At 59.4% G+C, this 45,369-nt stretch carries 47 protein-coding genes; 34 read left to right on the plus strand and 13 right to left on the minus strand.

Translation table 11 applies throughout. The features are described from left to right. The first annotated feature begins 26 nt into the window (after positions 1 to 26). Positions 27 to 1,073 carry a DUF1176 domain-containing protein gene (locus tag HMPREF3096_RS16275; protein WP_032730884.1) on the plus strand — a complete coding sequence of 349 codons (1,047 nt, stop codon included), beginning with the start codon at positions 27 to 29 and terminating at the stop codon, positions 1,071 to 1,073. Here the strand turns inward: HMPREF3096_RS16275 and tkt are convergent. Both tkt and tal read right to left on the minus strand, forming a co-directional pair. Continuing rightward, the gene (gene tkt / locus HMPREF3096_RS16280; protein WP_008803842.1) at positions 1,063 to 3,057 is read right to left on the minus strand and encodes a transketolase; all 1,995 of its coding nucleotides are present in this window, start codon (positions 3,055 to 3,057) and stop codon (positions 1,063 to 1,065) included. The two genes, HMPREF3096_RS16275 and tkt, sit on opposite strands and share 11 nt — an antisense overlap. A 16-nt stretch (positions 3,058 to 3,073) precedes the next feature. Beyond that, positions 3,074 to 4,030, minus strand: coding sequence for a transaldolase (tal, locus tag HMPREF3096_RS16285; RefSeq protein WP_008803843.1), 957 nt, complete (start codon positions 4,028 to 4,030; stop codon positions 3,074 to 3,076). A 294-nt stretch (positions 4,031 to 4,324) separates the two neighbouring features. Here tal and maeB point away from each other — a divergent pair, with 294 nt between their 5' ends. From maeB to eutR, 18 genes are all read left to right on the plus strand, one after another. Next, the gene (maeB, locus tag HMPREF3096_RS16290) at positions 4,325 to 6,604 is read left to right on the plus strand and encodes an NADP-dependent oxaloacetate-decarboxylating malate dehydrogenase (protein WP_008803844.1); all 2,280 of its coding nucleotides are present in this window, start codon (positions 4,325 to 4,327) and stop codon (positions 6,602 to 6,604) included. A 218-nt stretch (positions 6,605 to 6,822) separates the two neighbouring features. Next, complete coding sequence (gene eutS / locus HMPREF3096_RS16295; RefSeq protein ID WP_002913729.1) at positions 6,823 to 7,158, plus strand: ethanolamine utilization microcompartment protein EutS; 336 nt, start codon at positions 6,823 to 6,825, stop codon at positions 7,156 to 7,158. Positions 7,159 to 7,170: 12 nt separating this feature from the next. Next, a complete protein-coding gene (gene eutP / locus HMPREF3096_RS16300) occupies positions 7,171 to 7,650 on the plus strand; it encodes an ethanolamine utilization acetate kinase EutP (RefSeq protein WP_023340602.1) in 480 nt (159 codons plus the stop codon). Next, entirely contained in the window at positions 7,628 to 8,317 is a 690-nt protein-coding gene (eutQ, locus tag HMPREF3096_RS16305) for an ethanolamine utilization acetate kinase EutQ (RefSeq protein ID WP_032730882.1), read from the plus strand. The genes eutP and eutQ overlap by 23 nt, the downstream gene beginning before the upstream one ends. Next, positions 8,314 to 9,123 carry an ethanolamine utilization cob(I)yrinic acid a,c-diamide adenosyltransferase EutT gene (gene eutT / locus HMPREF3096_RS16310; protein ID WP_032730881.1) on the plus strand — a complete coding sequence of 270 codons (810 nt, stop codon included), beginning with the start codon at positions 8,314 to 8,316 and terminating at the stop codon, positions 9,121 to 9,123. Before eutQ ends, eutT begins: the two co-directional genes overlap by 4 nt. Continuing rightward, on the plus strand, positions 9,113 to 10,129 hold the full coding sequence (gene pta / locus HMPREF3096_RS16315; RefSeq protein WP_012540923.1) for a phosphate acetyltransferase: 1,017 nt from the start codon (positions 9,113 to 9,115) through the stop codon (positions 10,127 to 10,129). The genes eutT and pta overlap by 11 nt, the downstream gene beginning before the upstream one ends. A 38-nt stretch (positions 10,130 to 10,167) precedes the next feature. Further along, on the plus strand, positions 10,168 to 10,458 hold the full coding sequence (gene eutM / locus HMPREF3096_RS16320) for an ethanolamine utilization microcompartment protein EutM (protein WP_000387720.1): 291 nt from the start codon (positions 10,168 to 10,170) through the stop codon (positions 10,456 to 10,458). A 128-nt stretch (positions 10,459 to 10,586) separates the two neighbouring features. Further along, on the plus strand, positions 10,587 to 10,874 hold the full coding sequence (gene eutN, locus HMPREF3096_RS16325) for an ethanolamine utilization microcompartment protein EutN (RefSeq protein ID WP_012967466.1): 288 nt from the start codon (positions 10,587 to 10,589) through the stop codon (positions 10,872 to 10,874). A gap of 11 nt (positions 10,875 to 10,885) precedes the next feature. After that, positions 10,886 to 12,289 carry an aldehyde dehydrogenase family protein gene (locus tag HMPREF3096_RS16330; RefSeq protein WP_008803850.1) on the plus strand — a complete coding sequence of 468 codons (1,404 nt, stop codon included), beginning with the start codon at positions 10,886 to 10,888 and terminating at the stop codon, positions 12,287 to 12,289. A gap of 9 nt (positions 12,290 to 12,298) precedes the next feature. Further along, positions 12,299 to 13,138 (plus strand): ethanolamine utilization protein EutJ, encoded by an 840-nt coding sequence (gene eutJ, locus HMPREF3096_RS16335; RefSeq protein WP_008803851.1) that lies wholly within the window; start codon positions 12,299 to 12,301, stop codon positions 13,136 to 13,138. Then, positions 13,128 to 14,315 (plus strand): ethanolamine utilization ethanol dehydrogenase EutG, encoded by a 1,188-nt coding sequence (eutG, locus tag HMPREF3096_RS16340; RefSeq protein WP_032730880.1) that lies wholly within the window; start codon positions 13,128 to 13,130, stop codon positions 14,313 to 14,315. The genes eutJ and eutG overlap by 11 nt, the downstream gene beginning before the upstream one ends. A gap of 199 nt (positions 14,316 to 14,514) precedes the next feature. Further along, the gene (eutH, locus tag HMPREF3096_RS16345) at positions 14,515 to 15,747 is read left to right on the plus strand and encodes an ethanolamine utilization protein EutH (RefSeq protein ID WP_008803853.1); all 1,233 of its coding nucleotides are present in this window, start codon (positions 14,515 to 14,517) and stop codon (positions 15,745 to 15,747) included. Further along, positions 15,744 to 17,147 (plus strand): ethanolamine ammonia-lyase reactivating factor EutA, encoded by a 1,404-nt coding sequence (eutA, locus tag HMPREF3096_RS16350; protein WP_032730878.1) that lies wholly within the window; start codon positions 15,744 to 15,746, stop codon positions 17,145 to 17,147. The genes eutH and eutA overlap by 4 nt, the downstream gene beginning before the upstream one ends. 11 nt (positions 17,148 to 17,158) lie before the next feature. Next, positions 17,159 to 18,520 carry an ethanolamine ammonia-lyase subunit alpha gene (gene eutB / locus HMPREF3096_RS16355; RefSeq protein ID WP_012967470.1) on the plus strand — a complete coding sequence of 454 codons (1,362 nt, stop codon included), beginning with the start codon at positions 17,159 to 17,161 and terminating at the stop codon, positions 18,518 to 18,520. 20 nt (positions 18,521 to 18,540) lie between these two features. After that, on the plus strand, positions 18,541 to 19,443 hold the full coding sequence (gene eutC / locus HMPREF3096_RS16360) for an ethanolamine ammonia-lyase subunit EutC (RefSeq protein ID WP_012967471.1): 903 nt from the start codon (positions 18,541 to 18,543) through the stop codon (positions 19,441 to 19,443). Positions 19,444 to 19,452: 9 nt separating this feature from the next. Next, positions 19,453 to 20,112, plus strand: coding sequence for an ethanolamine utilization microcompartment protein EutL (eutL, locus tag HMPREF3096_RS16365; RefSeq protein ID WP_008803857.1), 660 nt, complete (start codon positions 19,453 to 19,455; stop codon positions 20,110 to 20,112). 11 nt (positions 20,113 to 20,123) lie between these two features. Next, positions 20,124 to 20,609 carry an ethanolamine utilization microcompartment protein EutK gene (eutK, locus tag HMPREF3096_RS16370; protein ID WP_008803858.1) on the plus strand — a complete coding sequence of 162 codons (486 nt, stop codon included), beginning with the start codon at positions 20,124 to 20,126 and terminating at the stop codon, positions 20,607 to 20,609. Between the two features lie 45 nt (positions 20,610 to 20,654). After that, on the plus strand, positions 20,655 to 21,707 hold the full coding sequence (gene eutR / locus HMPREF3096_RS16375; RefSeq protein WP_022065643.1) for an HTH-type transcriptional regulator EutR: 1,053 nt from the start codon (positions 20,655 to 20,657) through the stop codon (positions 21,705 to 21,707). A gap of 43 nt (positions 21,708 to 21,750) precedes the next feature. Here the strand turns inward: eutR and hemF are convergent, their stop codons facing one another. Together hemF and amiA are read right to left on the minus strand one after the other, a co-directional pair. Then, on the minus strand, positions 21,751 to 22,650 hold the full coding sequence (gene hemF / locus HMPREF3096_RS16380) for an oxygen-dependent coproporphyrinogen oxidase (protein ID WP_032730877.1): 900 nt from the start codon (positions 22,648 to 22,650) through the stop codon (positions 21,751 to 21,753). After that, positions 22,650 to 23,522 carry an N-acetylmuramoyl-L-alanine amidase AmiA gene (amiA, locus tag HMPREF3096_RS16385; protein WP_008803861.1) on the minus strand — a complete coding sequence of 291 codons (873 nt, stop codon included), beginning with the start codon at positions 23,520 to 23,522 and terminating at the stop codon, positions 22,650 to 22,652. The genes hemF and amiA overlap by 1 nt, the downstream gene beginning before the upstream one ends. Before the next feature lie 211 nt (positions 23,523 to 23,733). Between amiA and HMPREF3096_RS16390 the strand changes: the two genes are divergently transcribed. From HMPREF3096_RS16390 to HMPREF3096_RS16405, 4 genes are all read left to right on the plus strand, one after another. After that, a complete protein-coding gene (locus HMPREF3096_RS16390; protein WP_002913637.1) occupies positions 23,734 to 24,159 on the plus strand; it encodes a GNAT family acetyltransferase in 426 nt (141 codons plus the stop codon). Continuing rightward, the gene (locus tag HMPREF3096_RS16395; RefSeq protein WP_008803862.1) at positions 24,146 to 24,595 is read left to right on the plus strand and encodes a DUF2919 domain-containing protein; all 450 of its coding nucleotides are present in this window, start codon (positions 24,146 to 24,148) and stop codon (positions 24,593 to 24,595) included. The genes HMPREF3096_RS16390 and HMPREF3096_RS16395 overlap by 14 nt, the downstream gene beginning before the upstream one ends. A 61-nt stretch (positions 24,596 to 24,656) precedes the next feature. Continuing rightward, on the plus strand, positions 24,657 to 25,232 hold the full coding sequence (locus HMPREF3096_RS16400; protein WP_008803863.1) for an RpoE-regulated lipoprotein: 576 nt from the start codon (positions 24,657 to 24,659) through the stop codon (positions 25,230 to 25,232). A gap of 94 nt (positions 25,233 to 25,326) precedes the next feature. Then, positions 25,327 to 26,226 (plus strand): Dyp-type peroxidase, encoded by a 900-nt coding sequence (locus HMPREF3096_RS16405; protein ID WP_008803864.1) that lies wholly within the window; start codon positions 25,327 to 25,329, stop codon positions 26,224 to 26,226. A 96-nt stretch (positions 26,227 to 26,322) separates the two neighbouring features. Here HMPREF3096_RS16405 and HMPREF3096_RS29475 read toward each other — a convergent pair whose 3' ends face one another. After that, a complete protein-coding gene (locus tag HMPREF3096_RS29475) occupies positions 26,323 to 26,685 on the minus strand; it encodes an endonuclease domain-containing protein (RefSeq protein ID WP_072023583.1) in 363 nt (120 codons plus the stop codon). A gap of 200 nt (positions 26,686 to 26,885) precedes the next feature. On the opposite strand from HMPREF3096_RS29475, the gene cysP reads away from it, so the two are divergent. The 5 genes from cysP to cysM all read left to right on the plus strand — a co-directional run bounded on the left by cysP (position 26,886) and on the right by cysM (position 31,724). Continuing rightward, positions 26,886 to 27,902 carry a thiosulfate/sulfate ABC transporter substrate-binding protein CysP gene (gene cysP / locus HMPREF3096_RS16410; RefSeq protein WP_032730875.1) on the plus strand — a complete coding sequence of 339 codons (1,017 nt, stop codon included), beginning with the start codon at positions 26,886 to 26,888 and terminating at the stop codon, positions 27,900 to 27,902. Continuing rightward, a complete protein-coding gene (gene cysT / locus HMPREF3096_RS16415; RefSeq protein ID WP_002913626.1) occupies positions 27,902 to 28,735 on the plus strand; it encodes a sulfate/thiosulfate ABC transporter permease CysT in 834 nt (277 codons plus the stop codon). Before cysP ends, cysT begins: the two co-directional genes overlap by 1 nt. Beyond that, positions 28,735 to 29,610: a sulfate/thiosulfate ABC transporter permease CysW gene (gene cysW / locus HMPREF3096_RS16420; RefSeq protein WP_023298047.1), complete on the plus strand. Its 876-nt coding sequence runs from the start codon at positions 28,735 to 28,737 to the stop codon at positions 29,608 to 29,610. Before cysT ends, cysW begins: the two co-directional genes overlap by 1 nt. After that, positions 29,600 to 30,694 (plus strand): sulfate/thiosulfate ABC transporter ATP-binding protein CysA, encoded by a 1,095-nt coding sequence (gene cysA, locus HMPREF3096_RS16425; protein WP_032730874.1) that lies wholly within the window; start codon positions 29,600 to 29,602, stop codon positions 30,692 to 30,694. Before cysW ends, cysA begins: the two co-directional genes overlap by 11 nt. A gap of 118 nt (positions 30,695 to 30,812) precedes the next feature. Next, positions 30,813 to 31,724, plus strand: a complete 912-nt coding sequence (cysM, locus tag HMPREF3096_RS16430; RefSeq protein ID WP_012540938.1) for a cysteine synthase CysM — start codon at positions 30,813 to 30,815, stop codon at positions 31,722 to 31,724. Here cysM and HMPREF3096_RS16435 read toward each other — a convergent pair. Beyond that, positions 31,721 to 32,116: a YybH family protein gene (locus HMPREF3096_RS16435; RefSeq protein WP_008803870.1), complete on the minus strand. Its 396-nt coding sequence runs from the start codon at positions 32,114 to 32,116 to the stop codon at positions 31,721 to 31,723. The two genes, cysM and HMPREF3096_RS16435, sit on opposite strands and share 4 nt — an antisense overlap. Before the next feature lie 181 nt (positions 32,117 to 32,297). Further along, positions 32,298 to 33,596, minus strand: a complete 1,299-nt coding sequence (gene ptsJ, locus HMPREF3096_RS16440) for a MocR-like B6 salvage transcription factor PtsJ (protein WP_032730873.1) — start codon at positions 33,594 to 33,596, stop codon at positions 32,298 to 32,300. Positions 33,597 to 33,678: 82 nt separating this feature from the next. Here ptsJ and pdxK point away from each other — a divergent pair, with 82 nt between their 5' ends. Both pdxK and HMPREF3096_RS16450 read left to right on the plus strand, forming a co-directional pair. Continuing rightward, the gene (pdxK, locus tag HMPREF3096_RS16445; protein WP_012540940.1) at positions 33,679 to 34,542 is read left to right on the plus strand and encodes a pyridoxine/pyridoxal/pyridoxamine kinase; all 864 of its coding nucleotides are present in this window, start codon (positions 33,679 to 33,681) and stop codon (positions 34,540 to 34,542) included. After that, a complete protein-coding gene (locus HMPREF3096_RS16450) occupies positions 34,542 to 34,781 on the plus strand; it encodes a hypothetical protein (protein ID WP_012540941.1) in 240 nt (79 codons plus the stop codon). The genes pdxK and HMPREF3096_RS16450 overlap by 1 nt, the downstream gene beginning before the upstream one ends. A 40-nt stretch (positions 34,782 to 34,821) precedes the next feature. On the opposite strand, the gene crr is transcribed toward HMPREF3096_RS16450, so the two are convergent. The 5 genes from crr to cysZ form a co-directional block, all read right to left on the minus strand. Then, positions 34,822 to 35,331: a PTS glucose transporter subunit IIA gene (gene crr, locus HMPREF3096_RS16455; protein WP_008803873.1), complete on the minus strand. Its 510-nt coding sequence runs from the start codon at positions 35,329 to 35,331 to the stop codon at positions 34,822 to 34,824. Positions 35,332 to 35,373: 42 nt separating this feature from the next. Next, positions 35,374 to 37,101: a phosphoenolpyruvate-protein phosphotransferase PtsI gene (ptsI, locus tag HMPREF3096_RS16460; protein WP_008803874.1), complete on the minus strand. Its 1,728-nt coding sequence runs from the start codon at positions 37,099 to 37,101 to the stop codon at positions 35,374 to 35,376. Positions 37,102 to 37,145: 44 nt separating this feature from the next. Continuing rightward, complete coding sequence (ptsH, locus tag HMPREF3096_RS16465; RefSeq protein ID WP_002913505.1) at positions 37,146 to 37,403, minus strand: phosphocarrier protein Hpr; 258 nt, start codon at positions 37,401 to 37,403, stop codon at positions 37,146 to 37,148. 380 nt (positions 37,404 to 37,783) lie between these two features. Next, positions 37,784 to 38,755, minus strand: coding sequence for a cysteine synthase A (cysK, locus tag HMPREF3096_RS16470; RefSeq protein ID WP_012540942.1), 972 nt, complete (start codon positions 38,753 to 38,755; stop codon positions 37,784 to 37,786). Positions 38,756 to 38,931: 176 nt separating this feature from the next. Next, positions 38,932 to 39,693: a sulfate transporter CysZ gene (gene cysZ, locus HMPREF3096_RS16475; RefSeq protein ID WP_012540943.1), complete on the minus strand. Its 762-nt coding sequence runs from the start codon at positions 39,691 to 39,693 to the stop codon at positions 38,932 to 38,934. A 230-nt stretch (positions 39,694 to 39,923) separates the two neighbouring features. On the opposite strand from cysZ, the gene zipA reads away from it, so the two are divergent. The 3 genes from zipA (at position 39,924) to HMPREF3096_RS16490 (ending at position 43,284) form a co-directional block, all read left to right on the plus strand. After that, on the plus strand, positions 39,924 to 40,979 hold the full coding sequence (zipA, locus tag HMPREF3096_RS16480; RefSeq protein WP_032730872.1) for a cell division protein ZipA: 1,056 nt from the start codon (positions 39,924 to 39,926) through the stop codon (positions 40,977 to 40,979). 69 nt (positions 40,980 to 41,048) lie between these two features. Beyond that, positions 41,049 to 43,064 carry an NAD-dependent DNA ligase LigA gene (gene ligA / locus HMPREF3096_RS16485; protein WP_012540946.1) on the plus strand — a complete coding sequence of 672 codons (2,016 nt, stop codon included), beginning with the start codon at positions 41,049 to 41,051 and terminating at the stop codon, positions 43,062 to 43,064. Position 43,065: 1 nt separating this feature from the next. After that, on the plus strand, positions 43,066 to 43,284 hold the full coding sequence (locus tag HMPREF3096_RS16490; protein WP_002913440.1) for a DUF3820 family protein: 219 nt from the start codon (positions 43,066 to 43,068) through the stop codon (positions 43,282 to 43,284). Here the strand turns inward: HMPREF3096_RS16490 and HMPREF3096_RS16495 are convergent. Next, a complete protein-coding gene (locus HMPREF3096_RS16495) occupies positions 43,281 to 44,279 on the minus strand; it encodes a bile acid:sodium symporter family protein (protein ID WP_032730871.1) in 999 nt (332 codons plus the stop codon). The two genes, HMPREF3096_RS16490 and HMPREF3096_RS16495, sit on opposite strands and share 4 nt — an antisense overlap. An 88-nt stretch (positions 44,280 to 44,367) precedes the next feature. Here HMPREF3096_RS16495 and HMPREF3096_RS16500 point away from each other — a divergent pair, with 88 nt between their 5' ends. After that, positions 44,368 to 45,294, plus strand: coding sequence for a LysR family transcriptional regulator (locus HMPREF3096_RS16500; protein WP_008803880.1), 927 nt, complete (start codon positions 44,368 to 44,370; stop codon positions 45,292 to 45,294). The last annotated feature ends 75 nt before the right edge of the window (positions 45,295 to 45,369 follow it).

The following is a 45,369-nucleotide window of genomic DNA, read 5'->3' on the forward strand; positions in this document are numbered from 1 at the left end:
CGGGTTTATCTGGGGTCGGGCGGTTCATGCTTTTTCGCATCATTTTTTTCCTCTTTCTGGCGGTGCTGCCTTGCTCGCAGGCATGGTCGGCACCGACGCAGCAGCGCTTCAACGACTGGCAGGTCACCTGTAACAACCAAAATTTCTGCGTCACCCGTAACGTGGGGCTGCATTATGGGCTGGTGATGACCCTCAGCCGCAGCGCCGGAGCAGTGACTGACGCCAGCCTGCGTATCGAACTGGGGGGCACCGGTAATCCGGTGGCGACGCTAGCGCCGATAGCGCCGCGCCTGCTGCTGGATGGCAAACCGGTGTCCCTGACCGACAAGCGCTGGCACATTGAAGATAAGCTCATTAAAACCGCCGACAGCGTGACGATCGATGCATTTCTCCAGCAGGTTCAGGAGGGGAAAGCTCTCTCGCTGGCCAATGGCCTGCAGAGCATCTCCCTGCAGGGGTTGAAAGCGGCTCTGTTTTTTATCGACGATCTGCAAAAGCGGGTAGGCAGTGAAACGGCCTGGGTCGGCAAAGGGGAAGAGCCGCCGCTCAGCGTACCGCCGGCCCCGGCGCTGCGCGCAGTGGCGACCGCGGAAACAGCGCAGTCGCCGCTGGGGCGTGAGGAGCTCAACGATCTGATGGACTACGGTAATGAGCGGATGACCAACAGCAACTGCTCCCTCGATCCCTTCCGCCGTGAAATTCGCGTTACTGCGCTGACGGATGACAAAGTGCTGCTGATGACCAGCTGCGAATCCGGCGCGTACAACACCGTCTGGCTGGCCTGGCTGGTCTCCCGCCAGCGGCCCTATGTCGCCCGTCAGGTGCGGCTGACGCTGCCGTTTCAGCCACCGGGCGAGGCACCGCGGGAGATCGAGCTTATCAACGCCAGCTACGATGATCGCCGCCATGAGCTGGTGACCCTGGATAAAGGCCGCGAGGCCGGCGATTGCGGGATCCAGACCCGCTGGCGTTTTGACGGCCAGCGGTTCAGTCTCTCCCGCTACGCGCAGCAGCCGACGTGTGATAACTGGCAGGGGCCAGACGCCTGGCCCACGCTGTGGATCACCCGTTAAGCACCTGCTCCGCGGTGGCGACGATATGGTCGACCGTAAAGCCAAAGAACGGAAACAGCTGCTCTGCCGGGGCGGATTCGCCATAGCCGGTCATGCCGACGATCTTGCCTTTTAAGCCGACATATTTATACCAGTAGTCCGCTATCCCGGCCTCGACCGCCACCCGGGCGCTGACGTCCGACGGCAGCACCGACTCGCGCCAGGCCTCATCCTGGGCATCAAACACATCGGTGGAAGGGAGCGAGACGACCCGCACATTCACCCCGTTCGCCAACAGTTTTTCTGCGGCCAGCACAGTGATCTCCACTTCCGAGCCGGTGGCGATGAGGATCAGGTCGGGCTTCCCGCCGGCATCTTTCAGCACGTAGCCTCCCCGGGCAATAGCCTGCACCTGTTCCGGGGTGCGCGGCATCTGCGCCAGGTTTTGCCGCGACAGGATCAGCGCCGTTGGTCCGTTCTGGCGCGCAATGGCCGCCTGCCAGGCGACGGCGGTCTCCACCTGGTCGCAGGGGCGCCAGGTGCTGAAGTTGGGCGTCAGTCGCAGACTGGCCAGCTGTTCCACCGCCTGGTGCGTCGGGCCATCTTCCCCGAGACCGATGGAGTCATGGGTATAGACCATGATCTGCCGGGCCTTCATCAGGGCCGCCATGCGCGCGGCGTTGCGGGCGTATTCCACAAACATCAGGAAGGTCGAGGTATACGGAATGAAGCCCCCGTGCAGGGCGATGCCGTTGGCCACCGCGGTCATGCCAAATTCGCGCACGCCGTAGTGGATATAGTTGCCCGCAGGATCGTCTTTAATCGATGTCGAGCCAGACCAGATGGTCAGGTTACTCGGCGCAAGATCCGCCGAACCGCCCAGCAGTTCCGGGAGATGCGGGCCGTAGGCGTTCAGCGCGTTTTGCGAGGCCTTGCGGCTGGCGATTTTCGCCGGCTCGGCCTGCAGTTTCGCCACGTAGTCGCGGGCGGTCGCGGCAAAGTCTTCCGGCAGGGTGCCATCCATGCGGCGAGTCAGCTCAGCGGCCAGCTCCGGAAACTGCTGCTGGTAGGCGGCGAATTTCTCGTTCCAGGCGTGCTCGGCTTTTTCGCCGCGCGGACGCGCATCCCAGCCCTGATAGATCTCTTTCGGGATCTCGAAGGGCGGATATTTCCAGCCCAGCTGCTGGCGGGCCAGGGCCACCTCTTTTTCGCCCAGCGCCGCGCCGTGAGACTCTTCCGACCCCGCTTTGTTGGGCGAACCGAAGCCGATGATGGTCCGACAGATAATCAGCGACGGCTTATCTTTCACCGCCTGCGCTTCCGCAATGGCCTGTTTAATGGCCTGCGGATCGTGACCATCAATGTCACCGATCACATGCCAGTGATAAGCGCGGAAGCGTTCGGCCGTATCATCGGAAAACCAGCCTTCGGTTTTGCCGTCGATGGAGATGCCGTTGTGATCGTAAAAACCGATCAGCTTACCCAGTCCGAGCGTACCGGCCAGCGAACAGGCCTCATGGGAGATCCCCTCCATCAGGCAGCCATCGCCCATGAAAACCCAGGTGTGATGGTCGATAATCTCATGACCGGGGCGGTTAAACTGTGCCGCCAGGGTGCGTTCGGCGATGGCCATGCCGACGGCGTTCGCCAGCCCCTGGCCCAGCGGGCCGGTGGTGGTCTCCACCCCGGGGGTATAGCCATGCTCCGGGTGGCCCGGCGTTTTTGAGTGCAACTGACGGAACTGCTTGAGTTCTGACAGCGGCAGATCGTAGCCGGTCAGGTGCAACAGGCTGTAGAGCAGCATCGACGCGTGGCCGTTGGACAGAATAAAGCGGTCGCGGTCCACCCAGCCAGGGTTCTGCGGATTGTGCTTGAGAAAATCGTTCCACAGCACTTCGGCAATGTCTGCCATCCCCATTGGCGCACCGGGGTGGCCGGAATTGGCTTTCTGCACCGCGTCCATACTCAGGGCGCGGATGGCGTTGGCAAGCTCTCTTCGGGACATAGTTTTCTCCGTGAGACTAAAGTGACAGTTTGGCGGCAAGCAGATCTTCCAGTTTGCGCTGATCGACGGCGAACAGGCGGATCCCCTCCGCCAGCTTTTCGACCGCCATCGGGTCCTGATTATGTTCCCAGCGGAACTCCGCCTCGCTGAGCGGCACCGGGCGCGGCAGGATCTGGCTGGCAGGGATCAGTTTGCGCACCACCGGGGCGTCGCTGGCCTGCAGCTCTTTTAACAAGGGCGGGGCGATGGTCAGCCGGTCGCAGCCGACCAGGGCGAGGATCTGTTCGGTGCGGCGGAAGCTGGCGCCCATCACGATGGTGGTGTATTTATGCTGTTTGAAGTAGTCATAGATATTGCGCACCGATTTCACCCCCGGATCTTCCTCCACCACGTAAGGATCCAGCGGCTTACGCGCCTGATACCAGTCATAAATACGCCCGACGAAAGGGGAGATCAGATAGACCCCGGCTTCGGCGCAGGCCCGGGCCTGGGCGAAGGAAAACAGCAGCGTCAGGTTGCAGTGGATGCCTTCTTTTTCCAGCGTCTCGGCGGCGCGGATCCCCTCCCAGGTGGATGCCAGTTTGATCAGGATCCGCGACTTATCAATGCCCATCTCCTGATACAGCGCCACCAGATGGCGCGCCTTCTCGATGCTCTTCTCCCGGTTGAAGGAGAGCCGGGCGTCCACCTCGGTGGAGACCCGGCCCGGAATGCTTTTGAGGATCTCCGCGCCAAAATTGACCGCCAGCTTATCGCAGGCGTGAGTCACCTGCGCTTCACGGCCGCCTCCTTGCTTTTTCGCCCAGGCGATGGCGTCGTCAATGAGTCCGCTATAGGACGCCAGGCCGGCGGCCTTCAGCAGCAGGGAGGGGTTAGTGGTGGCATCTTCCGGATGATAGTGGCGAATGGATTCGATGTCGCCGCTGTCGGCGACCACGGTGGTGAACTGCTTGATGCTGTCTAGCTGATTCATAGATAAGTCCTCCTGGAACAAGGTGTTACATGAGTGCTTGCCGGTATGCGGTATAAATAGTGATGAGGTACATAACCAAAAAGCATAGCAGACGGGGCTATTATTGGCGGCGAATCCGGGTAACATAACCGCTATAAATTGATAACAACCAGATCATAGCGATGGCCAGAGTTTGGCGGTGTTCAAAGTTTATCGCCCCGCCAGGAGGGATACTGTCTGCCACTGAAAGGTGAACGACAGGATGGTCATCACGCTTTTCCCCTACGAACGATACGTGAAAGAAAGGAATAGAAAATGGATGAGCAGTTAAAACAGAGCGCCCTCGACTTCCACGAATTTCCGGTTCCCGGAAAAATCCAGGTCTCGCCGACCAAACCTCTCGCCACCCAGCGCGATTTGGCGCTGGCCTACTCGCCGGGCGTCGCGGCCCCCTGTCTGGAAATCGAAAAAGATCCGCTGGCCGCCTACAAATACACTGCCCGCGGCAACCTGGTGGCGGTCGTCTCCAACGGCACCGCGGTGCTGGGGCTGGGGAATATCGGCGCGCTGGCCGGCAAGCCGGTGATGGAGGGCAAAGGCGTCCTGTTTAAGAAATTCGCCGGCATCGATGTGTTTGATATCGAAGTCGATGAGCTGGATCCGGACAAATTCATTAACGTCGTCGCCGCCCTCGAGCCGACCTTCGGCGGTATCAACCTGGAAGATATTAAAGCGCCGGAGTGTTTCTACATCGAGCAGCAGCTGCGCGAGCGGATGAATATTCCGGTTTTCCATGACGATCAGCATGGCACGGCGATCATCAGCACCGCGGCGATCCTCAACGGTCTGCGCGTCGTCGAGAAGAATCTGTCCGACGTGCGGATGGTGGTCTCCGGCGCGGGCGCGGCGGCGATCGCCTGCATGAACCTGCTGGTGGCGCTGGGGATGCAAAAGCACAACATCGTGGTCTGCGATTCGAAAGGCGTCATCTATAAAGACCGTGAACCGAACATGGCGGAAACCAAAGCCGCCTACGCAGTGGAAGACGACGGCAAACGTACGCTTGATGATGTGATCGACGGCGCCGACATTTTCCTCGGCTGCTCTGGCCCGAAAGTGCTGACTCCGGAGATGGTGAAGAAGATGGCGCGCGCGCCGCTGATCCTTGCCCTGGCCAACCCGGAGCCGGAAATTCTGCCGCCGCTGGCGAAGCAGGTCCGCGATGACGCCATCATCTGTACCGGTCGCTCCGACTACCCTAACCAGGTCAACAATGTGCTCTGCTTCCCGTTCATCTTCCGCGGCGCGCTGGACGTCGGCGCGACGGCGATCAACGAAGAGATGAAGCTGGCGGCGGTGCACGCCATTGCCGAGCTGGCCCATGCTGAGCAGAGCGAAGTGGTGGCCTCCGCCTATGGCGATCAGGATTTAAGCTTTGGTCCGGACTACATCATTCCGAAACCGTTCGACCCGCGGCTGATCGTCAAGATTGCCCCTGCGGTGGCGAAGGCGGCAATGGATTCCGGCGTGGCAACGCGCCCCATCGCTGATTTTGACGCCTATATCGAGAAGCTGAGCGAGTTCGTCTATAAAACCAACCTGTTTATGAAGCCTATCTTCTCTCAGGCGCGCAAAGAGCCGAAGCGCGTGGTGTTGGCGGAAGGGGAGGAGACCCGGGTGCTGCACGCCACTCAGGAGCTGGTGTCGCTGGGGCTGGCCAAACCGATTCTGGTGGGGCGCCCTAGCGTGATTGAAATGCGCATCCAGAAGCTGGGTCTGCAGATCAAGGCCGGCGTTGACTTTGAGATCGTCAATAATGAATCCGACCCGCGGTTTAAAGAGTACTGGAGCGAGTACTACCAGCTGATGAAGCGCCGCGGCATTACCCAGGAGCAGGCGCAGCGGGCGGTGATTAGCAACACCACGGTGATTGGCGCCATCATGGTTCATCGCGGTGAAGCGGATGCGATGATCTGCGGGACTATCGGCGAGTACCACGACCACTACCGCGTGGTGCAGCCGCTGTTTGGCTATCGCGACGGCGTCAGCACCGCCGGGGCGATGAATGCGCTGCTGCTGCCGAGCGGCAACACCTTTATCGCCGACACCTATGTCAATCACGATCCCTCCCCGGAAGAGCTGGCGGAGATCACCCTGATGGCGGCGGAAAGCGTGCGTCGCTTCGGTATTGAGCCGCGGGTGGCATTGCTGTCGCACTCCAACTTTGGTTCCGCCGACTGCCCGTCAGCCAGCAAGATGCGCAAAACCCTTGAACTGGTGAAGGCGAGCGCCCCGGAGCTGATGATCGATGGCGAAATGCATGGCGACGCCGCGCTGGTGGAAAGCATCCGCAACGACCGCATGCCGGACAGCCCGCTGAAGGGATCGGCCAATATTCTGGTGATGCCGAATATGGAAGCCGCCCGGATCAGCTATAACCTGCTGCGTGTCTCCAGTTCGGAAGGGGTGACCGTCGGGCCAGTGCTGATGGGGGTGGCGAAGCCGGTGCATATTCTGACGCCGATCGCCTCCGTACGCCGCATTGTGAATATGGTGGCGCTGGCGGTTGTCGAAGCGCAAACCGAACCGCTGTAATCTCGTTTTTTTCCCATTAACGCGCGGAGAGTTTTCCGCGCACAATATCAGGCAGGCCGGCGAGTAAAAACGCTGAGCCTGCCTTTTTAATTCCGCCGCATTATTATTTTCTCTCCTGAGTGATCCACTTCACCTTTTAACCCCACTTGCCGAAATTTGTTATTTGCCGCGCTGAAATACCGTCACCATGAGGACAGATTTCAGGGGGGCAATCAGTCATGGATAAAGAACGCATTATTCAGGAATTCGTACCAGGCAAACAGGTCACGCTGGCGCATCTGATTGCCCACCCGGGAGCGGAGCTGGCGAAAAAGATCGGCGTACCCGAATCCGGCGCGATCGGCATTATGACGCTGACACCGGGGGAAACAGCGATGATCGCCGGCGATCTGGCGATGAAGGCCGCCGATGTGCACATCGGTTTTCTCGACCGGTTTAGCGGCGCGCTGGTGATCTACGGTTCGGTCGGCGCGGTGGAGGAGGCGCTCCTGCAGACCATCGGCGGGTTAGGCCGCTTATTAAATTATACCTTGTGCGAATTAACGAAAAGTTAATTGAGAGCGACCATGAAGCGTATTGCCATTGTCGGCACCGTCGGTGCAGGAAAAACCACATTATTTAATGCCCTGCAGGGAAATTATTCCCTCGCCAGAAAAACGCAGGCGCTGGAATTTAACGATCGTGGCGACATCGATACACCCGGGGAATATTTCAGCCATCCTCGCTGGTATCACGCCTTAATTACCACCCTGCAGGATGTGGACACCCTGATTTATGTCCATGCGGCCAATGATACCGAAAGTCGCCTGCCTCCCGGGTTACTGGATATTGGCAGCCGAAAGCACCTTATCGTGGCGATCAGCAAAACGGATCTGCCGGATGCCAACGTCGCCGCGGTGCGGCAGCTGCTGGACGGGATGGGGTTTCAGGCGCCGGTTTTCGCCCTCAACGGTTGCGATCCGCAAAGCGTCGCGTCGCTGGAAAATTATTTGAGTGAGCTCAGCCAAAAGGAGGAAGGGCCAGGTGAAGAAACTCATTACCGCTAACGATATTCGTGCCGCCCACGCGCGCGGCGAACAGGCGATGTCAGTTGTTCTGCGCGCCAGCATTATCACCCCGGAAGCGCGCGAAGTCGCCGAGCTGCTGGGATTCACTATCACCGAGGATGATGGCGCCGCGCCGGCGGCGACAGCGGCGAACAGCGACAAAACGGAAAGCCAGCGGATCCGCGAAACCATCCTGGCGCAGTTGCCGGAAGGCCAGTTTACCGAAAGCCTGGTGGCGCAGCTGATGGAAAAGGTGATGAAGGAGAAGCAGTCCCTGGAGCAGGAGGCGATGCAGCCAGGATTTGACTCCGTGACCGGCAAAGGCGGCATCAAAGTGATCGACGGCAGCAGCGTGAAGTTTGGCCGCTTCGACGGCGCCCAGCCGCACTGCGTCGGCTTAACGGACCTGGTGACCGACCAGGATGGCAGCAGCATGGCCGCCGGATTTATGCAGTGGGAGAACGCCTTCTTCCCGTGGACGCTGAACTACGACGAAATCGATATGGTGCTGGAGGGCGAGCTGCATGTGCGCCATCAGGGGGAAACGCTGATTGCCAAAGCAGGGGACGTCATGTTTATCCCGAAAGGCGCCAGTATCGAATTCGGTACCCCGTCGACGGTGCGCTTCCTGTACGTCGCCTGGCCGGCAAACTGGCAATCGCTATGAACGATTTCATTACCGAAGCGTGGCTCAGAGCGAATCATACGCTCAGCGAAGGCGGTGAAATCCATCTTCCTGCCGACGCTCGCCTGACGCCCTCGGCGAGGGAGCTGCTGGAAAGTCGGCATCTGCGGGTCAAATTTCTCGACCGCCAGGGGCGCCTGTTTGTCGAGGATGACGAACAGACGCCGCAGCCGGTGCATGTCCTGACCAGCCGCGACCATCCGCCCCAGGCCTGCTGCGAGCTCTGTCACCAGCCGGTGGATAAAAAGCCGGACACCCTGACCCACCTGACGGCCGATACCCTGGTGGCGAAAAACGATCCGCGGCTGGCCTTCCGTGCGGTGCTGGACAGCACCATCGCTCTGACGGTGTGGCTGCAAATTGAACTGGCGGAGTCCTGGCAGCCGTGGCTGATGGATATCCGTTCGCGGCTGGGCAACATCATGCGCGCCGACGCGCTGGAGGAGCCGCTGGCGGCGCAGTCGATAGCCGGATTCAGCGAGGGACAGTTACACCGTCTGTCCCATCAGCCGCTGCGCTTCCTGGGCCACGATCACCTGGTGCCGGAGGCCCGCCATGGGCGCGAGGTCGCGCTGCTTAATCTGCTGCGCGGCAAAGTCCGCGAGGCGGAGGTGACCGCGGCGCAGGTGTTTATCACGCCGCAATTTGCGGTCCGGCGCGCCGATATTATGCAAGCGCTCAACCGTCTCTCCAGCGCGGTCTACGTGATGATGATCCTGGGCGTGACGGATTCGCCGCCAACCCTCAGCCAGCTGCAGCAGCACCTGGGAGGTGAAGATGATCATTGACCAATGCCGCAAACTGGCGCTGCGCGCCCCCGCCCGAGTGGTGTTCCCGGATGCGCTGGACGTCCGTGTGCTGAAGGCGGCGCATTATCTGCAGCAGCAGGGCCTGGCGCGTCCGATCCTCGTCGCCAGTCCCTTCGCGCTGCGGCAGTTCGCCCTTGGCGAACGTCTGCCGCTGACCGGAGTGCAGATCATTGATCCGCACAGCAACCTGGCGATGCGCGAGGCGTTTGCCGCCGCCTGGCAGGCGCGCGCCGGCGATAAAGCGCCCGCTGACGCCGTCGACAAGCTGGCCGACCCGCTGATGTTCGCCGCGGCGATGGTCAGCGGCGGTGAGGCCGAGGTGTGTATCGCCGGGAATCTCTCGTCAACCGCCAGCGTGCTGCGCGCCGGTCTGCGCCTTATCGGCCTGCAGCCGGGGTGTAAAACGCTCTCTTCGCTGTTTCTGATGCTGCCGCAGTATGCCGGCCAGCCGCTGGGGTTTGCCGACTGCAGCGTGGTGCCGCAGCCGACGGCGGCGCAGCTGGCGGATATCGCGATTGCCAGCGCCGAGACCTGGCAAGCGATCGCTGGCGAAGCGCCGCGGGTGGCAATGCTGTCTTTCTCCACGCACGGCAGCGCCCGGCATCCCTGTGTGGCTAACGTCCAGCAGGCCACGGAGATCGTGCGTCAGCGGGCGCCGCAGCTGATGGTCGATGGCGAACTGCAGTTTGACGCCGCCTTTGTACCGGACGTCGCTGCGCACAAAGCGCCCGGCAGCCCGCTGCGGGGGCGGGCCAATGTGCTGGTCTTCCCATCGCTGGAGGCGGGCAACATCGGCTACAAAATCGCCCAGCGGTTGGGTGGATATCGCGCCATCGGGCCGCTGATCCAGGGCCTCGCCGCCCCGCTTCACGACCTCTCGCGAGGCTGTAGCGTAGAGGAAATTATCGAACTGGCGCTGGTGGCGTCGGTACCGCGCCAGACGGACGCAAGCCGGATCCCCGACTCGTCCACGCTGGTTGAATGAATGGTCCCCTTCAGGACCCCTTATGAGAGGAAAACACAATGGAAGCATTAGGAATGATTGAAACCCGGGGCCTGGTTGCACTGATTGAGGCCTCCGACGCCATGGTCAAAGCGGCCCGCGTCAAGCTGGTAGGCGTGAAACAGATCGGCGGCGGCCTGGTGACCGCCATGGTGCGCGGCGATGTCGCGGCGTGCAAAGCCGCCACGGATGCCGGGGCGGCGGCGGCTCAGCGTATCGGTGAGCTGGTCTCTGTACATGTCATCCCGCGCCCGCATGGCGATCTGGAAGAGGTCTTCCCGATCAGCTTCAAGGGCGATAGCAACATCTAACGGGAGAGGGGGTGCCGGACAGTCCGGGTCGGACAGGACGCTAGCGCGTCGCTATCTGGCAATGACAAGGCATGAATGCCGGATGGCGCTGCGCTTATCCGGCCTGCACATCACACGCGGAGACGGACATGAAGCTGGCTGTTGTTACCGGATATGTGGTCTGCACCGTACGCCATGAAGGGCTGGCCCACGACAAACTGCTGATGGTGGAGATGCTCAATGCCCGCGGCGAACCCGACGGGCAATGCGCGGTCGCCATCGACAACATCGGCGCGGGATGCGGGGAGTGGGTGCTGCTGGTCAGCGGCAGCTCGGCGCGACAGGCGCACGCCCATGGCGCCTCTCCGGTCGATCTGTGCGTGATTGGCATCGTGGATGAGGCTGCGGCCGATGGTCAGGTGCTCTTCCATAAGTAGGGTGAAAAATCATGAATCAACAGGACATTGAACAGGTAGTGAAAGCGGTACTGCTGAAAATGAAAGACAGCAGTCAGCCTGCTGACGCCGTTCATGATAGGGGCGTTTTTGCCTCACTGGATGACGCTGTCGCGGCGGCAACGGCGGCCCAGCAGGGATTAAAGCGGGTGGCGATGCGTCAGCAGGTGATTCAGGCCATTCGTGAGGCGGGTGAAAAGCATGCCCGTGAACTGGCGGAGCTTGCGGTGACGGAGACCGGCATGGGACGCGTTGAAGATAAGTTTGCCAAAAACGTGGCGCAGGCACGGGGTACGCCAGGCGTGGAGTGTCTGACTCCGCAGGTGCTGACCGGCGATAACGGCCTGACGCTGATTGAAAACGCGCCCTGGGGCGTGGTGGCCTCGGTCACGCCCTCGACCAATCCGGCGGCGACGGTGATTAACAACGCCATCAGTCTGATTGCCGCCGGCAACAGCGTAGTCTTTGCCCCCCATCCGGCGGCGAAACAGGTCTCGCAGCGGGCGATCACCTTGCTTAACCAGGCGGTAGTGGCCGCCGGCGGCCCGGCCAACCTGCTGGTGACCGTGGCGAACCCGGATATTGACACCGCCCAGCGGCTGTTTAAGTACCCTGGTATCGGCCTGCTGGTGGTGACCGGCGGCGAAGCAGTGGTCGAGGCGGCGCGCAAACATACCAACAAACGCCTGATTGCCGCCGGGGCCGGCAACCCGCCGGTGGTGGTGGATGAGACCGCCGATCTGCCGCGCGCCGCGCAAGCGATCGTCAAAGGCGCCTCGTTTGATAACAACATCATCTGCGCCGACGAGAAGGTGCTGATCGTGGTCGATAGCGTCGCCGACGAACTGATGCGCCTGATGGAAGGCCAGCAGGCGGTGAAACTCACGGCGGCGCAGGCCGAACAGCTCCAGCCGCTGCTGCTGAAAAATATCGACGAGCGCGGCAAAGGCACGGTCAGCCGCGACTGGGTCGGCCGCGATGCGGGCAAAATCGCCGCGGCGATTGGCCTGCAGGTGCCGGCGCAAACCCGCCTGCTGTTCGTGGAAACCCCTGCCAGCCATCCGTTTGCGGTGACTGAAATGATGATGCCGGTGCTGCCGGTGGTGCGGGTGGCGAACGTCGAGGAGGCCATCGCCCTGGCGGTGCAACTGGAAGGCGGCTGCCACCATACGGCGGCGATGCACTCGCGCAACATCGACAACATGAACCAGATGGCGAATGCCATCGACACCAGCATCTTCGTCAAAAACGGGCCGTGCATCGCCGGGCTTGGGCTGGGCGGCGAGGGCTGGACCACCATGACTATCACCACCCCAACCGGGGAAGGGGTAACCAGCGCGCGGACCTTCGTTCGTCTGCGCCGCTGCGTGCTGGTGGATGCGTTTCGAATCGTATAAGGGATGAACATGGCGCACGACGAACAACGCTGGCTTTCGCCGAGACTGCAAAAAGCCGCTGCCCTGTGTAACCAGGCGCCCGCCGCCAGCGAGTCGCCGCTGTGGCTGGGCATCGATTTGGGCACCTGCGACGTGGTGTCGATGGTGGTCGACCGCGATGGCCAGCCGGTTGCGGTATGTCTTGACTGGGCCGATGTGGTGCGCGACGGCATCGTCTGGGACTTCTTCGGCGCCGTCACCCTCGTGCGCCGTCATCTCGCGACCCTCGAACAGCAGCTGGGCTGCCGCTTTGCGCATGCGGCGACCTCGTTTCCGCCCGGCACCGATCCGCGCATTTCGATCAATGTCCTGGAGTCCGCCGGGCTGGAGATCAGTCATGTGCTGGATGAGCCCACCGCGGTGGCGGATCTGCTGCAGCTCGATAATGCCGGGGTGGTGGACATCGGCGGCGGCACCACCGGGATCGCCATCGTTAAACAGGGCAGGGTGACGTATTCGGCGGATGAAGCCACCGGCGGACACCATATCTCCCTGACTCTGGCCGGGAATCGCGGCATCGGGCTGGAAGAGGCTGAGCAGTACAAGCGCCGCCATGCCGGAGAGATCTGGCCGGTAGTGAAACCGGTGTACGAGAAGATGGCTGAGATTGTCGCCCGACATATTACCGGACAAGGGATTGGTGATTTGTGGCTGGCAGGCGGCGCCTGCATGCAGCCGGGCGTCAGGGCGCTTTTTTGCCAATGTTTCCCGACGCTGAAGGTGCATTTACCCCGGCACAGCCTGTTTATGACCCCGCTGGCAATCGCCAACAGCGGGAGGGAAAAAGCTGAGGGGATCTATGCAAGCTGAACTGCAGACGGCGCTGTTCCACGCCTTCGATACGCTGAATCTTCAGCAAGTGAAAAGCTTCAACGTTCCGCCGGTGACGCTGCACGGCGTCGGCGCGCTGGCGGCCTGCGGCCCGCAAGCGCAGGCCCGGGGCCTGAAGCATCTGTTTGTCATGGTTGACTGTTTTCTCCATCAGGCGGGAATGACCGCCGGGCTGGAGCGTAGCCTGGCGATGAAAGGGGTTGCCATGACCCTCTGGCCCTGTCCCGCCGGCGAACCCTGCGTCACCGATGTCTGCGCTGCGGTCGCCCAGCTGCGGGACGCGCGCTGCGACGGCGTGGTGGCCTTCGGCGGCGGCTCGGTGCTGGATGCGGCGAAAGCGGTGGCGCTGCTGGTCGCCAACCCTGAGCAGACGCTGGGGGAGATGACGGAGCACAGCGAATTACAGCCACGTCTGCCGCTGATTGCGGTGCCGACCACCGCCGGCACCGGGTCAGAAACCACCAACGTGACGGTGATTATCGATGCGGTGAGTGGACGCAAACAGGTGCTGGCGCATGCCTCGCTGATGCCGGATGTGGCGATCCTCGACGCCGCCCTAACTGAGGGCGTTCCCCCGTCTGTCACGGCGATGACCGGGATTGATGCGCTGACCCACGCCGTCGAGGCCTACAGCGCCCGTCACGCCACGCCGTTTACCAACAGTCTGGCGATGGGGGCGATAGCCATGATCGGCGAAGCGCTGCCGAAAGCGGTGGGCTGCGGCCAGGATCTGGCGGCGCGGGAGAACATGCTGCTGGCCTCCTGCATGGCGGGGATGGCGTTTTCCAGCGCCGGGCTGGGGCTATGCCATGCCATGGCGCATCAGCCGGGGGCGGCGCTGCATATTCCGCACGGTCTGGCCAACGCCATGCTGCTGCCAACGGTGATGGGCTTCAACCGTATGGTGTGCCGGGGGCGCTTCAGCCAGATCGGCCGGGCGCTGACCGGCAGGAAAACCGATGACCTTGAGGCAATCGCCGCCGTGCGCGAACTGATTGCGGAAGTCGGTCTGACGATGCGGCTGTCGGATGCCGGCGCGACGCCCGCGCATTACGCCACCTGGGCACAGGCGGCACAGGACGACATCTGTCTGCGCACCAATCCACGCACCGCCACCCGGGAGCAGATTATCGAGCTGTACGCGGCGGCGCAATAAATGCGGATTTTCCCGGAGGCGTGTGGCTGTGGCTTTCCCGGCTCGCGCTGCGCTTAGCCGGGCTACAGGATCACAGCCGTCTGCTATGCCGTAGCCCGGGTAAGGCGTTCACGCCGCGACCCGGGAAAGTTCCCCGAGTGCGGCTAATGTCCCCGTATTCACAGTATCTACCAATCATAAATGACAGGGAGTAAGGGCTATGGGAATTAACGAAATCATCATGTACATCATGATGTTCTTTATGCTGATTGCCGCCGTGGACAGGATCCTGTCGCAGTTCGGCGGCTCGGCGCGCTTTCTCGGCAAACTGGGGAAAAGCATTGAGGGATCCGGCGGTCAGTTTGAAGAAGGGTTTATGGCGATGGGCGCGCTGGGCCTGGCGATGGTCGGGATGACCGCCCTGGCGCCGGTGCTGGCCCATCTGCTCGGTCCGGTGATTATCCCGCTGTATGAGATGCTCGGCGCCAACCCGTCGATGTTTGCCGGCACGCTGCTGGCGTGCGACATGGGCGGTTTCTTCCTCGCCAAAGAGCTGGCGGGCGGCGACGTGGCGGCCTGGATGTACTCGGGCCTGATCCTCGGCTCCATGATGGGGCCGACCATTGTGTTCTCCATTCCGGTGGCGCTCGGCATTATCGAACCTGCCGATCGCCGCTGGCTGGCGCTTGGCGTGCTGGCGGGCATTGTCACTATTCCTATCGGCTGTATCGCCGGCGGTCTGGTGGCGATGTATTCCGGGGTGGAGATCAACGGCCAGCCGGTAGCGTTTACCTTCGCGCTGATCCTGATGAATATGATCCCGGTGATCATCGTCGCCGTGCTGGTGGCGCTGGGGCTGAAGTTCATTCCGGAAAAAATGATCAACGGCTTCCAGATCTTCGCCAAATTCCTCGTGGCGCTGATCACCATCGGCCTGGCGGCGGCGGTGATCAAGTTCCTGCTCGGTTGGGAGCTGATCCCAGGACTCGACCCGATCTTTATGGCGCCTGGTGACCAGCCCGGCGAGGTGATGCGCGCCATCGAAGTCATTGGCTCTATCTCCTGCGTGCTGCTCGGCGCTTACCCGATGGTGCTCCTGCTGACCCGCTGGTTTGAAAAGCCGCTGATGCGTGTCGGTAATCTGCTCAAAATCAACAATATGGCTGCCGGCGGCATGGTCGCTACCCTCGCGAACAATATCCCGATGTTCGGCATGATGAAGCAGATGGATACCCGTGGAAAAGTGATCAACTGCGCCTTCTCAGTGTCAGCGGCGTTCGCCCTCGGCGACCATCTCGGTTTTGCGGCGGCCAACATGAACGCCATGATCTTCCCGATGATCGTCGGCAAGCTGGTCGGCGGCGTTACCGCGATTGGCGTGGCGATGCTGCTGGTGCCAAAAGATGAAAACGTACCGGCGCCTGCCAACACCGAAGCGGAGGCGCACTCGTGAACACGCGCCAGCTGTTGAGCGTCGGTATTGATATCGGCACCACCACCACGCAGGTGATCTTCTCGCGCCTCGAGCTGGTGAACCGCGCGGCGGTCTCCCAGGTGCCGCGCTACGAATTCATCAAACGCGACATTAGCTGGCAAAGCCCGGTCTTTTTTACGCCGGTTGATAAGCAGGGAGAACTGAAAGAGGCCGAGCTTGAGGCGCTGATTCTGGCTCAGTACCGGGCCGCCGGTATTGCCCCGCAAGCGGTGGACTCCGGGGCGATCATCATCACTGGTGAAAGCGCGAAAACCCGCAATGCCCGCCCGGCGGTGATGGCGCTCTCGCAGTCGCTGGGCGATTTTGTCGTCGCCAGCGCCGGGCCGCACCTGGAGTCGGTCATTGCCGGACACGGCGCCGGGGCGCAGACCTTGTCCCGGCAGCGGATGTGCCGGGTGCTTAATATCGATATTGGCGGCGGTACCTCGAACTATGCCCTGTTTGACGCCGGTAACCTCAGCGCCACCGCCTGCCTCAACGTCGGCGGCCGCCTGCTGGAAACCGACGCTCAGGGGCGCGTGGTCCACGCGCACTCGCCAGGACAGCGGATTGTCGATGCGGTATTCGGCTCGGGAACCGATGCTTTATCGTTGACTGCGGGTCAGCTGGCGCAGGTGGCGCGCCGGATGGCGGGGCTGATCGTTGAGGTGATCGACGGCAGGCTCTCACCGCTGGCGCAGGGGCTGATGCAAACCGAAGTACTGCCTGCGGGTGTTCAGCCGGAGGTGATTACTCTTTCCGGCGGAGTGGGGGAGTGCTACCGCCATCAACCCGCCGATCCTTTCTGTTTTTCCGATATCGGGCCGCTGCTGGCCACGGCCCTGCACGAGCATCCGCGCCTGCGTGAAATGAACGTGCAGTTTCCGACGCAAACCGTGCGCGCCACGGTGATTGGCGCCGGGGCGCATACGCTGTCCCTGTCCGGGAGCACCATCTGGCTGGAGAGGGTTCAACTGCCGCTGCGCAATCTGCCGGTGGCTATCCCGCAGGAGGCCGCCGATCTGCCGAACGCCTGGCGGCAGGCGCTGACGCAGCTCGATCTGGCCCCCGAGGCGGACGCTTACGTGCTGGCGCTTCCCGCTTCACTTCCGGTGCGCTACGCCACCTTACTGACCGTAATTGACGCCCTGCTGGCGTTTGTCGCCCGCTTTCCCAATCCGCGTCCGCTGCTGCTGGTGGCCGAGCAGGATTTTGGCAAAGCGCTGGGCATGCTGCTGCGGCCGCAGCTTCCACACCTTCCGCTGGCGGTCATCGATGAGGTGAGCGTCCGGGCGGGGGACTATATCGACATTGGTACGCCTCTTTTTGGCGGATCGGTTGTGCCGGTGACGGTGAAATCACTCGCATTTCCTTCCTGAGGGAACGACTTATGAAACTAAAGACCACATTGTTCGGCAATGTTTATCAGTTTAAGGATGTTAAAGAGGTGCTGGCGAAAGCCAACGAACTGCGTTCGGGGGATGTGCTGGCGGGCGTGGCAGCGGAGAGTTCGCAGCAGCGCGTGGCCGCCAAGCAGGTGCTTTCCGATATGACGGTGGCCGATATCCGCAATAACCCGGTGATCCCCTATGAGGAGGATTGCGTGACGCGCCTGATCCAGGATGACGTGAACGAAACCGCCTATCAGCGGATCAAACACTGGACCATCAGCGACCTGCGCGAATACGTGCTCAACGACGAGGTCACCAGCGACGATATCGCGTTTGTCCGCAAAGGGCTGACCTCCGAGGTGGTGGCGGCGGTGGCCAAGATCTGCTCCAACGCCGATCTGATCTACGGCGGCAAAAAAATGCCGGTGATCAAAAAAGCCAATACCACCATCGGTCTGCCGGGGACCTTTAGCTGCCGCCTGCAGCCGAACGATACCCGCGACGACGTGCAGAGTATTGCCGCGCAAATCTACGAAGGGCTCTCCTTCGGCGCTGGCGACGCGGTGATTGGCGTCAACCCGGTCACTGACGACGTGGAGAACCTGAGTCGCGTGCTGGATACGGTGTACGGGGTGATCGACAAGTTTTCCATCCCGACCCAGGGCTGCGTGCTGGCGCACGTCACCACCCAGATCGAAGCTATCCGCCGCGGCGCGCCGGGGGGGCTTATCTTCCAGAGCATCTGCGGCAGCGAAAAAGGGCTAAAAGAGTTCGGCGTCGAACTGGCGATGCTCGATGAAGCGCGGGCGGTGGGAGCGGAGTTTAACCGCATCGCCGGGGAGAACTGTCTTTACTTTGAAACCGGGCAGGGCTCGGCGCTCTCCGCGGGCGCTAACTTCGGCGCCGACCAGGTGACGATGGAAGCGCGTAACTATGGCCTGGCGCGGCACTACGATCCGTTCCTCGTCAACACCGTGGTGGGCTTTATCGGGCCGGAGTACCTCTATAACGACCGACAAATTATTCGCGCCGGGCTGGAAGACCACTTTATGGGCAAGCTGAGCGGCATCTCGATGGGCTGCGACTGCTGCTACACCAACCATGCCGATGCCGATCAGAACCTCAACGAAAACCTGATGATCCTGCTGGCGACCGCTGGCTGCAACTACATCATGGGCATGCCGCTCGGCGACGACATCATGCTCAACTACCAGACTACCGCCTTCCACGATACCGCGACCGTGCGCCAGCTGCTGGGTCTGCGTCCGTCACCGGAGTTCGAAGGCTGGCTGGAACGGATGGGCATTATGGCAAATGGTCGTCTGACCAAACGGGCGGGCGATCCGTCACTGTTCTTCTGATGACGCGGGGATGACACATCATGGATCAAAAACAGATTGAAGACATTGTACGCAGCGTAATGGCGTCAATGGGACAGCCACAGACACAGCCAGAGGCCCCCGTAGCGACGACGCCGGCCTGCCACGCTGCCGCGTGCGCCACCGACGCAACAGTGGAAAGCTGCGCGCTGGATCTGGGCTCTGCGGAAGCGAAAGCCTGGATTGGCGTACAACATCCGCACCGCGCCGAAGTGCTGACCGAACTGAAACGCAGCACCGCAGCGCGCGTTTGCACCGGTCGCGCCGGTCCGCGTCCGCGCACCCTCGCGTTGCTGCGCTTCCTGGCGGATCACTCGCGCTCGAAAGATACGGTGCTCAAAGAGGTGCCGGAGGCGTGGGTGAAAGCGCAGGGGCTGCTGGAAGTGCGTTCGGAAATCAGCGACAAAAATCGCTACCTCACGCGCCCCGATCTGGGACGCCGTCTCAGTCCGGAGGCCATCGATGCGCTGAAGGCGCAGTGCGTGATGGATCCGGATGTGCAGGTGGTGGTGTCCGATGGCCTGTCGACGGATGCCATCACCGCCAACTACGAAGAGATCCTGCCGCCGCTGCTTGCCGGCCTGAAACAGGCGGGTCTGAAGGTCGGGACGCCGTTCTTCGTGCGCTATGGCCGCGTCAAGATTGAAGATCAGATCGGCGAGATCCTCGGCGCGAAGGTGGTGATCCTGCTGGTTGGCGAGCGCCCGGGACTTGGCCAGTCAGAGAGCCTCTCCTGCTACGCGGTGTACTCCCCGCGGGTGGCGACCACCGTCGAGGCCGACCGGACCTGTATCTCCAATATTCACCAGGGCGGCACCCCGCCGGTAGAAGCCGCCGCGGTGATCGTGGATTTAGCCAAACGCATGCTGGAGCAGAAAGCCTCCGGTATCAACATGAGCCGTTAAGGAGGCATCATGCCCGCATTAGATTTGATTCGACCCTCGGTCACTGCCATGCGCGTCATTGCCTCGGTGAATGACGGTTTTGCCCGGGAGCTTAAATTACCGCCACATATACGTAGCCTCGGACTCATCACGGCAGATTCTGATGACGTGACGTATATTGCCGCCGATGAAGCGACAAAGCAGGCGATGGTGGAGGTGGTCTATGGCCGCTCCCTGTATGCCGGAGCAGCTCACGGCCCGTCGCCCACCGCCGGTGAAGTGCTGATTATGCTCGGCGGCCCGAACCCGGCGGAAGTTCGCGCCGGGCTGGATGCCATGATGGCGCATATTGAAAGCGGGGCGGCGTTCCAGTGGGCTAACGACGCGCAAGATACCGCGTTTCTGGCGCACGTGGTGTCGCGTACCGGCTCTTATCTTTCATCCACCGCTGGCATCGCGTTGGGCGATCCGATCGCTTATCTGGTGGCGCCGCCGCTGGAGGCGACGTACGGCATCGATGCGGCGATGAAGTCTGCCGACGTTCAGCTGGTGACCTACGTCCCGCCGCCGTCGGAAACCAACTATTCGGCCGCCTTTTTGACGGGAAGTCAGGCCGCCTGTAAAGCCGCCTGCAACGCCTTTACCGATGCCGTTCTCGATATTGCCCGTCATCCTGTTCAGCGTGCGTAACGGAGGGAGCGATGATCAATGCGCTGGGATTGCTGGAAGTGGAGGGCATGGTCGCCGCTGTAGACGCCGCGGATGCCATGCTCAAGGCGGCCAATGTGCGCCTGCTCAGTCATGAAGTGCTCGACCCCGGCAGATTGACGCTGGTGGTGGAGGGGGATCTGGCGGCCTGTCGTGCCGCGCTGGATGCCGGAAGCGTAGCGGCGGAGCGAACCGGATGTGTGATCAGCCGTCGGGAAATCGGCCGTCCGGAAGAGGATACCCAGTGGCTGATCGGCGGCTTTCAGCCACCGCCGCCAGCGCCCCTGCCGCCTGCTGACCCGGCATCATCGGAAGCGTTACTGACGCTGCTGGCATCAGTTCGTCAGGGCATGACGGCCGGCGAGGTCGCCGCGCATTTTGCCTGGCCGCTGGATAAGGCCCGCCAGGCGCTGGATCAGCTCTTTTCCGCAGGGACGCTACGCAAACGCAGTAGCCGCTATCGTCTCAAAAATCCATAACCTGTCGGAGGTGCCGGGAGCGGCTTGCCCCCGGCTTTAACGATTATGAAAAAGCGTCGTTCTGCAAATTTGCACCATCTCTGTTGCGAGGCGTTGCCGGAAGACACCAGGCTGACGCCCCAGGTTGAAATTGACAATATTCATCAACGACACACAACCGATGTGTATGAGCACGCCCTGACCATTACCGCCTGGCAACAGATTTACGATCAGCTGCATCCGGGGCAGTTTCGCGGCGAGTTTACCGAAATTCTGCTCGATGAGATCCAGGTCTTTCGCGAATATACCGGGCTGGCGCTGCGCCAGTCCTGCGTGGTCTGGCCGAACTCCTTTTGGTTTGGTATTCCGGCGGCGCGGGGAGAGCAGGGGTTTATTGGTTCGCAGTGCCTGGGCCGGGCAGAAATCGCCACCCGTCCCGGCGGTACGGAGTTCGAGCTCAGCACGCCGGATGATTACACCATCCTCGGAGTAGTCATTTCCCAGGAGGTGATTTCTCGCCATGCCAGTTTCCTGCACCACCCGGAGCGAGTGCTGCATATGCTACGCAACCAGTCAGCGCTGGCAGTTCGGGAGCCGCATAAGGCCGCGCTGTGGGGGTTTGTGCAGCAGGCGCTGGCCACCTTCAGCGAGCATCCGGATACCCTTCATCAGCCGGCCGTGCGTAAAGTCCTGCGGGATAATCTGTTGCTGGCGATGGGGACGATGCTCGAAGAGGCGCAGCCGATGGTGAGCGCGGAGAGTATCAGCCACCAGAGCTACCGCCGTCTGCTGGCGCAGGCCCGCGAATATGTGCTGGAAAACAGCGCGGAGCCGCTAACCGTTCTCGACCTGTGCCAGCAGTTGTACGTCAGCCGTCGCACCCTGCAAAACGCCTTCCATGCGATTCTGGGGATTGGCCCCAACGCCTGGCTCAAACGGATCCGTCTGAACGCCGTACGCCGGGAGCTGATAAGTCCCTGGTCAGAGCGGGAGACGGTCAAGGAGGCGGCCATGCAGTGGGGATTCTGGCATCTGGGGCAGTTCGCCACCGACTATCAGCAGCTGTTTGCTGAGAAACCGTCGATGACGCTGCACCATCGCCTGCGCCAGTGGGTGTGAGCGAAGCGACGCCGCTGCCGGGTGGCCAGCCGCCATCCGGCCGTTACAGCCAGTCGCGCACCTGAATAAACTCGCTCAGCGCCGCCTCGGGACTGCCGGGCTCGGGCTGATAATCATATTCCCAGCGCACCAGCGGCGGCATCGACATCAGAATCGACTCCGTACGCCCGCCGGTCTGCAGGCCGAACAGGGTGCCGCGGTCCCAGACCAGATTGAACTCGACGTAGCGGCCGCGGCGATAGAGCTGAAAGTGGCGCTCGCGCTCGCCGTACGGCATGGCTTTTCGGCGTTCGACGATGGGTAAATAGGCGTCAGCATAGCCGTTCCCGACCGCTTGCATAAAGGCGAAGCAGTGGTCAAAATCCGGGGTATTCAGGTCGTCAAAGAACAGACCGCCGATACCGCGCTGCTCCTGGCGGTGCTTGAGGTAGAAGTAATCATCGCACCATTTTTTATAGCGCGGATAGACGGCTTCGCCGAACGGCAGACACAGATCGCGGGCGGTACGATGCCAGTGGACGGCATCCTCTTCAAAGCCGTAGTAAGGGGTTAAATCGAAGCCGCCGCCGAACCACCACACCGGGTCGGCGCCAGGCTTTTCGGCAATAAAGAACCGCACGTTGGCATGGCTGGTGGGCACATAGGGGTTAAGCGGATGAACCACCAGCGAGACGCCCATGGCTTCAAAGCTGCGTCCGGCCAGCTCCGGGCGATGGGCCGTTGCCGAGGCGGGCATCGCATCGCCATGGACGTGAGAAAAGTTAACCCCGGCCTGTTCGAACACGTTGCCGTCGCGCAACACCCGGCTGCGCCCGCCGCCACCGCCTTCCCGCTGCCAGGCGTCTTCAATAAACGGTGCGCCATCGACAGCGCTCAGCTGCTGGCAAAGGTTGTCCTGGAGCTGGAGCAGAAAAGTTTTAACCTGCGCGGCATCGGGTTTCATTAACGTCTCTTCGAATGGGCTTTCTGGTTATCGAACCAGTGGAAATAGCTGATAATGCCGTTGGCAATCGCGGTGGCGATTTTCTGCCGGAAAGCGGTGGTGCCGAGCAGTTTCTCCTCGTTCGGGTTGGTGATAAACGAGGTTTCCACCAGCACGGACGGAATGGACGGCGACTTCAGCACCACGAACGCCGCCTGCTCGGTATTGCGGCTGTGTAGCTTATGCACCGGTTTGATCTTTTTCAGGATATGCGAGCCCAGCGTCAGGCTGTTTTTAATGGTGTCGGTCTGCACCAGATCGAACAGCACCTGCTGCAGCAGATGATCTTTATCGGTTGCTTTCTTACCGGCAACTTCATCGGCGCGGTTTTCGCGGTCGGAGAGGTATTTTGCCATGGCGCTACTGGCGCCGCGGTTTGACAGCGCAAACACCGAGGCGCCGGCGGCGCTCGGGTTGGTGAAGCCGTCGGCATGGATCGACATAAACAGATCGGCGCCGTGCTGATGGGCAATCTCCACGCGGTCGTACAGCGGGATAAAGGTATCGCCGGTACGGGTCAGGCGGGCGTCGATGCCGTTGCTGCGCAAAATGCTGCGCACGTTCTTAGCGATCGCCAGCACCACATGCTTCTCTTTCGAACCGTTATGGCCGATAGCCCCAGTGTCGATACCGCCGTGGCCCGGGTCGAGCATCACAACGCGGCGGGCGCCGGCCTTTTTAGCGGCGGGTTTGCTGTGTCCATTTGATGTTTTCAGTGGCTGCTCTTTTGCGCTGACCTGTGCGGCGACGCCACTCAGCGTCATCGCAGCCAGCCCGGCTTTCAGCACCTGACGGCGCGAAGCAAGTATTTTTAAGGGTTTAAAAGTGCTCATTCGGCCTGAATTGTAAACAAGTGATGTCCAATGTTATATCGTATCGCGTTTGCCGTTACGACCATTCAAAATAAGAATTGTTTTACTTTTCATTTCAATACATGACAAAGTCATATTATGCCATTTTTTGTCGCTGATTTCGCCTGATATTGGCTATCAGTTATATTCGCGCCATAATCACTGTTTTTAACCGTCAATGGTGGGGAATACCATGGAGATTCGCGTTTTTCGCCAGCAGGATTTCGAAGAGGTTGTGACGCTGTGGGAGCGCTGCGATCTGCTGCGCCCGTGGAACGATCCGGAGATGGATATTGAGCGCAAGCTGAATCATGACGTCAGCCTGTTTCTGGTGGCGGAAGTGAATGGCGAAGTGGTCGGCACGGTGATGGGCGGATATGACGGTCATCGCGGATCGGCCTATTATCTCGGCGTCCATCCGGAATATCGTGGCCGGGGTATCGCGAACGCGCTGCTCAACCGGCTCGAGAAAAAGCTGATTGCCCGCGGCTGCCCGAAAATCAACATTATGGTCCGTGAAGACAACGACGTGGTGCAGGGAATGTATGAGCGGCTGGGCTATGAATACGCCGATGTCCTGACCCTGGGCAAGCGCCTGATCGAAGATGAAGAATACTGAGTTTATCCCCGCCGATTTTGATGCCCATGGCCGTCTGCGCCTGCCTTTGCTCTTCTGGTGCGTGCTGTTGTTGCAGGCCCGCACGTGGGTGCTGTTTTTGATGGCCGGCGCATCGCGCCAGCAGGGCGACGCGATTCTTAATCTGTTCTATCCCGATCACGACCGCTTCTGGCTCGGTTTACTTCCCGGCGTGCCGGCGGTGCTGGCCTTTCTGCTTAGCGGCTACCGTCAGCGCCTGCCGCGCGCGTGGCGGGCGATGCGCTGGCTGCTGGTGCTATCGCAATTGCTGCTGTTGCTGTGGCAGCCGATGCTATGGCTGAGCGGCGAATCTCCCTCCTCGCTGACCATCGGGCTGCTGGTGGCGGATGGTTATGCCCTGTGGTGGCTGTTAACCAGCCGTCGCCTGGGCGCCTGTTTTCGCCAGACCACCTTTTAAGGGCACTTTTTGCCGATCGTGAACTCCAACATGCGTTGAATGACTCAGAAAGGATTGTGATATGAAATCGCTACGTTTAATGCTCTGTGCGCTTCCGCTGGCGCTGACCGGCTGCTCCACGATGAGCGCAGTCAACTGGTCGGCGGCCTATCCGTGGAACTGGTTTGGCGCTTCTACCGAGGTGACCGAGCAGGGGGTGGGTAAACTGACGGCTTCCACGCCGCTCAACGAACAGGCTATTAGCGATGCGCTGGGGAGCGACTACCGTTTACGCAGCGGGATGAAGACCGATAAGGGCAATATCGTCCACTATTTTGAAGCGCTGAAAGACAACAGCGTGGCGCTGACCATCAATGGCGACAACGGTACCATCAGCCGGATTGACGTGCGTGATGCCGAAATCAAAACCGCCAGCGGCGTGAAAATCGGCACACCGTTTAGCGACCTGTACAGCAAAGCCTTCGGCAACTGCCAGAAAGGCAGCAATGACAATGGCGCGGTCGTAGAGTGTCAGGCCGAGGGGAGCCAGCATATCAGCTATGCCTTTACCGGCCACTGGAGCGGCCCGGACGAGCTGATGCCCTCCGACGATACGCTGAAAAACTGGAAGGTCAGCAAAATTATCTGGCGTCGCTAAATTGATCTGAAGAGACACGACGGCCCTGAAAAACGGTTACAATGGCGCGTTAGCAACGCGATAGCGTTGTGGTTGCATCATTTCAGGAGGAGCGATGTCTCAGGTTCAGAGCGGCATTTTGCCGGAACATTGCCGCGCGGCGATTTGGATTGAAGCCAATGTCAAAGGGGACGTTAACGCCCTGCGCGAAGCGAGCAAAAATTTTGTCGATAACGTGGCCACCTTCCAGGCTAAATTCCCCGACGCTAAACTCGGGGCGGTGGTGGCGTTCGGCAATAACGTCTGGCGTCAGCTGAGCGGCGGCGAAGGGGCGGAAGAGTTAAAAGATTTTCCGGTCTATGGCAAAGGGCTGGCGCCGTCCACCCAGTATGACCTGCTGATTCATATTTTATCCGCCCGCCATGAAGTTAACTTCTCGGTGGCGCAGGCCGCGATGGCTGCCTTTGGCGATGCTATCGACGTGAAAGAAGAGATCCACGGTTTCCGTTGGGTGGAAGAGCGTGATCTCAGCGGCTTCGTCGACGGCACCGAAAACCCGGCGGGGGAAGAAACCCGCCGCGAAGTGGCGGTCATTAAAGACGGTGTTGACGCGGGCGGCAGCTACGTGTTCGTCCAGCGCTGGGAGCATAATCTCAAACAGCTGAACCGCATGAGCGTACCGGATCAGGAGATGATGATCGGCCGTACCAAAGAAGCCAACGAAGAGATCGATGGCGACGAGCGTCCGGTCACGTCGCACCTGAGCCGCGTGGACTTAAAAGAAGATGGCAAAGGGCTGAAAATCGTCCGTCAGAGCCTGCCGTACGGCACCGCCAGCGGCACCCATGGTCTCTATTTCTGCGCCTACTGCGCGCGCCTGTATAACATCGAGCAGCAGCTGCTGAGCATGTTCGGCGATACCGACGGCAAACGCGACGCGATGCTGCGCTTCACTAAACCGGTGACCGGCGGCTATTACTTCGCGCCATCCCTGGAGCGTATTCAGGCGCTGTAATTTTTTCCCCTCACCCTAACCCTCTCCCCAAGGGGGAGAGGGGACGGTACGGTGCGGTTATGGATTCTGCGTGCGGACTCTTTTTCTCCCTCTCCCTCAGGGAGAGGGGCGGGGTGAGGGCATCGGCGACTCAAGCGCTTCAAGTATTCTCTGCATCACCGCATCTTCATACTCTTCAAACTCATTATTCCAGAAGCGTAAAACCCGCCATCCCTGGCTCTGTAGCCAGCGGGTGCGGCGAACATCGTAGGCACGCCTCTCATCGTGTTGGCCGCCGTCCAGTTCAATCGCCAGCCGTGTTGCGCAGCAGGCAAAATCGAGAATACAGGGGCCAACGGGATGCTGGCGGCGAAACTTATAGCTAGCAAAGCGGCGGTTGCGCAGTAAGTACCATAGTCGACGTTCTGTTGGCGTTAAGCTACGTCTGAGCTGACGAGCAAATATCTGTGTGTTTTTCATATAAACACAGTGCACGCCTGGCTACCGTTTGTCACAATGACACGTCTAATCTGCGAGCCGCTTTCAGCTAAGCTTTGCCAGTTGCTTATTCTCTTTTCGACTTCCAAATCGCCAAACGGTATATAAAACCGTTACTCCTTTCGTACCCGTTATAAATATGATGAACATCAGAAAATGTTCAACGTTGATAAGGGTGCGCAATGGCCGTTAAATCACTGAAAAAAGGATATCTGGCGCTGGCGGCTTCCATGCTGCTGGCCGCGCAGGCGCAGGCGACGGAGCTGCTGAACAGCTCTTATGATGTCTCCCGCGAGCTGTTTGCCGCCCTTAACCCGCCTTTTGAGCAGCAGTGGGCGAAGGACAATGGCGGGGACACGCTGACGATTAAGCAGTCGCATGCCGGTTCATCCAAGCAGGCGCTGGCTATTTTGCAGGGCCTGAAGGCGGACGTGGTCACCTACAATCAGGTGACGGACGTGCAGATCCTGCATGATAAAGGCAACCTGATCCCGGCCGACTGGCAAAGCCGCCTGCCGAACAACAGCTCACCGTTCTATTCGACGATGGGTTTCCTGGTGCGTAAAGGCAACCCGAAAAACATTCATGACTGGAACGATCTGGTTCGTTCTGACGTCAAGCTGATCTTCCCGAACCCGAAAACCTCAGGTAACGCCCGATACACCTACCTCGCGGCATGGGGCGCGGCGGATAAAGCCGACGGCGGCGATAAAGCCAAAACCGAACAGTTTATGACCCAGTTTCTGAAGAACGTCGAGGTCTTCGATACCGGCGGTCGCGGCGCGACCACCACCTTTGCTGAACGCGGCTTGGGTGATGTGCTGATTAGCTTCGAATCGGAAGTGAACAATATTCGTAAGCAGTATGAGGCGCAGGGATTTGAAGTGGTGATCCCGAAAACCAACATTCTGGCGGAGTTCCCGGTAGCGTGGGTGGATAAAAACGTTAAAGCCAATGGCACGGAAAAGGCGGCAAAAGCCTATCTGAACTGGCTCTATAGTCCGCAGGCGCAGACCATCATTACCGACTACTACTACCGGGTAAACAACCCGAAAGTGATGGACGGCCTGAAGAATAAATTCCCGCAGACTGAGCTGTTCCGCGTGGAGGACAAGTTTGGCTCCTGGCCTGAGGTGATGAAAACCCACTTCGCCAGCGGCGGCGAACTGGACAAACTGTTGGCGGCGGGGCGTAAGTAATGTTTGCTGTGTCGTCCAAGCGCGTGCTGCCGGGCTTTACCCTGAGCCTCGGCACCAGCCTGCTGTTTGTCTGTCTGATTTTGTTATTACCGCTCAGCGCGCTGGTGATGCAGCTGGCGCAGATGAGCTGGGCGCAATACTGGGATGTGATCACCAACCCGCAGGTGGTGGCGGCCTATAAGGTGACGCTGCTGTCGGCGTTTGTAGCCTCTATTTTTAACGGCGTCTTTGGTCTGCTGATGGCCTGGATCCTCACTCGCTATCGTTTTCCGGGCCGCACGCTGCTGGATGCCTTAATGGACCTGCCGTTTGCGCTTCCGACGGCGGTAGCCGGTCTGACCCTGGCCTCGTTGTTTTCGGTGAACGGTATTTACGGGGAATGGCTGGCGAAGTTCGATATTAAAGTCACCTATACCTGGCTCGGCATCGCCGTGGCGATGGCCTTCACCAGCATCCCGTTCGTGGTACGTACCGTGCAGCCGGTGCTGGAGGAGTTGGGACCCGAGTATGAGGAAGCGGCGGAAACGCTGGGGGCGACGCGCTGGCAGAGTTTCCGCAAAGTGGTGCTGCCGGAGCTGTCGCCGGCGCTGCTGGCGGGCATTGCCCTGTCGTTTACCCGCAGCCTCGGCGAGTTTGGCGCGGTGATTTTTATCGCCGGTAACATCGCGTGGAAGACAGAGGTGACCTCGCTGATGATCTTTATTCGTCTGCAGGAGTTTGACTATCCGGCGGCGAGCGCCATCGCCTCGGTGATCCTGGCCGCCTCACTGCTGCTGCTGTTTTCCATCAATACCCTGCAGAGTCGTTTTGGTCGACGTGTGGTAGGTCACTAATGGCGGAAGTTACTCAATTGAAACGCTACGACGCGCCCCGCATCAACTGGGGGAAATGGTTTCTGATTGGCGTCGGGATGGTGGTCTCCGCCTTCATCCTTGTGGTGCCGATGCTCTATATCTTTATCCAGGCCTTCAGCAAAGGGCTGATGCCGGTGCTGGAAAACCTGGCCAACCCGGACATGCTGCATGCCATCTGGCTGACGGTGATGATTGCGTTGATTACCGTACCGGTGAACCTGGTGTTTGGTACGCTGCTGGCCTGGCTGGTGACTCGTTTTACTTTCCCCGGTCGCCAGCTGCTGCTGACGTTGCTGGATATCCCGTTCGCCGTCTCGCCGGTAGTGGCCGGTTTGGTGTATTTGCTGTTTTATGGCTCTAACGGTCCTCTGGGCGGCTGGCTTGATGCACATAACCTGCAGATCATGTTCGCCTGGCCGGGTATGGTGCTGGCGACCATCTTTGTCACCTGTCCGTTTGTGGTGCGCGAACTGGTGCCGGTGATGATGAGCCAGGGAAGTAATGAAGATGAAGCCGCGGTGCTGCTGGGCGCTTCCGGCTGGCAGATGTTCCGTCGGGTGACGTTGCCGAATATTCGCTGGGCGCTGCTGTACGGCGTGGTGTTGACCAACGCCCGCGCCATCGGCGAATTTGGCGCGGTGTCGGTAGTCTCCGGTTCGATTCGTGGAGAAACGCTGTCGCTGCCGCTGCAAATTGAACTACTGGAGCAGGATTACAATACCGTCGGCTCGTTTACCGCTGCGGCCCTGCTGACGTTAATGGCTATTCTGACCCTGTTTTTAAAGAGTATGTTGCAATGGCGTCTGGCCAATCAGAAAGAACGCGCGCAACAGGAGGGAAATCATGAGCATTGAGATTGCCAATATTAAGAAATCGTTTGGTCGCACCCAGGTGCTGAATGATATCTCGCTGGATATCCCTTCCGGACAAATGGTTGCGCTGCTGGGGCCCTCGGGCTCCGGAAAAACCACCTTGCTGCGAATTATCGCCGGGCTGGAGCATCAGACCAGCGGTCATATCCGCTTCCACGGCACCGACGTCAGCCGGATGCACGCCCGCGACCGTAAAGTGGGCTTCGTCTTCCAGCACTATGCGCTGTTCCGCCATATGACGGTGTTCGATAACATCGCCTTTGGCCTGACCGTGCTGCCGCGCCGTGAACGCCCCAATGCGGCGGCGATTAAAGCCAAAGTGACCAAACTGCTGGAGATGGTGCAGCTGTCCCACCTGGCGGAACGTTACCCGGCGCAGCTGTCCGGCGGCCAGAAGCAGCGTGTGGCGCTGGCGCGCGCCCTGGCGGTGGAGCCGCAAATTCTGTTGCTGGATGAACCCTTCGGCGCGCTGGATGCGCAGGTGCGTAAAGAGCTGCGCCGCTGGCTGCGTCAGCTGCATGAAGAGTTAAAATTTACCAGCGTGTTCGTCACCCACGATCAGGAAGAGGCGCTGGAAGTTGCTGACCGGGTAGTGGTGATGAGTCAGGGCAACATCGAACAAGCCGATGCCCCGGAGCGCGTGTGGCGTGAACCGTCGACCCGTTTCGTACTGGAGTTTATGGGAGAAGTAAACCGCCTGCAGGGCATTATCCGCGGTGGACAGTTCCACGTTGGCGCGCACCGCTGGCCGTTAGGCTATACCCCAACATACCAGGGGCCGGTGGATCTGTTCCTGCGTCCGTGGGAAGTGGACATCAGCCGCCGGACCAGCCTGGATTCCCCGCTGCCGGTGCAGGTCCTGGAAGCCAGCCCGAAAGGGCACTACACCCAATTAGTCGTTCAGCCTCTGGGGTGGTATGACGAACCGCTGAGCGTGGTGCTGGCAGGCGATGAGGCCCCGTCCCGCGGCGAACGGCTGTTCGTTGGCCTGCAAAACGCGCGCCTGTATAACGGTACCGAGCGTATCGAGCCGCGCGGCGAGCTTGCTCTGGCGGAGTCGGCCTGATAGCTTATTGAGCAGGTCTATCGCCCGGTAAGGCTACGCTTTCCGGGCCTGGAGTTTTTACGCGTCTTGTAGGCCGGGTAAGCGAAGCGCAACCCGGCTTTTTTATTGAGTAAAAATCGTGAATACACTCGAACACACCATCGGCAATACCCCTCTGGTCAAGCTTCAGCGTCTGGGTCCGGACAACGGCAGTGAAGTTTGGGTCAAACTCGAAGGCAATAATCCGGCCGGCTCGGTGAAAGACCGCGCCGCGCTGTCGATGATCGTCGAAGCGGAAAAGCGCGGCGAAATTCAGCCCGGCGACGTGCTGATCGAAGCGACCAGCGGTAACACCGGTATTGCGCTGGCGATGATCGCCGCGCTGAAAGGCTATCACATGAAGCTGCTGATGCCTGACAACATGAGCCAGGAGCGCCGGGCGGCGATGCGTGCCTACGGCGCCGAGCTGATTCTGGTCACTAAAGAGCAGGGAATGGAGGGGGCCCGCGACCTGGCCCTTGAGATGGCGCAGCGCGGAGAGGGCAAACTGCTCGATCAGTTTAACAACCCGGATAACCCCTACGCCCACTACACTACCACCGGGCCGGAAATCTGGCAGCAGACCGCGGGACGTATCACCCACTTTGTCTCCAGCATGGGGACCACCGGCACCATTACCGGCGTATCGCGCTTTTTGCGCGAACAGAGTAAACCGGTGGCCATTGTCGGCCTGCAGCCGGAAGAGGGCAGCAGTATTCCCGGGATCCGTCGCTGGCCGGCAGAGTATATGCCGGGGATCTTTAACGCTTCGCTGGTGGATGCGGTGCTGGATATTCATCAGCAGGATGCCGAGAATACCATGCGTCAGCTGGCGGTGCGGGAAGGCATTTTCTGCGGGGTCAGTTCCGGCGGCGCGGTGGCGGGCGCGTTACGCATTGCCCGTGAAAATCCTGGCGCGGTGGTGGTGGCGATCGTCTGCGATCGCGGCGATCGTTACCTTTCCACCGGCGTGTTCGGCGAAGAACATTTTAGCCAGGGGGCTGGCATTTAATCATCAAGCAGGTCGGTGCCGTAGGAGTTATCGACCGTACACAGCCAGCGCTCGCCCTGCTTCTGAAAGACATAGGTGGCGCGCCGTGTGACCTGGGATATCCCGTCCGCCGTCGGGATATCCAGCCGGGTCTCCATAATCACCAGCGCATTGCCGCCGCCTTCAATAACCTCCATTTTCCCCTGAGTCACCACCAGTCGGTGCTGGAAATAGTCGGCAATGGCGATAAAGGCTTTGCGGATATTCTCTTTCCCTCTGACCACCATGCCCGGTTTGACGACCAGCGCGGCGTCTTCTGCGTAATAGGCCATCAGGGTATCGTAATCTTCCTGTGAGATAGCGCGGTCGCAGGCTTCAATGACCGCCTTCAGTGCCAGGTCAGTGTGATGCATCTCTGGTGCTCCTTCTTGTGAGCGATTTGTCCGCCACCGGGACTGTTTTATTCGTCCGGGCGAGCAGGGTATGCAGGTAAGACTGTGCCTGCTTTCGTTTGCTTTTTCATTAATTTATCGGCAGCTGCCATCACTCACCTGTGCGGCAGATGCTTCAACATGCCGAATGATACGGCCTGCATCAGGGTTGGTTTAAGACCAGCGCAATATCAGCCGCCAGGCGGGAAATCTCAGCGTCACTCAGACGGCCCAGCGACAGGCGCAGCCCGTGCGCAGGTGTTCGGACACCAAATATTTCCCCCTCCCGGACCAGCCAGCCGGCGCGGGCCAGGCGTAAGGCGTAGGGCTGGCTCGCCGCTGGCAGCGGCAGCCAGAAATTAAGGCCATCGCCAGGCGTAGCATGGCTGTGGCCGTGCCGGGCCAGCGCCGCCGCCAGTTTCTCATTCTGCTGGCGATAATGACGACGGGTCTCCGTCATCGAGGCGATAAACGCCTCATCGGTCAGACAGGCCAGCGTCAGGTCCTGCAGCAGATGGCTGACCCACTGGCTGCCGGCGTTAAGCCGCAGGCGCAGCGCCGCTGAGGTATCGGCATCGCTGGCGATAAAGGCCAGCCGCAGGTCTGGCCCGAGGGTTTTTGACATTGAGCGCACCAGCGCCCAGCGTTGCGTGCTTGCAGGAAGAGGGGAGTACCATGGCGTGGCCGACAGCAGGGCAAAATGGTCATCGACGATCGCCAGCACCTGCGGATAGCGGGCCAGCACCTCCCGCAGGGCATGCGCCCGGGTTTCCGTCAGGCTACAGCCGGTAGGATTATGCGCGCGCGGGGTTAAGATCACCGCCCGTGCGCCGTTGCGTAACGCCTCCTCCAGGCCGTCAGGATCCATCCCCTCGGCATCCACCGCCACCGGGCAGGGGGTAAAACCGGCGTAACGCACCATATTGATGCTGCTGAGAAAACAGGGATCTTCCACCACAACGCCGTCGCCGGGCAGCAGCAGAGCGCTCAGCAGACGCTCCAGGGCGTCAATCGCTCCGCTGGCGAGATTCACCGCAAAGGGAACCGCTATCTCTTTAGCAAACCACGCCTCGGCCCATTGACCAAGCCGCGGCTCGATGGGAGCATCGCCATACAGGCGTGGTGTGCGGGCAAGCTGGCCCAGATAACGGGTTAATTCAGGCAGTCTGGCGGGGTCCGGATTGCCGCTGGAGATATCGTTCAGCGGCGTCGTTGGGTCACCGCCCTCCAGCGCCGGCAGCGGATCCCGTGCTTTAATGGCCGTGCCGTTTCGTCCCTGGCTGACGGCCAGCCCGGAGGTGACCAGCCGTTTATAGGCGGCGGCGACGGTATTGCGATTCACCTCCAGCTGGCTGGCGAGCTCGCGTACCGGTGGCAGAACCTCTCCGGGCCGCAACCCACCGCTCTGCACCAGATGGCGGATATGATCGAAGATATCGCTGGCGGTTTTTCCGGTAAACATTATTGACCTATGACAAAATGAAATTTAGCATAGGACGAATCATAATCAGTGCGTGACCCGCTGTCCAGCGGGGGGAGAAAAGATGGGCCAGCAAGATGACATACAATCAGTGCTCTTTCACGACACAAGCCGGGCGTCGGAAGTCGATATCGTCGCTGTGCAGTCCCAGGTAGTCTATGGCAGCGTTGGCAACAGCATCGCGGTTCCGGCCATTAAACAGCACGGTTTGCGCGTGCTGGCAGTGCCGACGGTACTGTTCAGCAATACGCCCCATTATGAGACGTTCTATGGCGGCATTATTCCGGAGGAGTGGTTTGTCGGGTATCTGCAGGCGCTGGAGGAGCGCGACGCGTTGCGCGAACTGCGTGCAGTGACCACCGGCTATATGGGCAACGCCGTGCAAATCGAACGTCTGGCGCAGTGGCTGACGCGGGTGCGGGCCCGCCATCCCGGGCTGTGCATTCTGGTGGATCCGGTCATCGGCGATGTCGACAGCGGCATCTACGTTAAGGCTGAGATCCCGGACGCCTATCGTCAGCATCTTCTGCCACTGGCGCAAGGGATCACCCCCAATCTGTTTGAGCTGGAAACGCTGAGCGGCCAGCGCTGTCGCAATCAGCAGGAGGCGGTCGCCGCGGCGCGAAGCCTGCTGTCAGATACCCTCAAATGGGTGGTGATCACCAGCGCGCCGGGAGAGGCGCGTTCGACGATAAATGTGCTGGTGGTGACGGCCGATGCGGTGGAGGTGGTGGCCCACCCGCGGGTGGAAACGGACCTGAAGGGAACGGGCGATCTGTTCTGTGCAGAGCTGGTGAGCGGTCTGCTCACCGGCCTGGCGCTGGGGGCGGCGACGCAGGCTGCCGCCCGGCGCGTGCTGGAGGTCATGAACTGGACTGCCGCGCAGGGGTGTGACGAACTGATCCTGCCGCCACGGGAGAAAAACTGATGAAAAGCTATCGGTTAGTGATCCGCCAACAGGGGCGTATTGTCGGTCATTTTGATACCACAGGGGAGGCGGCGCTGGAGGATGCCTGCGTAGCGCGGTCGCTGTTCGGCCTGGCCGGAGGGTACCAGTGCGATCTGCTGGTCTCTGACAGTGAGCGTCGTATTCTGGAGAGCACGCCGGAGGGATTGCGCATCTTGTCCCGGGAGAAGTGTTATCAGCCGGTGACCAGCGCGATATAAAAAAATGGCGCCTTTCGGCGCCATTTTTATGCAGCAAGCATTACTTCTTGATGCGGATAACCGGGGTTTCACCCACAGTCACGCTACCGGACAGTTTGATCAGCTCTTTGATCTCGTCCATGTTGGAGATAACCACCGGCGTCAGGGTAGACTTGGCTTTCTCTTCCAGCAGCGGCAGATCGAATTCGATAACCGGGTCACCGACTTTCACGCGCTGGCCTTCTTCAGCGATACGCTTGAAGCCTTCGCCTTTCAGTTCAACGGTATCAATACCGAAGTGAACGAACAGCTCGATGCCGCTATCAGATTCAATAGAGAACGCATGGTTGGTTTCGAAAATTTTACCAATGGTACCGTCTACCGGCGCGACCATTTTGTTGCCGGTCGGTTTGATGGCAATCCCATCGCCCACAATTTTTTCCGCAAAAACCACATCCGGCACGTCTTCGATGTTGACGATCTCACCGGAGAGGGGAGCAATAATCTCAATAGTTCCGGTGTCTTTCTTGTCATCAGAAACCAGAGATTTCAATTTATCAAACAAACCCATGATCTTCTCCTAAGCAGTAATTTGGGCCGCGCATCTCTTGGATTAGCAGATTGTTTTTTCTTCAATGAACTTGTTAACCAGCGTCATTAACTCGTCCGTTGTCGGTTGAGCAAGAGCCTGCTCTGCTAATACTTTCGCATCTTCGAAGTTCGTATTACGAATAATCTTCTTGATGCGCGGGATGGAAATGGCGCTCATAGAGAATTCGTCCAGCCCCATACCCAGCAACAGAAGTGTAGCACGTTCATCGCCCGCAAGCTCACCGCACATGCCAGTCCATTTACCTTCAGCGTGAGAAGCATCAATAACTTGCTTAATCAGATTCAGTACAGACGGTGACATCGGCTGGTAAAGATGTGAAATCATATCATTACCACGGTCAACTGCCAGAGTATATTGCGTTAAATCATTGGTGCCGATACTAAAGAAATCAACTTCTTTGGCCAGATGACGAGCAATGGTCGCCGCAGCCGGTGTTTCCACCATCACGCCGATCTCAATGGATTCGTCAAATGCTTTACCTTCGTCACGCAGTTCCTGTTTGTAGATTTCGATCTCTTTCTTCAGCGCACGCACTTCTTCAACAGAGATGATCATCGGGAACATAATGCGCAGTTTACCGAAAGCGGAGGCACGCAGGATGGCGCGCACCTGATCTCGCAGGATTTCTTTACGATCCATCGCGATACGCACGGCACGCCAGCCGAGGAACGGGTTCTCTTCTTTCGGGAAGTTCATGTACGGCAGCTCTTTGTCGCCGCCAATGTCCATGGTACGCACGATAACGGCCTGAGAGCCACAGGCTTCAGCCACCGCTTTATAGGCCGCAAACTGCTCTTCTTCAGTTGGCAGCGCGTCACGGTCCATGAACAGGAATTCGGTACGATACAGGCCAACGCCTTCGGCGCCGTTGCGCTCAGCACCTTCGACATCGCGAACGGTACCAATGTTGGCGCAGACTTCAACCTGATGGCCGTCGAGGGTAATCGCCGGCAGATCTTTCAGTTTCGCCAGTTCGGCTTTTTCTTCCGCAACCTGAGCCTGCAGATTACGCAGCGCTTCAATTTGCTCGTTAGACGGGTTGACCAGAACCTGGTTGTTCACCGCGTCGAGAATCAGATAATCGCCGTTTTTCACCTGCGCCGTGATGCTGCCGGTGCCTACGATGGCCGGCAGTTCCAGGGAACGCGCCATGATGGAGGTGTGAGAGGTACGGCCGCCCGCGTCGGTGATGAAGCCCAGCACTTTTTTCAGGTTCAGCTGTGCGGTTTCAGACGGGGTCAGATCGGCGGCGACGAGGATGACTTCATCCTGAATCGCGCTCAGATCGATAATTGACAGACCAAGGATGTTGCGCAGCAGGCGCTTACCGATGTCGCGTACGTCAGCCGCACGTTCTTTCAGGTATTCATCGTCCAGCTCTTCCAGGGCAGTGGCCTGACCTTCGATAACTTCATTGGCTGCCGCGTCGGCAGTCATGTGCTTATCTTTAATCAGGGCTATGATTTCCTGCTCAAGCTCCTCATCTTCCAGCAGCATGATATGCCCTTCGAAGATGGCTTCTTTTTCTTCACCGAAAGTTTCACCAGCTTTGGTTTTGATGACCTCCAGCTGGGCGGAGGCCTTGGCGCGGCCGCTCAGGAAACGTTCGACTTCCTGATCAACCTTATCGGCAGAAATTTTCTTCCGGTCGATGACAATTTCATCTTCCTTCAGCAGCAGTGCTTTGCCGAAGGCGATACCCGGGGATGCTAAAATGCCTGAAATCATAACCCTACCTTACTTGTGACTGATATGAAAAAGAACCCGTGAACTTACTCGAGTTCAGCCATCAGTTTAACCAGATGCTCAACAGCTTTCTGCTCATCTTCGCCTTCAGCGGAGAGGGTCACTACGGTGCCCTGGGTCAGGCCCAGAGTCTGCAGTTTGAACAGGCTTTTGGCGCTGGCGCTTTTGCCGTTGGAGGTTACAGTGATCTCAGAAGTGAAGCCTTTAGCTTCTTTAACAAACTGAGCAGCAGGGCGGGTGTGCAGACCGTTCGGAGCGGTAATGGTAACTTCTTGCTGGAACATTATATTTCCCCAACTTATAGGTTTAGTGTTGTGGACCTAAAGTCTAGTCTAACGACTCGACTTTAGCCTGTATTGTTAGCGCCGGCGTTACGTTTCCGGCCTCGGCGTCGGCAGCGCCTGGCGCTGCGAAGACCTGCGGGCCATTGACGTCTAGCACGTCATTAAACATTATGCCGCGAAAGGAAGACTTGAACCAAATCATAAAATCGATTCAGCTGGCGGAAATCCTCTTCTGAATAATTTCGCGCATCAAAATAAATGTGCTGGTTAAATACCAGACCCTACGAGGTGAATCAATGCCAGGAGGGGTAAAACTTTGACGTATGCCACAAAAAAGCACCTGAAAAGGTGCTTTTTTACACATTATTTACAAGCTGGCACTACTGTTGCAATTCTTTCTCAGTGAAGAGATCGGCGAACAGCGCGGTGCTTAAATAACGCTCACCTGAGGAAGGCAGGATAACCACAATATTCTTATTGGTAAAGGCCTCATCTTCCTGCAGCTTCAGCGCGGCGGCAACAGCGGCCCCGGAAGAGATACCCGCCAGGATGCCTTCTTCTTCCATCAGACGGCGCGCCGTGGAGATAGCTTCCTCGTTGGTAATGCCGATCACTTTGTCCACCAGCTTCAGATCCAGGTTGCCAGGAATGAAGCCGGCGCCGATGCCCTGAATTTTGTGCGGGCCCGGCTTGAGCTCTTCACCCGCCAGCGCCTGGGAGATGACCGGCGAATCGGTCGGTTCGACCGCGACGGTGATCAGATCTTTTTTGCCCTTGGTGTTTTTAATGTAGCGGCTGACGCCGGTCAGCGTACCGCCGGTGCCTACGCCAGAGATAAAGACGTCCACCTGACCATCGGTGTCTTCCCAGATTTCCGGGCCGGTGGTCTTTTCGTGGATTTCCGGGTTAGCCGGGTTGCTGAACTGCTGCAGCAGCAGGAATTTTTCCGGGTTGCTGGCGACGATCTCTTCCGCTTTCTGAATAGCGCCTTTCATGCCTTTTGCGCCTTCGGTCAGTACCAGGTTGGCGCCCAGCGCTTTCAGCAGTTTGCGGCGCTCAATGCTCATGGTTTCCGGCATGGTTAGCGTTAGCTTGTAGCCGCGGGCCGCCGCCACGTAGGCGAGGGCGATACCGGTGTTGCCGCTGGTCGGTTCGACCAGTTCCACGCCAGGTTTCAAAACGCCGCGCTTTTCAGCATCCCAGATCATATTGGCGCCGATACGGCATTTTACGCTAAAGCTCGGGTTACGAGATTCTACCTTTGCCAGGATACGGCCGTTACCAATGCGGTTCAGTCGTACCAGCGGCGTGTGACCGATAGTCAGGGAGTTGTCTTCAAAAATCTTACTCATGGCCCGTCCTTAACTGTATGAAATTTGGGGGTACGGCATCAGCATACCCGCTTAAAGAATATGCGGAAGTAAGGATTTAGCATATCTATATGCGGAAGGGAAATAATGATAAGCAAGAAGGAATAAGCGAGATATAAGGAGCGGCCTCAGCCGCTCCCGGGGTGAACATGTTTGGGCTATTTCCAGACCGCGTGTTTATCGCGATAACAATCGACCCACATTGCGGTGGCGCCGCAGATGGCCACTGGCAGGATCACCAGGTTTAACACCGGGATCATGGTAAACAGACTGGTGAGCGCCCCAAACTGCATATTCATCACTTTGCGGCTGCGCAGCGCTTCGCGCATGGTTTTGAAGGGAACCTTGTGATTATCAAAGGGGTAATCGCAGTATTGAATTGCCAGCATCCATGCGCTGAACAGGAACCAGAGTACCGGGGCCACCGTCTGGCCAACGCCGGGTATAAAGTAGAGCAGCAACAGCACGATGGCACGGGGCAGGTACCAGGCCAGCTTCTGCCACTCACGTTTCATGATGCGCGGAATATCCTTCATGATGCCAAAGACGCCGACATCCGGCGGGGTGGCGCCAGTCAGACGCGCTTCAAGTTGTTCCGCCAGCAGGCCGCTGAACGGCGCAGCTATCCAGTTGGCGATAGTCGAAAAGAAGTAACCAAACACCAGCAGAATCGAGAGCACCACCACCGGCCACAGCAGGTAATTCAGCCACTGCAGCCAGTCCGGCACATGGCTCATCAGCGAGGGGATCCAGCTGTCGAGACGGGTAAATAGCCACCAGAAGGCTCCGCCCATAAGCAGCACGTTAACCAGCAAAGGCAAAAAGACATAACGCCGTATGCCAGGCAGCCCGATGAGTTTCCAGCCCTGCGAAAAATAATAAACGCCGCTACGCGGGGTCGGTGCGGATGATGAAACCATAGCCAGGCAATGCTCCTTTTTTAACATCCAGTGTGAATGCTCGCTTATTTTATCGGGTCGCCAGACAATAACCAGTTAGGAAATGTTCGAAAAAACAGCAAAAAGCACGATTTAGTTCATCTTTATGTGGTGAAAGCGACCGACGCACTTGCACTTGAGGTAATCGGCAAATACTCTTAGTGAGTAAATGTTTGCCGTGGTGGCAAGGTGTTAGAACAACAGAGAATATAATGATGCAGGATTTGCGTCTGATATTAATCATTGTTGGCGCGATCGCCATAATCGCTTTACTGGTACATGGTTTTTGGACCAGCCGTAAAGAACGTTCTTCGATGTTTCGCGATCGCCCACTGAAACGTATGAAGTCGCGCGACGATGAGTCGGAAAACGAAGACTTTGATGATAATGTTGAAGGCGTAGGTGAAGTCCGCGTTCATCCGGTCACTCACGCCCCGCACGGCGCGCATGGGGAGCATGAAGCCCCTCGTCAGGCGCCGCAGCACCAGTACCAGCCGCCTTACGAGCGCCAGATGCAGCAGCCTGTGCGTCCTGATGAACCGGTTCGCCAGCCGCAGCAATCGCCGCGCCAGGCCCCGGTTCAACCGCAGGGACAGCAGCATGCGGCTGCGCACCCTGGCTGGCAACAGCCGCAGCCCGCGCAGCCGCCCGTGCAACCCCAACATCAGCCGCAGCCCGTTGTGCAGCAGCCCGTCGCACCGCAGGCGGTGACGCCGACCGTTGCCCAGCCGCAGCCAGCCGCCCCACAGCAGCCTGTGCCACAGCCTGTTGCCGCGCCGCAGCCCGCCGTCGCCGAGCCGCAGCCGGTAGAGCCGCAGCAGCCTGCCGCGCCGCAGCCGAAAGAGCGTAAAGAGACGGTCATTGTGATGAACGTCGCCGCCCATCACGGCGCACAGCTTAACGGCGAGGTGCTGATCAACAGCATCCAGCAGGCCGGCTTCAAGTTTGGTGAAATGAATATTTTCCACCGCCATCTGAGTCCGGATGGCAGCGGCCCGGTACTGTTCAGTCTGGCCAACATGGTGAAGCCGGGGACCTTCAATCCGGACAGCATGGCGGATATGATGACCCCTGGGGTGACTATTTTTATGCAGGTCCCTTCCTACGGTGATGAACTGCAGAACTTCAAGCTGATGCTGCAGTCTGCGCAGTATATCGCCGATGAAGTGGGCGGCGTGGTGCTTGACGATCAGCGTCGCATGATGACGCCGCAAAAACTGCGTGAATACCAGGATCGTATTCGCGAAGTGAAAGACGCGAACGCCTGACGTCCCGCGTTATCTCAACTCCTTCTCAACCCCCGCCTGTCGGGGGTTTTTTATCATTGATGGTGTGATATGGAACCGATCGAACAACAACTGACTGAACTGCGAACCACGCTTCGCCATCATGAATATCTGTACCACGTTATGGACGCGCCGGAAGTGCCCGATGCGGAATATGACCGCCTGATGCGCGAGCTGCGCGAGCTGGAGAGTCAACATCCGGAGCTGATTACCCCGGACTCGCCGACTCAGCGGGTGGGGGCGGCGCCACTAACTGCCTTCAGCCAGATCCGCCATGAAGTGCCGATGCTGTCGCTGGACAACGTGTTTGATGAAGAGAGCTTTCTCGCCTTCAACAAGCGGGTACAGGATCGCCTGAAAAGCACTGACGATCTCACCTACTGCTGCGAGCTTAAGCTCGACGGCCTCGCGGTGAGTATTCTCTACGAAAACGGCGTACTGATGCAGGCCGCGACCCGCGGCGACGGTACCACCGGCGAGGATATTACCTCCAATGTGCGAACCATTCGCACTATCCCCCTCAAGCTGCATGGCGAGAATATCCCGGCACGTCTTGAGGTGCGTGGTGAGGTTTTCCTTCCGCAGGCCGGGTTTGAAAAAATCAATGAAGAAGCGCGCCGCACCGGCGGAAAAGTGTTTGCTAACCCGCGTAATGCGGCGGCGGGTTCGCTGCGCCAGCTCGATCCGCGCATCACGGCGAAGCGACCGCTTACTTTCTTCTGCTACGGCGTTGGCGTGCTGGAGGGCGGTGAGCTGCCGGCCAGCCACTCGGCCCGTTTGCAGCAGTTCAAAGCATGGGGACTGCCGGTGAGTGATCGCGTCACCCTGTGTCATACTCCCGAGGAAGTGCTCACTTACTATCGTAAAGTCGAGGAAGATCGTCCTCATCTGGGCTTTGACATTGATGGCGTGGTGATCAAAGTCGATTCGCTAGCGCTGCAGGAGCAGTTGGGTTTTGTGGCCCGCGCGCCGCGCTGGGCCGTGGCCTTTAAGTTCCCGGCACAGGAGCAGATGACTTTCGTCCGGGATGTGGAGTTCCAGGTAGGGCGCACCGGGGCGATCACGCCAGTGGCGCGCCTTGAGCCGGTCCATGTCGCCGGCGTGCTGGTGAGCAATGCCACCCTACATAACGCCGATGAAATCGAACGCTTAGGTCTGAAAATCGGCGACAAGGTAGTGATTCGTCGGGCAGGCGATGTGATCCCGCAGGTGGTCAATGTGGTGCTTTCCGAGCGTCCGGCGGATGCCCGGGATGTTGTCTTTCCGACCCACTGCCCGGTATGTCAGTCCGACGTTGAGCGAGTGGAGGGCGAGGCGGTAGCCCGCTGTACGGGCGGCCTTATCTGCGGCGCGCAGCGTAAAGAGTCGCTTAAGCACTTCGTCTCCCGTCGCGCGCTCGACGTTGACGGCATGGGTGACAAGATCATCGACCAACTGGTGGAGAAAGAGTATGTCCATACGCCGGCGGATCTGTTCCGCCTGAGCGCCGGGAAACTCACCGGGCTGGATCGGATGGGGCCGAAGTCCGCGCAAAATGTGGTCAATGCTTTGGAAAAAGCCAAAGAGACGACCTTCGCACGCTTCCTCTACGCTCTGGGTATTCGCGAGGTAGGCGAAGCGACAGCGGCGGCCCTGGCGGCGCATTTCGGCACTCTTGAAGCCCTGGAGCAGGCTTCCATTGAGGAGCTGCAAAAGGTCCCTGATGTTGGCATCGTGGTTGCCACCCATACCTTCAACTTCTTTGCCGAAGAGAGTAACCGCGATGTCATCGCGCAGCTGCTGGCCGAAGGCGTTCACTGGCCGGCGCCAGTCGTGGTGAAGGCGGAAGAGATTGATAGCCCGTTTGCGGGTAAAACCGTGGTCCTGACCGGCAGCCTGAGTCAGCTATCGCGGGATGACGCCAAAGCGCGTCTCGTCGCGCTGGGGGCGAAGGTGGCAGGCAGTGTGTCGAAGAAAACTGACCTGGTGATTGCCGGCGAAGCGGCGGGTTCTAAGCTGGCGAAAGCGCAGGAGCTGGGCATTGAGGTGATTGACGAAGCCGAAATGATGCGTCTGCTGGGAGAATAACGTGGATAAAGCGCAGCTGGTCGAAATAGCCAATACTGAGATGCCGTTCGGTAAATACAAGGGACGTCGTTTAATCGATGTCCCGGAAGAGTATTTACTGTGGTTTGCGCGTAAGGATCAGTTTCCTGCCGGCCATCTCGGCGAGCTGATGGCGTTGACCCTGCTGATTAAAACCGAGGGGCTGAGCGATCTGGTTCAGCCCCTGAAGAAAGCGCGTTAAGCTTTGGCGGCGTTGGCCTTTTCCTCAGCGAGACGCGCATCGGTTTGCTGGTTGTAGCGCCGCGCCAGCACCGCGCAGACCATCAGCTGGATTTGGTGGAAGATCATCAGCGGCAGCACCATGATGCCGAGGATGGAGGTCGGGAAGAGAATATTGGCCATCGGGATGCCGTTGGCCAGACTCTTTTTCGAACCGCAGAAGACGATGGTAATCTCATCGGCTTTGTTAAAGCCGCAGCGGCGGGCGACGAACACGTTCACAGCGATGACAATGGCCAGCAGCACCAGGCTGACCACCACGATAAACAGCAGCGATCCCAGACCGACTTTATGCCAGATGCCATTCACCACTGCCTCGCTAAAGGCGGAGTAAACCACCAGCAGAATCGAGGTCTGGTCGGTCTTACCAATCCACTTCTTATGCTTCGCCACCCAGTTGCCGATCCACGGCCGTGATAAGTGACCGAGTACGAAAGGCAGCAGCAGCTGCAGCATGATTTTACCGACCTGCTCCAGGCTGCCGCCTGCGCCATGAAGGTTCATCAGGACGCCCACCAGCAGCGGTGAAACAAAGATCCCCAGCAGGCTGGAGGCCGAGGCTGAGCACACCGCCGCCGCGACGTTGCCTCCGGCCAGCGAAGTAAAGGCGATAGCGGATTGCACGGTGGCCGGCAGAATGCACAGATAGATAAAGCCGCTGTAGAGCATCGGATCGACATTCACCGGCGCCCACCAGGCAAACAGAACCCCGAGTACCGGGAAGAGAATAAAGGTGCTGCACATCACCCACAGATGCAAACGCCAGTGGCTGCCGCCGGCGATAATCGCTTCCCGGGAGAGTTTAGCGCCGTGCATAAAAAACAGCAGGGCAATGGCGGCGGTGGTCAGATGTTCAAAGAAGGGAACGAAAGCGCCACGGGCGGGGAAGAATGAGGCCAGCAGGACAACGGTGACCAGGGTTGCCGTAAACGGATCGAGAATGCGGAAAAGTTTCATAAACGCTCCTGAAAAGAGATGCGCTATTGTGCTTTTTTTCATTTGAGAAATAAAATTGATTTATTGCATCTATTCATGAATAAAAAAGATGAATTACTCTCTGCGTCAGTTAAAAGTATTCGTCACCGTCGCCCGGGCCAGAAGCTTCAGCCGGGCAGGGGAGATGATTGGCTTAAGTCAGTCGGCCGTCAGCCATAGCGTCAAAGAGCTGGAGCATCAGACCGGCGTCCGGCTACTCGACCGTACCACTCGCGAAGTCGTGCTCACCGAAGCGGGTCAGCAGCTGGCGGGGCGGCTGGAGCGTTTGCTCGATGAGTTGACGATTACCCTGCGCGACGCCGGGCGCGTCGGCCAGCAGATGAGCGGTACCGTCAAGGTCGCCGCCAGTCAGACGATTTCCGCCCACCTGATTCCGCAGTGTATTGCTCACAGCAACCGTCGTTATCCAGATATCGATTTTGTGTTGCACGATCGGCCCCAGCAGTGGGTGCTGGAGAGTATTCGCCATGGGGAAGTGGATTTCGGCATTGTGATCGACCCCGGCCCGGCGGCAGATCTGCAGTGTGAAGTGGTCCTGGCGGAACCTTTTTTGCTGCTCTGCCGGGAGGATCATCCTTTTGCCGGCCTGACGGAGGTGCCGTGGCAAGCGCTGCAGGATGAGAGACTGATCCTGCAGGACTATGCCTCCGGCAGCCGTCCGCTGATTGATGCGGCCCTTAGCCGGCTGGCTATCCGGGCGAACATTGTGCAGGAGATTGGTCACCCGGCAACGCTGTTTCCGATGGTAGAATCGGGAATTGGCATCAGCGTTCTGCCGGCGCTGGCGCTGCCGTTACCGCAGGGGAGCCATCTGACGGTGAAGCGGCTGACCCCGGTGATGGAGCGGCAGTTGATGCTGGCATGCCGGAAAAATCGCTCGCTGTCGACCGCCGCTCAGGCGTTATGGGAAATTGTGCGTGAAGAAGGGGCAAATTTAACCGCTGCGAGGGTGGAAGATCCGCTGTATCAGCGCTGACAGGGGGAGTGCTGCGGGGGAACTCGCGGCAAGACCGCAAACTGCGCATAGCAAAAAGGCGCCTTTAGGGCGCCT

This window comes from Klebsiella sp. HMSC25G12, assembly GCF_001807705.1.
Taxonomy (GTDB): domain Bacteria; phylum Pseudomonadota; class Gammaproteobacteria; order Enterobacterales; family Enterobacteriaceae; genus Klebsiella; species Klebsiella variicola.

Bases quoted from the DNA above. Each gene is read 5' to 3' on its own strand.
- HMPREF3096_RS16275 (WP_032730884.1), top strand. From the start codon at position 27: ATGCTTTTTCGCATCATTTTTTTCCTCTTTCTGGCGGTGCTGCCTTGC.
- tkt (WP_008803842.1), bottom strand. From the start codon at position 3,057: ATGTCCCGAAGAGAGCTTGCCAACGCCATCCGCGCCCTGAGTATGGAC.
- tal (WP_008803843.1), bottom strand. From the start codon at position 4,030: ATGAATCAGCTAGACAGCATCAAGCAGTTCACCACCGTGGTCGCCGAC.
- maeB (WP_008803844.1), top strand. From the start codon at position 4,325: ATGGATGAGCAGTTAAAACAGAGCGCCCTCGACTTCCACGAATTTCCG.
- eutS (WP_002913729.1), top strand. From the start codon at position 6,823: ATGGATAAAGAACGCATTATTCAGGAATTCGTACCAGGCAAACAGGTC.
- eutP (WP_023340602.1), top strand. From the start codon at position 7,171: ATGAAGCGTATTGCCATTGTCGGCACCGTCGGTGCAGGAAAAACCACA.
- eutT (WP_032730881.1), top strand. From the start codon at position 8,314: ATGAACGATTTCATTACCGAAGCGTGGCTCAGAGCGAATCATACGCTC.
- pta (WP_012540923.1), top strand. From the start codon at position 9,113: ATGATCATTGACCAATGCCGCAAACTGGCGCTGCGCGCCCCCGCCCGA.
- eutM (WP_000387720.1), top strand. From the start codon at position 10,168: ATGGAAGCATTAGGAATGATTGAAACCCGGGGCCTGGTTGCACTGATT.
- eutN (WP_012967466.1), top strand. From the start codon at position 10,587: ATGAAGCTGGCTGTTGTTACCGGATATGTGGTCTGCACCGTACGCCAT.
- HMPREF3096_RS16330 (WP_008803850.1), top strand. From the start codon at position 10,886: ATGAATCAACAGGACATTGAACAGGTAGTGAAAGCGGTACTGCTGAAA.
- eutJ (WP_008803851.1), top strand. From the start codon at position 12,299: ATGGCGCACGACGAACAACGCTGGCTTTCGCCGAGACTGCAAAAAGCC.
- eutG (WP_032730880.1), top strand. From the start codon at position 13,128: ATGCAAGCTGAACTGCAGACGGCGCTGTTCCACGCCTTCGATACGCTG.
- eutH (WP_008803853.1), top strand. From the start codon at position 14,515: ATGGGAATTAACGAAATCATCATGTACATCATGATGTTCTTTATGCTG.
- eutB (WP_012967470.1), top strand. From the start codon at position 17,159: ATGAAACTAAAGACCACATTGTTCGGCAATGTTTATCAGTTTAAGGAT.
- eutC (WP_012967471.1), top strand. From the start codon at position 18,541: ATGGATCAAAAACAGATTGAAGACATTGTACGCAGCGTAATGGCGTCA.
- eutL (WP_008803857.1), top strand. From the start codon at position 19,453: ATGCCCGCATTAGATTTGATTCGACCCTCGGTCACTGCCATGCGCGTC.
- eutK (WP_008803858.1), top strand. From the start codon at position 20,124: ATGATCAATGCGCTGGGATTGCTGGAAGTGGAGGGCATGGTCGCCGCT.
- eutR (WP_022065643.1), top strand. From the start codon at position 20,655: ATGAAAAAGCGTCGTTCTGCAAATTTGCACCATCTCTGTTGCGAGGCG.
- hemF (WP_032730877.1), bottom strand. From the start codon at position 22,650: ATGAAACCCGATGCCGCGCAGGTTAAAACTTTTCTGCTCCAGCTCCAG.
- amiA (WP_008803861.1), bottom strand. From the start codon at position 23,522: ATGAGCACTTTTAAACCCTTAAAAATACTTGCTTCGCGCCGTCAGGTG.
- HMPREF3096_RS16390 (WP_002913637.1), top strand. From the start codon at position 23,734: ATGGAGATTCGCGTTTTTCGCCAGCAGGATTTCGAAGAGGTTGTGACG.
- HMPREF3096_RS16395 (WP_008803862.1), top strand. From the start codon at position 24,146: ATGAAGAATACTGAGTTTATCCCCGCCGATTTTGATGCCCATGGCCGT.
- HMPREF3096_RS16400 (WP_008803863.1), top strand. From the start codon at position 24,657: ATGAAATCGCTACGTTTAATGCTCTGTGCGCTTCCGCTGGCGCTGACC.
- HMPREF3096_RS16405 (WP_008803864.1), top strand. From the start codon at position 25,327: ATGTCTCAGGTTCAGAGCGGCATTTTGCCGGAACATTGCCGCGCGGCG.
- HMPREF3096_RS29475 (WP_072023583.1), bottom strand. From the start codon at position 26,685: ATGAAAAACACACAGATATTTGCTCGTCAGCTCAGACGTAGCTTAACG.
- cysP (WP_032730875.1), top strand. From the start codon at position 26,886: ATGGCCGTTAAATCACTGAAAAAAGGATATCTGGCGCTGGCGGCTTCC.
- cysT (WP_002913626.1), top strand. From the start codon at position 27,902: ATGTTTGCTGTGTCGTCCAAGCGCGTGCTGCCGGGCTTTACCCTGAGC.
- cysW (WP_023298047.1), top strand. From the start codon at position 28,735: ATGGCGGAAGTTACTCAATTGAAACGCTACGACGCGCCCCGCATCAAC.
- cysA (WP_032730874.1), top strand. From the start codon at position 29,600: ATGAGCATTGAGATTGCCAATATTAAGAAATCGTTTGGTCGCACCCAG.
- HMPREF3096_RS16435 (WP_008803870.1), bottom strand. From the start codon at position 32,116: ATGCATCACACTGACCTGGCACTGAAGGCGGTCATTGAAGCCTGCGAC.
- ptsJ (WP_032730873.1), bottom strand. From the start codon at position 33,596: ATGTTTACCGGAAAAACCGCCAGCGATATCTTCGATCATATCCGCCAT.
- pdxK (WP_012540940.1), top strand. From the start codon at position 33,679: ATGGGCCAGCAAGATGACATACAATCAGTGCTCTTTCACGACACAAGC.
- HMPREF3096_RS16450 (WP_012540941.1), top strand. From the start codon at position 34,542: ATGAAAAGCTATCGGTTAGTGATCCGCCAACAGGGGCGTATTGTCGGT.
- crr (WP_008803873.1), bottom strand. From the start codon at position 35,331: ATGGGTTTGTTTGATAAATTGAAATCTCTGGTTTCTGATGACAAGAAA.
- ptsI (WP_008803874.1), bottom strand. From the start codon at position 37,101: ATGATTTCAGGCATTTTAGCATCCCCGGGTATCGCCTTCGGCAAAGCA.
- ptsH (WP_002913505.1), bottom strand. From the start codon at position 37,403: ATGTTCCAGCAAGAAGTTACCATTACCGCTCCGAACGGTCTGCACACC.
- cysK (WP_012540942.1), bottom strand. From the start codon at position 38,755: ATGAGTAAGATTTTTGAAGACAACTCCCTGACTATCGGTCACACGCCG.
- cysZ (WP_012540943.1), bottom strand. From the start codon at position 39,693: ATGGTTTCATCATCCGCACCGACCCCGCGTAGCGGCGTTTATTATTTT.
- zipA (WP_032730872.1), top strand. From the start codon at position 39,924: ATGATGCAGGATTTGCGTCTGATATTAATCATTGTTGGCGCGATCGCC.
- ligA (WP_012540946.1), top strand. From the start codon at position 41,049: ATGGAACCGATCGAACAACAACTGACTGAACTGCGAACCACGCTTCGC.
- HMPREF3096_RS16495 (WP_032730871.1), bottom strand. From the start codon at position 44,279: ATGAAACTTTTCCGCATTCTCGATCCGTTTACGGCAACCCTGGTCACC.
- HMPREF3096_RS16500 (WP_008803880.1), top strand. From the start codon at position 44,368: ATGAATTACTCTCTGCGTCAGTTAAAAGTATTCGTCACCGTCGCCCGG.